The 57671-nt window shown below is 49.0% G+C and carries 47 protein-coding genes, 2 tRNA genes, 3 rRNA genes and 1 pseudogene (2 of these 53 cut by a window edge); 23 read left to right on the top strand and 30 right to left on the bottom strand.

Translation table 11 applies throughout. The features are described 5' to 3' along the window. The 4 genes from LTAR_RS12670 to LTAR_RS12655 form a co-directional block, all read right to left on the bottom strand. Positions 1 to 11: the 5' portion of a PilZ domain-containing protein gene (locus LTAR_RS12670; protein ID WP_062422612.1), read on the bottom strand. The gene continues 334 nt to the left of window position 1, outside the view; the window shows 11 of its 345 coding nt (coding positions 1–11); it begins with the start codon at positions 9 to 11; its stop codon lies off the left edge, out of view. 130 nt (positions 12 to 141) lie between these two features. Beyond that, the gene (locus LTAR_RS12665) at positions 142 to 1032 is read right to left on the bottom strand and encodes a CapA family protein (RefSeq protein WP_062422611.1); all 891 of its coding nucleotides are present in this window, start codon (positions 1030 to 1032) and stop codon (positions 142 to 144) included. Further along, positions 1029 to 3278, bottom strand: coding sequence for a DUF3160 domain-containing protein (locus LTAR_RS12660; protein ID WP_062422610.1), 2250 nt, complete (start codon positions 3276 to 3278; stop codon positions 1029 to 1031). The genes LTAR_RS12665 and LTAR_RS12660 overlap by 4 nt, the downstream gene beginning before the upstream one ends. A gap of 28 nt (positions 3279 to 3306) precedes the next feature. Continuing rightward, the gene (locus LTAR_RS12655) at positions 3307 to 4002 is read right to left on the bottom strand and encodes a hypothetical protein (protein ID WP_062422609.1); all 696 of its coding nucleotides are present in this window, start codon (positions 4000 to 4002) and stop codon (positions 3307 to 3309) included. A 121-nt stretch (positions 4003 to 4123) separates the two neighbouring features. Between LTAR_RS12655 and LTAR_RS12650 the strand changes: the two genes are divergently transcribed. Then, the gene (locus LTAR_RS12650; protein ID WP_062422608.1) at positions 4124 to 5449 is read left to right on the top strand and encodes a glycoside hydrolase family 1 protein; all 1326 of its coding nucleotides are present in this window, start codon (positions 4124 to 4126) and stop codon (positions 5447 to 5449) included. A gap of 1 nt (position 5450) precedes the next feature. Here the strand turns inward: LTAR_RS12650 and LTAR_RS12645 are convergent, their stop codons facing one another. Together LTAR_RS12645 and LTAR_RS12640 are read right to left on the bottom strand one after the other, a co-directional pair. Further along, entirely contained in the window at positions 5451 to 6029 is a 579-nt protein-coding gene (locus LTAR_RS12645) for a TetR/AcrR family transcriptional regulator (protein ID WP_062422607.1), read from the bottom strand. Next, the gene (locus tag LTAR_RS12640; RefSeq protein ID WP_062422606.1) at positions 6030 to 6935 is read right to left on the bottom strand and encodes an SDR family oxidoreductase; all 906 of its coding nucleotides are present in this window, start codon (positions 6933 to 6935) and stop codon (positions 6030 to 6032) included. A gap of 134 nt (positions 6936 to 7069) precedes the next feature. On the opposite strand from LTAR_RS12640, the gene LTAR_RS12635 reads away from it, so the two are divergent. After that, positions 7070 to 7894, top strand: coding sequence for an SDR family NAD(P)-dependent oxidoreductase (locus LTAR_RS12635; protein WP_062422605.1), 825 nt, complete (start codon positions 7070 to 7072; stop codon positions 7892 to 7894). 2 nt (positions 7895 to 7896) lie between these two features. Here the strand turns inward: LTAR_RS12635 and LTAR_RS12630 are convergent, their stop codons facing one another. Beyond that, complete coding sequence (locus tag LTAR_RS12630; protein WP_062422604.1) at positions 7897 to 9507, bottom strand: elongator complex protein 3; 1611 nt, start codon at positions 9505 to 9507, stop codon at positions 7897 to 7899. A 35-nt stretch (positions 9508 to 9542) separates the two neighbouring features. Here LTAR_RS12630 and LTAR_RS12625 point away from each other — a divergent pair, with 35 nt between their 5' ends. Further along, entirely contained in the window at positions 9543 to 10304 is a 762-nt protein-coding gene (locus LTAR_RS12625; protein ID WP_062422603.1) for a class I SAM-dependent methyltransferase, read from the top strand. Here LTAR_RS12625 and LTAR_RS12620 read toward each other — a convergent pair whose 3' ends face one another. The 3 genes from LTAR_RS12620 to LTAR_RS12610 are packed head-to-tail and all read right to left on the bottom strand — an operon-like array spanning position 10305 to position 12787. Continuing rightward, positions 10305 to 11000: a 5'-methylthioadenosine/S-adenosylhomocysteine nucleosidase family protein gene (locus LTAR_RS12620; RefSeq protein ID WP_062422602.1), complete on the bottom strand. Its 696-nt coding sequence runs from the start codon at positions 10998 to 11000 to the stop codon at positions 10305 to 10307. Continuing rightward, positions 10993 to 12249: an MGDG synthase family glycosyltransferase gene (locus LTAR_RS12615; protein ID WP_062422601.1), complete on the bottom strand. Its 1257-nt coding sequence runs from the start codon at positions 12247 to 12249 to the stop codon at positions 10993 to 10995. Before LTAR_RS12615 ends, LTAR_RS12620 begins: the two co-directional genes overlap by 8 nt. 1 nt (position 12250) lies before the next feature. Continuing rightward, a complete protein-coding gene (locus tag LTAR_RS12610; RefSeq protein WP_062422600.1) occupies positions 12251 to 12787 on the bottom strand; it encodes a CinA family protein in 537 nt (178 codons plus the stop codon). A 120-nt stretch (positions 12788 to 12907) separates the two neighbouring features. On the opposite strand from LTAR_RS12610, the gene LTAR_RS12605 reads away from it, so the two are divergent. Both LTAR_RS12605 and LTAR_RS12600 read left to right on the top strand, forming a co-directional pair. Next, positions 12908 to 13546 carry a hypothetical protein gene (locus LTAR_RS12605; RefSeq protein ID WP_062422599.1) on the top strand — a complete coding sequence of 213 codons (639 nt, stop codon included), beginning with the start codon at positions 12908 to 12910 and terminating at the stop codon, positions 13544 to 13546. Then, a complete protein-coding gene (locus LTAR_RS12600; RefSeq protein ID WP_062422598.1) occupies positions 13547 to 13864 on the top strand; it encodes a winged helix-turn-helix domain-containing protein in 318 nt (105 codons plus the stop codon). Positions 13865 to 14020: 156 nt separating this feature from the next. Here LTAR_RS12600 and LTAR_RS12595 read toward each other — a convergent pair whose 3' ends face one another. The 3 genes from LTAR_RS12595 to LTAR_RS12585 all read right to left on the bottom strand — a co-directional run bounded on the left by LTAR_RS12595 (position 14021) and on the right by LTAR_RS12585 (position 17778). Beyond that, complete coding sequence (locus LTAR_RS12595; protein ID WP_062422597.1) at positions 14021 to 15517, bottom strand: LCP family protein; 1497 nt, start codon at positions 15515 to 15517, stop codon at positions 14021 to 14023. Positions 15518 to 15601: 84 nt separating this feature from the next. Next, the gene (locus LTAR_RS12590; RefSeq protein WP_062422596.1) at positions 15602 to 15823 is read right to left on the bottom strand and encodes a Trm112 family protein; all 222 of its coding nucleotides are present in this window, start codon (positions 15821 to 15823) and stop codon (positions 15602 to 15604) included. A 71-nt stretch (positions 15824 to 15894) separates the two neighbouring features. After that, positions 15895 to 17778, bottom strand: coding sequence for a VanW family protein (locus LTAR_RS12585; protein WP_062422595.1), 1884 nt, complete (start codon positions 17776 to 17778; stop codon positions 15895 to 15897). Positions 17779 to 18326: 548 nt separating this feature from the next. On the opposite strand from LTAR_RS12585, the gene LTAR_RS12575 reads away from it, so the two are divergent. The 7 genes from LTAR_RS12575 (at position 18327) to infA (ending at position 24518) form a co-directional block, all read left to right on the top strand. Continuing rightward, positions 18327 to 19827 (top strand): 16S ribosomal RNA (locus tag LTAR_RS12575). 129 nt (positions 19828 to 19956) lie between these two features. Then, positions 19957 to 20030: transfer RNA gene (locus LTAR_RS12570), tRNA-Ile, on the top strand. Between the two features lie 13 nt (positions 20031 to 20043). Continuing rightward, positions 20044 to 20116 (top strand) — tRNA-Ala (locus LTAR_RS12565). 231 nt (positions 20117 to 20347) lie between these two features. Continuing rightward, positions 20348 to 23314: ribosomal RNA gene (locus LTAR_RS12560) — 23S ribosomal RNA — on the top strand. Between the two features lie 75 nt (positions 23315 to 23389). Continuing rightward, positions 23390 to 23506, top strand: a 5S ribosomal RNA gene (rrf, locus tag LTAR_RS12555). Together the 16S, 23S and 5S rRNA genes with 2 tRNA genes alongside form the textbook arrangement of a ribosomal RNA operon. A gap of 524 nt (positions 23507 to 24030) precedes the next feature. After that, a complete protein-coding gene (rpsU, locus tag LTAR_RS12550) occupies positions 24031 to 24231 on the top strand; it encodes a 30S ribosomal protein S21 (RefSeq protein ID WP_062422593.1) in 201 nt (66 codons plus the stop codon). A gap of 26 nt (positions 24232 to 24257) precedes the next feature. Continuing rightward, positions 24258 to 24518: a translation initiation factor IF-1 gene (gene infA / locus LTAR_RS12545; RefSeq protein WP_062422592.1), complete on the top strand. Its 261-nt coding sequence runs from the start codon at positions 24258 to 24260 to the stop codon at positions 24516 to 24518. A gap of 64 nt (positions 24519 to 24582) precedes the next feature. Here the strand turns inward: infA and LTAR_RS12540 are convergent, their stop codons facing one another. From LTAR_RS12540 to LTAR_RS12520, 4 genes are all read right to left on the bottom strand, one after another. Next, positions 24583 to 25590 (bottom strand): dihydroorotate dehydrogenase-like protein, encoded by a 1008-nt coding sequence (locus tag LTAR_RS12540; protein WP_062422591.1) that lies wholly within the window; start codon positions 25588 to 25590, stop codon positions 24583 to 24585. A gap of 68 nt (positions 25591 to 25658) precedes the next feature. After that, positions 25659 to 29231, bottom strand: a complete 3573-nt coding sequence (gene nifJ / locus LTAR_RS12535; RefSeq protein WP_062422671.1) for a pyruvate:ferredoxin (flavodoxin) oxidoreductase — start codon at positions 29229 to 29231, stop codon at positions 25659 to 25661. A gap of 163 nt (positions 29232 to 29394) precedes the next feature. Beyond that, complete coding sequence (locus LTAR_RS12530; protein WP_062422590.1) at positions 29395 to 29931, bottom strand: NUDIX hydrolase; 537 nt, start codon at positions 29929 to 29931, stop codon at positions 29395 to 29397. Positions 29932 to 30229: 298 nt separating this feature from the next. Then, on the bottom strand, positions 30230 to 30838 hold the full coding sequence (locus LTAR_RS12520) for a LysM peptidoglycan-binding domain-containing protein (protein WP_062422588.1): 609 nt from the start codon (positions 30836 to 30838) through the stop codon (positions 30230 to 30232). A 121-nt stretch (positions 30839 to 30959) separates the two neighbouring features. Here LTAR_RS12520 and LTAR_RS12515 point away from each other — a divergent pair, with 121 nt between their 5' ends. Next, positions 30960 to 31385, top strand: coding sequence for a nucleoside 2-deoxyribosyltransferase (locus tag LTAR_RS12515; protein WP_062422587.1), 426 nt, complete (start codon positions 30960 to 30962; stop codon positions 31383 to 31385). 215 nt (positions 31386 to 31600) lie between these two features. Next, positions 31601 to 32356 carry an acyl-[acyl-carrier-protein] thioesterase gene (locus LTAR_RS12510; RefSeq protein WP_062422586.1) on the top strand — a complete coding sequence of 252 codons (756 nt, stop codon included), beginning with the start codon at positions 31601 to 31603 and terminating at the stop codon, positions 32354 to 32356. Positions 32357 to 32370: 14 nt separating this feature from the next. Here LTAR_RS12510 and rdgB read toward each other — a convergent pair whose 3' ends face one another. Beyond that, positions 32371 to 32976 (bottom strand): RdgB/HAM1 family non-canonical purine NTP pyrophosphatase, encoded by a 606-nt coding sequence (rdgB, locus tag LTAR_RS12505; protein ID WP_062422584.1) that lies wholly within the window; start codon positions 32974 to 32976, stop codon positions 32371 to 32373. A 102-nt stretch (positions 32977 to 33078) separates the two neighbouring features. Between rdgB and LTAR_RS12500 the strand changes: the two genes are divergently transcribed. Together LTAR_RS12500 and LTAR_RS12495 are read left to right on the top strand one after the other, a co-directional pair. Beyond that, the gene (locus tag LTAR_RS12500) at positions 33079 to 33564 is read left to right on the top strand and encodes a YceD family protein (RefSeq protein ID WP_062422582.1); all 486 of its coding nucleotides are present in this window, start codon (positions 33079 to 33081) and stop codon (positions 33562 to 33564) included. 31 nt (positions 33565 to 33595) lie between these two features. Then, positions 33596 to 34771 (top strand): sigma-70 family RNA polymerase sigma factor, encoded by a 1176-nt coding sequence (locus tag LTAR_RS12495; protein ID WP_062422580.1) that lies wholly within the window; start codon positions 33596 to 33598, stop codon positions 34769 to 34771. 229 nt (positions 34772 to 35000) lie between these two features. Here LTAR_RS12495 and LTAR_RS12490 read toward each other — a convergent pair whose 3' ends face one another. Both LTAR_RS12490 and LTAR_RS12485 read right to left on the bottom strand, forming a co-directional pair. Continuing rightward, positions 35001 to 35510 (bottom strand): nitroreductase family protein, encoded by a 510-nt coding sequence (locus LTAR_RS12490; RefSeq protein ID WP_062422579.1) that lies wholly within the window; start codon positions 35508 to 35510, stop codon positions 35001 to 35003. After that, entirely contained in the window at positions 35511 to 35963 is a 453-nt protein-coding gene (locus LTAR_RS12485; protein WP_062422577.1) for a YbjN domain-containing protein, read from the bottom strand. Between the two features lie 412 nt (positions 35964 to 36375). Here LTAR_RS12485 and rho point away from each other — a divergent pair, with 412 nt between their 5' ends. Beyond that, a complete protein-coding gene (gene rho, locus LTAR_RS12480; RefSeq protein WP_062422576.1) occupies positions 36376 to 37656 on the top strand; it encodes a transcription termination factor Rho in 1281 nt (426 codons plus the stop codon). Continuing rightward, a complete protein-coding gene (locus LTAR_RS17055) occupies positions 37653 to 38783 on the top strand; it encodes a peptidoglycan DD-metalloendopeptidase family protein (protein WP_062422574.1) in 1131 nt (376 codons plus the stop codon). The genes rho and LTAR_RS17055 overlap by 4 nt, the downstream gene beginning before the upstream one ends. A gap of 53 nt (positions 38784 to 38836) precedes the next feature. On the opposite strand, the gene priA is transcribed toward LTAR_RS17055, so the two are convergent. From priA to LTAR_RS12445, 6 genes are all read right to left on the bottom strand, one after another. Further along, positions 38837 to 41365: a replication restart helicase PriA gene (gene priA, locus LTAR_RS12470; RefSeq protein WP_062422572.1), complete on the bottom strand. Its 2529-nt coding sequence runs from the start codon at positions 41363 to 41365 to the stop codon at positions 38837 to 38839. A 39-nt stretch (positions 41366 to 41404) separates the two neighbouring features. Next, positions 41405 to 42253 (bottom strand): AmmeMemoRadiSam system protein B, encoded by an 849-nt coding sequence (amrB, locus tag LTAR_RS12465; RefSeq protein ID WP_201775987.1) that lies wholly within the window; start codon positions 42251 to 42253, stop codon positions 41405 to 41407. Positions 42254 to 42340: 87 nt separating this feature from the next. Next, positions 42341 to 43564: a LysM peptidoglycan-binding domain-containing M23 family metallopeptidase gene (locus LTAR_RS12460; protein WP_062422571.1), complete on the bottom strand. Its 1224-nt coding sequence runs from the start codon at positions 43562 to 43564 to the stop codon at positions 42341 to 42343. A 110-nt stretch (positions 43565 to 43674) separates the two neighbouring features. Beyond that, a complete protein-coding gene (locus tag LTAR_RS12455) occupies positions 43675 to 44355 on the bottom strand; it encodes an HAD family hydrolase (protein WP_062422569.1) in 681 nt (226 codons plus the stop codon). 10 nt (positions 44356 to 44365) lie between these two features. Next, entirely contained in the window at positions 44366 to 45805 is a 1440-nt protein-coding gene (locus LTAR_RS12450) for a hypothetical protein (RefSeq protein WP_062422568.1), read from the bottom strand. Positions 45806 to 45836: 31 nt separating this feature from the next. Then, positions 45837 to 47111, bottom strand: a complete 1275-nt coding sequence (locus LTAR_RS12445) for a C39 family peptidase (protein WP_062422567.1) — start codon at positions 47109 to 47111, stop codon at positions 45837 to 45839. An 83-nt stretch (positions 47112 to 47194) separates the two neighbouring features. On the opposite strand from LTAR_RS12445, the gene miaB reads away from it, so the two are divergent. Continuing rightward, positions 47195 to 48511 carry a tRNA (N6-isopentenyl adenosine(37)-C2)-methylthiotransferase MiaB gene (gene miaB, locus LTAR_RS12440; RefSeq protein WP_062422565.1) on the top strand — a complete coding sequence of 439 codons (1317 nt, stop codon included), beginning with the start codon at positions 47195 to 47197 and terminating at the stop codon, positions 48509 to 48511. A 5-nt stretch (positions 48512 to 48516) separates the two neighbouring features. Next, the gene (locus LTAR_RS12435) at positions 48517 to 49215 is read left to right on the top strand and encodes a M23 family metallopeptidase (RefSeq protein WP_062422564.1); all 699 of its coding nucleotides are present in this window, start codon (positions 48517 to 48519) and stop codon (positions 49213 to 49215) included. 15 nt (positions 49216 to 49230) lie between these two features. Here the strand turns inward: LTAR_RS12435 and LTAR_RS12430 are convergent, their stop codons facing one another. The 3 genes from LTAR_RS12430 to LTAR_RS12420 form a co-directional block, all read right to left on the bottom strand. Further along, positions 49231 to 49812: a hypothetical protein gene (locus LTAR_RS12430; RefSeq protein ID WP_062422562.1), complete on the bottom strand. Its 582-nt coding sequence runs from the start codon at positions 49810 to 49812 to the stop codon at positions 49231 to 49233. 167 nt (positions 49813 to 49979) lie between these two features. Further along, positions 49980 to 51656: an energy-dependent translational throttle protein EttA gene (gene ettA / locus LTAR_RS12425; protein WP_062422561.1), complete on the bottom strand. Its 1677-nt coding sequence runs from the start codon at positions 51654 to 51656 to the stop codon at positions 49980 to 49982. A gap of 129 nt (positions 51657 to 51785) precedes the next feature. Further along, positions 51786 to 52817 (bottom strand): threonine aldolase family protein, encoded by a 1032-nt coding sequence (locus tag LTAR_RS12420; protein WP_062422559.1) that lies wholly within the window; start codon positions 52815 to 52817, stop codon positions 51786 to 51788. 292 nt (positions 52818 to 53109) lie between these two features. On the opposite strand from LTAR_RS12420, the pseudogene LTAR_RS12410 reads away from it, so the two are divergent. Further along, positions 53110 to 54102: pseudogene (locus tag LTAR_RS12410) on the top strand (NAD(P)/FAD-dependent oxidoreductase). 6 nt (positions 54103 to 54108) lie between these two features. Here LTAR_RS12410 and LTAR_RS12405 read toward each other — a convergent pair. Then, positions 54109 to 56052, bottom strand: coding sequence for a hybrid sensor histidine kinase/response regulator (locus LTAR_RS12405; protein WP_062422554.1), 1944 nt, complete (start codon positions 56050 to 56052; stop codon positions 54109 to 54111). A gap of 194 nt (positions 56053 to 56246) precedes the next feature. On the opposite strand from LTAR_RS12405, the gene LTAR_RS12400 reads away from it, so the two are divergent. Continuing rightward, positions 56247 to 57215 carry a DnaJ C-terminal domain-containing protein gene (locus tag LTAR_RS12400; protein WP_062422553.1) on the top strand — a complete coding sequence of 323 codons (969 nt, stop codon included), beginning with the start codon at positions 56247 to 56249 and terminating at the stop codon, positions 57213 to 57215. Between the two features lie 25 nt (positions 57216 to 57240). After that, positions 57241 to 57671 carry the start of a trypsin-like peptidase domain-containing protein gene (locus tag LTAR_RS12395; protein WP_062422551.1) on the top strand. It continues 742 nt past the right edge of the window, so only the first 431 of its 1173 coding nucleotides appear in the window; the start codon lies at positions 57241 to 57243; its stop codon lies off the right edge, out of view.

Below are 57671 nucleotides of genomic sequence, written 5' to 3'. Positions count from 1 at the left end.
CGGTCTGACATGGATTCCTCCCGAATAATATGCGCACAAATTTATAAATTCTGCCTCAGCCTACATTCAGTATAGGAGATTCGGCTTTTATTTTCAACTTATTCATCTTACCATTGGCTATTCGATGTGGATATAAATGTTTTATTCGAGGATTTTCAAGATCACTCCATTATTTGGGTCAATCTCAAAAGTCTTTGTGGAATACTGCATGGCTCCGCCCGGGCCTAATATCAGGGTGACGGCCTCTCCGGTGCGGGTATCTGCTAAACCGTGTTGATCGAACAGGGCATTGCCCAGACTATAAAAAACCAGCGTGGGAGGTTTCTGGCTGCCGCGTGAAATCATCTCCATGGGTTGGATCACATGGGGATGATGGCCGATGATGATATCGGCACCTGCCCGTGATAACGCCGCCGCAATAACTTTCTGCCGCATCGATTCCTCATGTTGATATTCACTCCCCCAGTGGATGGAAACGATCACCAGGTCCGATTGTCTGGCGGCTGATTGTATGATGGGAATGATTGATTTCAAATCAAGCCCGACTGAAACATCATTGAGGGCAAGGAACCCAAGCTTTCGATTGTGTGATTTTATGATTACATACGCAGGATTCGGACCCACTGCTTGTATGCCAAAGGATTGCAACGATGCACGAGTCTGTTCTATGCCGATATCACCGCAATCATGGATGTGGTTATTTGCCAGGGTGACCAGATCAAACGACGCCTTTTTTAATACTTCCACCCGATTGGGCGGGGCACACAGGGCATAGCCGCTGGTAACAACGGGGGCTATGGTAAGGGGAGATTCCAGGTTGCCAGCCAGAACATCAGCCCATTGTGTTATTGGGGAAAGTGTTTCAAATGGCCGCCAGTTTTTAGAGCGGGCGGCCGCCGAATTCACACCCCGGCCCAGCATGATATCGCCCAGGAATGTGATTTGGATAAGCTGTGGTTCTGGTGCAATACAAAAGAAGAAAATCAGGGCTGCCAAACCTGCGGCAGCCCTGGAAACCCTTTTATTCGTCAATTGGCACTGGTAAAGCTATCTGTCCAGGATGGGCGTGCAGGCGCCTGACCGGCTTTCAATTTTTCCTGCCATTGTTCATCCGTCATTCGTTCGGATGAAGGAACGGTGAATTCATAGTAACTGTAAACCGCTCCCATACCAATGCGCCACGGGGCATCGGGTAAAACCACAAAGATGCGTACTGGTTCGCCCACAGCTTCTGTCAGAGCGACAACGCCAGTCCCATCGGCTGCCGGACCGGAGGCAACATCGGCCACTAACGCCCCGTTGATATCTGAAATATCCACCCGGCCGATGCCCTCATCGGTATCTGCCGATGTGATGGCAAACTGTTCAAGCGTACCGCCATAGTACAAAAGACGCCAGTACTCTTCTGTGGTTAACTTCTCGCCAATGAGTTCCCTTTCCGCCGCAGACTGCAGGAAGGTCAACTCAGAAATCAGGTTACCGAGATTGGTTTTTGACCAATCGGTGGTCAGATTGCGCGAATTCAAACCATCAAGAGTCATCTGGGCAAGGGCTCTCAGGCGGGCGAAAGCCAGCGGATTCGGTTCCACCCAGCTGTGTGGAGGTTCCTGATCTGGTCCACCGCCGCCCATTTCAGCCATCACCTGTTTGGCATACAGAATGGTATCGTGTTTTAATTCCGTCCATGAACCGAGGGTGGTATTCAGGTCTTTTCTTACCCAGGCTTGATTTTGCATAAATACAGGATAGCTCTCCCCTTTGGGTTCGATCAGCGGGAAGAAGCTGTATAACCATGACCAGTACAGGTTCTGTGTCCAGGTGTCCTTATCCAGGCTGGCTACTTCCTGTTTTACCTTGTTGAATTGTTTGTCATAATTTTCATATTTCGTTTCGCCCATCTCATTGAGGATGGCATAGGCTTCCGATGATCCCATTGCCGCGGGGAGATCAAGTCCTTTTGGCAAGGCGCGTGGATTGGTATCGGTACCCACATTACGCCAGATCACCTGGCCAAATACATACTGGTCGAGAGTGAAACGCTGCCCCATGAAGCGGAAGCCTTTGATAGCCTGTTCTTTGTCTTCGTTAATCCACACCCACATGGAATTGATTTTGGGTGGCGGCAGGTTTTTGGCGCCCTCCATGAATTTGGCGAACAGACCCTCATCGGCAATAGATGAAAGTTCGGGTTTGGGCCCGAAAACGGCATCGCTTAGTTTGCCGTATTCGACAAATGAAAGATCATCTGATTTGCCGACGATGAATACGGTGGGATCGTAAATATTCTGCCAGAGGGTGATGGCATCAACGCCATCGGTGTCTTTGGCCTGGCGGAGTGCCTGAACCAATAGAAGGGCGCGGCGGGTTTCGAAACTGTCGCGCAGACGGAAGGTCAGGCGGCCGTACCACATCATGGCCTTGAAGTATCGTTTAAGCTCGTCACTTTTTGTGTAATGACCCCGGGGGATGTACTGCGTGTAATCTTCGATGAGCTTCTGGGATTCATCCAGATCAGGCCGGTCCCAGATGGGAGAAACAGATTGCCCCTGGTGATTGTTGATCAACGCCAGTTCGGCGGTAACCATGTCTTTAACCTCGGCTGGAACAGGGTCATTGGTAGCCAGAAGCTGTGAGGCTACGGCAAAAAATGCCAGATTCCGTTTGGCGGGTTCTTCCAGTTGCGTGCCTTTCAGAGAGTTCAATTGCTGCTGTGAGGCGGCCAGCATTCCACTGGTCAGTGATTTGATCTGACTGGTGAAGTGCTGTGTTTCCAGGTCACGCAGCAATTTGTCAAAGAGCAGATGATAGGTATGGTATACCGCGTCTGTAGTGACAAAGGTTACAGTATTATCATACCGCCCGCTCTCGTAGATCTGGAAGAATTCTTTAAACTCCCCGGCTTTTGCCGGTACTGTGACAAATCCATTGGTTGATAGTAGTTTTTTCTGTGAATCAGAAAGTGTGAGAGAATCGAAACCTTTTACTTTACTGAGGTCCACCGGAAGAGTATATGAATCTTTCCCGGCATATTTGGTGGGAATATTGACTGGTATTTCCGGGTAGGTGGCGAATGATGGGGCGTAAACATCCGCCGGCGGGGTGGGTGTAGGACCGGTAGATTCGGCTGCCGGTAGGGCTGTTGAGGTTGGTTTGTGGGTGGCCTCGGCAGGGGCAGCTTCTTTCGTCGGTTGGGATACGGCTCCGGTGACCAGGTTGCATGCCATACCGAAGACGGCCAGCAAGCTCAGGCACAGCCAAAACCTGTTTTTATTTTTCATTGAATCCTCCTGTTAACTTTTCTTCAAATTATTGCAGCAGAATCAAAGGTTCGTTCTGCCGGGAATATGTAAGGATAAATTGACGACAAGGCTGTTCGAGTCGGGAGACCAATTCGAAACCAAAACCATCCCATTTCCAGATGGCCAGACTGGAAGCCTGTGACACATTTGTATCATCATAATCGCCTTCCAGTACGACCAGTTCTTGAATGCCATCCTGATTCACATCTGCCGTTGTAAACATGCGAACCGGTCGTGCCAGAGCAGATCCTGCCCAGACTTCGCCCCAGTGATCCTTTTTCCAGCCAATCAAAATGATATGGCTGCTGTTTCCTGCAATATCATGATGGTTCTTGATCCGGCCGCCGTACGGCAGGAATTGATCCACCGGCCAGGGTTTAAAAGGGCGTTTGACCAGAAGAGTTAATTCTACCCGCCCATCATGATTTAAGTCGCTCCACTCCATGTTTTGAACAGTCCATGTGTCCGGACTTTGCCAGCTCCCGGAGGTTGATGTCAATTTGACTGAGCCGTTGTTCCATTCCGCCTGTGCAGGAGGATTGACCGGAGAAGACTTGACTGGAGATGCTGCCTGCCAGGTTGCCGGCTGTAATCCTTGCGGTGAAAGCTGCCAGAGCGTCAAAGAGACTGGTGAAGAAACGGCCAGTGAAAACGTCACCAGACCGATGGATATACCTGATTTTGAAAACCAATTGGGTGCCATACCTGTACCTGAAAAATATTGTAAAACTATAGATAGGTCAATGCAATGATTCCCGTCTTCTGTTCATTGCGTTGGGTTTATTTTGGGGTCTATAATCAGACATTCTCATTGAGGTGATGCCATGCTGAAAACATCCATTCATTTTCCGGCCGGTTTCCTGTGGGGAACAGCCACAGCTTCCCATCAGGTGGAAGGTGGGAATACCAACAATAACTGGTACCAGTGGGAAAACCAGGATGGAAACATCAAAGACCACGGAAAATCCGGATTGGCCTGCAATTGGTGGGGCGGAAAATGGAAAGAAGATCTGGACAGGGCGGCGGAGACCCATCAAAATGCCCACCGCCTGTCGATTGAATGGAGCCGAGTACAACCTTCACCTGACCGATGGGATGAAGATGCCCTGGAATATTACCGTCAGATCATTCGGGGAATGGTGGAACGCAAATTGGAACCTATGGTCACCCTGCATCACTTCACCGATCCACTCTGGTTGACGGAGCTCGGCGGCTGGGAAACTGATGCCGTAATCCCTCTGTTCGACCGGTATGTAAAGAAAGTGGTGGAAGCTCTCGCAGAGTATGCACATATCTGGGTAACCATCAATGAACCCAATGTGTACATCTGGGGTGGGTATATGGGCGGCGGCTTTCCGCCTGGCAAGAATGATATGAACCTGGGGTTGCAGGTGATGGCGAATATGCTGCGCGGCCATGCCGCCGCTTATCGCACCATTCATGCGATCCAACCACAAGCCCGGGTTGGTTTTGCCCTCAACTACCGTGATTTGCAGCCTGCTCGTCCGTGGTTTGGACCCGATCGATGGATGGCGGGTATTCAGTCAAAAATTTATAACGAAACCTTTGCCGGTGCTATTAAGACTGGTAAATTGGACGCGGTTTTCAAAAAAATTACCCTTCCTGAGGCAGCCGGTACACAGGATTACCTGGGAATTAATTACTATACCGGAGATCTGGTTTCATTTGACCTATCAGCGGGAAACGAAATGTTTGGCCGACGCAGCACACCACCGGGTGCGGAAATGAGTGAAACTGGATTTATTGCCAATGTTCCGCCCGGCATCTTCCGGGCATTACACTGGGCTCGCAAGTTTGATGTACCATTGATGGTCACCGAGAATGGCGTTGAAGATTCTGAAGACCGCCTGCGGCCGCAATACCTGGTGGAACATCTTGAACAGGTGTGGCGTGCAGCCAATTACAACTACCGCGTGGAAGGGTATTTTCACTGGTCGCTGGTGGATAACTTTGAGTGGGAACGCGGCTGGACTCAGCATTGGGGATTGTGGGGGCTGGATCAGTCTACCCAGGCGCGCATCCGCCGGCCCAGTGTTGATCTGTATTCTGCCATTTGCGCCGAAAACGGTTTGACATATGAAATGGTGGAACGCTGGGCGCCGAAAGCTCTGGAGAGAATATTTAAATAAATTACTCTAATAATCGGTCCACCAGCCGGTTGACATATTCAACGGCGGTATCTTTATCCTGCGGATCCATTCCAAACCGGGCGGCAAAGGTTTTGGGCATCAGTACGTGCATCATCACAGCATTCATGATCTGAATACAGGCAAGATAGAGCTCCTCTTCTGAAAGAGCTGATCCTCTGGCTTTGAGATCAATCACCAGCTTTTCAATGAACTCGTTGAGAACGGTCACCAACTGTGACTCGTAATCTCCTTCCACCAGCAGGTCGTAAAAATGGGCCCGCGATATGCCCGGATAATCCAACCCGCCTTTCATGATATCGGTAAAAACAGCTTTACAGCGTTCTATGGCATTGCCACCCGGTAATTTTTCTATATCTTCCCAATCAAAGGCATTTTTCAGTGTGGTTTTCATACAACGGTCAATGAGCACATCTTTACTGCGAAAATAATAATTAATGGCGGCGATATTTACCCCGGCTGTTTCGGCGATCTGACGGATGGTGGTGCCTTTGATACCGTATTTTTCAATACATTCCACCGTCGCCGTAATAATTTTCTCTTCCGTTGCCGTTGTATCCATCTACTCTATCTCCCGGACTGCTGAATTTCCCTCACATAATTGTACTGAACTTTCCCAAAGCATCCGGGCCAGATCAGAGCGGGCAGCCTGCTGACTGCAACGTTTAGGCTTGCTGTTGCACCAGTAATTCTCTGGACTGGTCTGGATGGATGGTTCTGACGCCAGAAAAAGAATAGTGCGGGCGGGTTTCTCCGGCGGATCACCGGCCGAGCGGCGAATTTTCCAGACCAGGCGGGAAAAAGCCGGTTGATCTTTGAAAGCGATATTTGTCTTCACCAGGCCGGGGTCCAATGCATAGGCGTGAACGTTGGTATGTCCATAACGGCGGTTGAATTCAGATGTGAAAAGAATATTGGCCAGTTTGGATTTGGCATACGCCAGAATCCCGATATACCACCGGGGATTGGCGATATCGTCAGGATCGATGGTCATGCCGTAATGTGAATCGGAGCTGACGGTTATCACTCTGCCTGATGGTGATTTTTCCAGCCAGGGCAGTAATTTCTGGGTCAATAAAAAGGGAGCCAAATGGTTGGTGGCATATGTCTTTTCAATCCCATCCTCCGTCAAAATCTTGTGTTGTGAATACGTTCCGGCATTATTTACCAGAATATCGAGGCAATTTATATTATTTTCTTGAAAAAACTGACCAATCTCTTCCACCAGGTGGTGTATCTGATTTTGAGAGGAAAGATCGGCAAGAAAGAAATCAATCCGGGCATCAGGGCTTTCTTTAATGATTCTTCGGGCATCTTCTGCCCGCTGTGGATCGCGTCCGATGCCGATGATTCGGGCACCGTGAAGGGAGAATAATATGGCTGCTGCCAGACCGATGCCTGAGGTGGCGCCGGTAATCACGGCTGTTCTTCCCATCAGGTCAGGGGAGTAATCTATCATGGAATCCATTTTTTCCTTTCGATGATTGTCAGGTAAATCAACAGTTTGTTTGAATAAAACGCGTGATTGAAACAATCGCTTGACAAAGTATAAAATAGTTCCTAAAATAAAACAAGTGATTGAAACAAATATTTGGAGGAAAAATGAAATCCTATATATTAATTACCGGAGCAATCGGCGGACTGGGAAGCGCTATGGTTATGGAATGTGCCCGCCGTGGCTATGATCTTTACCTTACGGATATGCGGGAAGAGGTTAATGGTTTCGCGGAGTATGTATCACGTACTTACAGTAAGGATGTCAAGGCGGCAAGTTGTGATCTGACATCGGGGCAGAGCCGGTCTGATTTCTTTGACACCCTGAAAAAGGAAGGCGTCCGTTTTCGGGGATTGATCAATGTGGCCGGTATTGACCACGAAGGCGCTTTTCTCGATAAAACCCGCGACCAGATCATGCAACTGATTCACCTGAATGTGGAAGCAACCCTTGATGTGACCCACGAAATTCTTGATCTGCGTGATCCCGACCTGAAATTCATGCTGGTCAACGTGTGCAGCCTGGCGGCGGTCTCCCCCATGCCGTATAAAGCCACCTATGCTGCCACAAAGCGGTTCCTGTTAGATTTTTCGTATGCCATCCGTGAAGAGATTAAAGATTTCGGCACAGTGACGGCCCTATGCCCGGCCGGTATGCCTACCACACATGAAAACATGGAAGCCATCTTTGCCCAGGGTTTCTGGGGAAAGGTAACTACTGTAGATACCCGTACAGTGGCCCGGCTGACGATTGATGCGGCAGAAAAAGGTAAAGACGTAGTCATCCCCGGTTGGTTGAACCAGGCGATTGAATTGGGCAGCCGGCTGTTGCCGGCCTCCTGGACCACCCGACTGGCCGGTGACCGCTGGCGCACGGCACAGCAGAGTGTGGATCCCTGGCAGGAGTATGTCAGATCAACCAGAGCGGTATAAAGTCAGTCTGATAATTCTTTCACGAAATAATGTGTTCCCCGCGCGAACCCGCGTTTCTGGTAATACTGCCGGGTTCCCACAGCGGCAATGACAGCCAGCCGCTTGAAGCCGTTGGCAAGGGCAATTTTCTCTGCTTCCAGTAATAGACGGGTGCCCAGTCCACTGTGCTGTGCGGCACCGGTTTCACCCCCGCCCACCGGCTGAGCCTGCCCGAAAACATGCACTTCGCGAATGATGGCAGCCCCTTTAAGATCAGGCATGGTCTGCCTGATCTCTTCATTTTGTGTCAAGTCAGGCAAGGAGAGGCGCAGATATCCGGCCAGTTTGTCGTTGGATGTATCAAAAGACAAAAAATGTTCCTGCGAAGCCGGGGCAGTGTATGACAGGTCATGGAAATTAAGCTCCCCGGCTTCCACCTGCTCGCCGCGCACTTCGCGGCAGCGAACACACTGGCAGTGTTGTCCGCGCCGTTCCAGTTCAAGCTGCACGTCCATCCGCAGACTGCTGCGTTTATTTCCAGCGGCAATCAGTGTGGATGGAATATCGCGGATCACCCGGTTCACCCGGCAATACCGCGGGATGGTGGTCTTTAGATCGGCTATCAATTGGATGAGTTCTTCCGTGGAATACGGTTGATATTTCCCCTGCTGCCAGATGGTATATAACTCTGAATTTTCCACCAGTTGGGTTGGATAAATTTTGATCTCATCGGGGCAATATCCGCCGGACCACAACCGGGTAAAATCCTCATGGTCGCTTAAAAGGGTCGCCCCTAGAAGGTTGGGCATCCAATGAAGCACCACTTTAAATCCGGCTGCCCGTAATTGACACACTGCCCGCAGGGTTTCTCCGGCCGTATGACCACGTTTATTGATGGTCAGGAGATGATCATCCAGGCTTTGTGCCCCGATTTGCACTTTGGTGACACCCAGCAGACGGAGGTAGGCCAGAACCGCCGGTGTGATTTCATCAGGCCGGGTTTCAATGACCAGTCCTACGTTGCGATGATCTGAAATTTCATTCGCCAATTGCGCTTCTTCCAGCGTTTTCGCATCAAACCCGTTCATTGCATCAAAACATCGGCGGATGAACCATTCCTGATATTCCTGGTCATAGGCAGTAAAAGTGCCACCCAGAATGAGCAATTCGATCTTGTCAATCGGGTGCCCTACGGCATCCAGGGCTTCCAGACGGGTGGATACCTGCAGGTAGGGATCAAAATTATTCTGCATGCCGCGCATGGCGCCTGGTTCGCCGTATAAGTAACTCTTGGGCAGGCGGGCATCATCCGGGCAGAAGATGCATTTCCCCGGACAGCTGTGAGGGCCTGTCAAAACGGTTACAGTGGTCACTCCCGAGAGTGTGCGCACCGGTTTCAAGCGAATTTTCTTTAAAAGTTCTTTATCCGTAGGCCATTCGCCGCTTGTGGTCAGCTGGCGGTAGGCCTCCACCAGGGTATGTTTGGCCAGATAACCAACTTCTGGCATGGGATTCTTACGGATGGCGGTAAAGACATCCGTTCCGTTTTTTATTTCTTCCAGTATGATTCTGGCTGCGGCCAGTTTTTCAGGCGTGAAGCGGCGGGCTTCCGTCCATTTTTCAATATCTACCATTACCCGGTCAACCCATGTGAATCTATAATAGTCTTATGGATGAAACGATTGTACACGCATTATTGGAGATTAATCGCCGATTTTACCAGGATTATGCCGAACCTTTTGCCGCCACCCGCCGGCGGATACAGGATGGCGTCCGTCAGGCGGTTGCCAACCTGCCGGATGGCCGGTACCTTGACCTGGGTTGCGGCAGCGGTGCATTAGCGGATTTTTGGTTGCGCCCGAGGCCGGACGGTTCAACCCGGAAGGGTTTGTATCTGGGTGTGGATTTCAGCGCCGGTCTGCTGGCGGAAGCCCGGCGTGACTTGCCCAAACTGCCGGTTGGATTGGGAATAACTTTCCAGCAGCGCGATTTGATGTCGGCTGACTGGCATAAGGGTATTGAAGGCGCTCCGTTTGATGGCATCATGGCGTTTGCCGTTTTACATCATCTTCCTGGTAAGGAGAATCAGCGTTTGTTTCTCACGAGAGTTCATACGCTAATCAAACCTGGCAATTGTTTTATTTTTAGTGTCTGGCAGATCCAGAACAGCCCCAAATTACTTTCACGGCGGCAGCCCTGGGAAGCAGCCGGATTGAAACCGGATCAGGTAGAAGAGGGGGATGTGCTGCTCGATTGGCGCCAATCATCCAAAGGGTCGCCTCAGAGCGCCGGTCTGAGGTATGTGCATTTATTTACCGAAAATGATCTACGGAGCATGGCGGAAGAAACCGGTTGGCAGGTGATATCCAGTTCCTACCATGATGGTCATACCGGGAATCTCGGTTTGTACCAGGTCTGGCAGGCTGTTTGATCAAAGACCGGCACAGGCCAGCCAACCGGAAAGTGACTCACACAACCGCTTCATGATCCGCCGGGACGATTCTTCAAAGAACTCCAATCCCCCATAGGCTTCACCACCCTCGTCTGAAACCAGGTCGCTTACCTCACGTAAAATCAGGCAGCGGCGGTGATGGATTTTTGCTGTAACCCAGGCAACGGAAGCGCTTTCCCAATCTGCCGCACGCGAGGAATATTTTTGAATAAGCCCGGGGATATCTGTGGGCACAATATCACGGTCTCCCGATACCAGAACACCTTTCTCCACTGGAAGGGGATACGGTTGTTTCAGCCACGAATGATCCAGTCTGGTGGTGTAAAAATCAATGGCTTCCTGCTGGTCGCCCATCTGTTCGATGATGTCGTACGAAAGAATACGATCCGGTAAAAGGATCGTCCCGCGTTCAATTTGGCCTTTGAAACCGCCACAGGTTCCCAGATTGATAACCAGTTCAGGGTTCCAGGTTTGGATGGCATATTCTGCTGAAGCTGCCGCGGAGATTTTGCCCCAACCGCCCTGTAGAAAGATCACTTTGCGTCCGTTGATATTTTCTAGAAACAATTCACCAAACGGAGACTGGTCCAGTTGTTCCGGTGCATAATGGCTTTTCACCGATGACCATTCGGCGTTGGCTGAAATCAAGATAATTATCGGAGATGGATTATTCACGTTCTTTACGAAGACGAATATCTGTCAATTTGTCAATCAGGGGGAAGTGGTAATGCTTGATCAGGTTTTGCAGATCATCCCGTCCGGCAATGCGCTGTCTGCGGCGGTCTGTTGGACCTTCCTGCGCCCCCTGCCAGACAATTTTAGCAACATCACGGGCGGCATATGGTTTCCCGAGACGACGGGAATTCTCTGCCCGGGTTTTCAATAAGGCTTGATCATTGATTGTCCAGTGGCTTAAGGTTTCCAGAACCTGCAATGGGGTAGTGGCCATATCTCCGGCACCTCCCTGCAAGATAACCTCGGCATTGCCGGTTTCCTGTCCAGGGAGAACATCTACCAGCAGAATGGGTAAGCCGCAGGCCAGGCTCTCGGTTACTATCAAACCTCCAGCTTTGCAAATGATGGCATCAGCTGCATGCATGAGCAGCGGCATATTGGTCACATATTCATACAGAAAGGCCGGAACATGCCAATCTATGGCTTTCAAATTTTCATAAAGGTTGGCATCTTTTCCGGCGGCAACTGCCAGTTGAATGGGAAATCCTGAATGGTTGAGTGTGTTAACCGTTTCGATCAGTCGATCCACCCGTTTGCTGCCTACGGCCAGTACTGTCAGACGGTTCTCATCCCAACCCAGATTACGGCGAATCTCAGTTTTGGTTCGGTTTTCTTGTATTAACTTGGGGGAAACAGGAATACCAGTTTCAATTACCTTTTCTGGTTTAAGATTGTTTGCCAGTGCCAAATCGCGGACCATTGAATTGGGAACCAGGCAGGCGTTGGCGGCCCGGTGAAACCAGATACGGTGAACTGTGGAAAGATCCGTCACGACCGTATACAGGGGAATGAAACGCCTGTCAATCTTAAATACGGCTTCCAGAGCACTTTGATAGAGAGGATATGTGGTGACTATGGCATCGGGTTTATAGGTTTCCACCAAATCGTGCATAACCTCGTAAAGCAGCACAGAGAGGGCTGATTCGGCTATGGCGCTGGGGATGGGTTTGTCGCTGGCATCGTACCCCAGGCGGTACAGTTCCGGTGCCTCTTTGACGATCAGATCATAATCAGACTGGCTGTCTCGCAGAAAGAACGGTGTTCGCTTATCTTCTAGAGGATTCAACAGGTGAAGATCGCAATCTGCTCCAACAAGATCTTCCAAAGCTGCCTGAATGGCCAATGCGGCACTGCGGTGTCCAAACCCGGCGTCCGCAGTCAGGATCAATATGCACTTTCGATTTTCCATGCTATATCTCCGTGGGCGTATCCATGGGTAATTGTCCGTTTAAATAATCCAATAACAACTGGAGAGCGGCTTCCGCTGAGGATTCTTTGTTCTGGATGCGGTTTCCTTTCCAGAGAAAACGCCAGGCGTGGTTGCCTTCTTTTGAACTTAACCCGACCCATACAAGACCAACTGGTTTTCCAGGTGTGCTGCCCCCGGGTCCGGCAATTCCGCTGACCGATAAACCCACTGTGTTTTCTATGGGGAAATCTGCTTTCAAACAGGCGCGAATGCCATAGGCCATTTCGATCACCGTTTCACGGCTGACAGCCCCATATTCTGTTAATGTCTCCTGTTTTACACCCAGTAATTGCTGCTTAACTTCATAGGCATAAGCTGTTACTGAACCGAGGTAATAATCGGACGATCCGGGAATATTGGTAATTCGATGACCAATCAGTCCGCCGGTACATGATTCTGCCACGGCAAGTTTCAATCCCTTTTTGAGCAACAGGCGGCCAATCAGGGTTTCAGGTAATGAGTCTGGTTTATTATCCATGATTTTTGATTATAACCATAGAACATTCCTGAAAACAAAAATACCCCCTTGACATTTAATTGGAAATATTTATACTTAAAAACAAGTTTACAACACAAACATGTTTATAAGGATGATCAAATGAATGAGACAATCAAAACAACAATAGAAAGAACCCGTCAGTACTGGTATATTGACGGATTCTCAGAACTTTTAGTAGGTTTTATATTTGTTTCCCTAGCGCTTATCAGCGGCCTTAGCGTGCTCTTCAAGCCTTCCATCGGATCCGCGATTCTGGTTGGCGTTGGATACCCGGTCATCATTCTGGGCGGTGTCGTATTTGGAAATAAATGGGTACGTGCCATGAAAGAAAAAGTGACCTATCCACGAACCGGCTATGTGAAGTATATCCAACCGGCAAGTCCTTCGCGGAGAGCCCGAATTATCAAAGCGTTTGTGATCGCATTTATGGTATCTATCGTCACCAACGTTATCCTGAGTAAATTGGATCCATTCTGGATTGTTCTGGGTACCGGACTGTTGATTGCCGCCTTTGTTGTCTATATGGGCGTCCAGATCCCTCTGAACCGGTTTTATTTCCTCGCCGGGTGGATTGCAGTGGTCAGTTACGCCGCAGCCAGGCTGCCTCTGGCAGACGACGTGCAGATGTGCATCCTGCTCGCCGGAATCGGTCTGGGTTGGGTGGCTGGCGGGGTGGTCTCCCTTGGCACTTATTTGCGTAATCATCCCGTGGAGAATCCAGAGATCGAAGAGGACTAAATGAACGAAGATTGGCGGACACTAACCGATGTAGATAAGTTGATTCACGAACCATCACGGCTGATGATCTTGACCATTCTGGTTTCTGTTGAAAAAGCTGACTTTGTCTACCTGCAGCGGGAAACCGGTCTGACACGCGGTAATCTGTCAGTGCATCTGACAAAATTGAGCGAAGCAGGGTACATTGACATTCAAAAAACCTTCAATGGAAAAGTTCCACAAACCATCTGTCAGATTACAGATACGGGAAAACAGGCTTTTCTCAGGTATAGAGAATACCTGAAAAGTGTAGTAGAAAAAATTTCAACCTCCGGTTAGCCGGAGGTTTTTTAATGCCATTGTTTGATGCTGAAATGCAGATATGTTCGTTGAGGGATTAGTCATAAAACCACAATATGGGTGTTTCAGGTAGCACAAAAAAAAGGGTCTGCCCGGCTGAGCAGACCCTTGAGTTGATGTTTCCGTTCGATTTATCTATGGCAGGTTCAGAACACTTTGCCAGTTATCACCAAGGATGATGGCTACATCACCCGGAGCGTTGGGGTCGTATCGACTGAAAATGTGATCACTGGGAATTTGCATCATTTCAGCCAGGAATTTCATCGTGTAAGGTTTACCAGAGTAGTCTACCAGGGTCATCTGAGTATACAACTGATCAGCATTACCTGTACCGATGACATTCATACCCAGCGATTGGAAGTATTGCCCGGCGCGTTCTCCCAAACCGGCTGTCTGAGTGCCGTTTTGCACCATCAAACGAGCCTGTTCAGCGACCATCAGAGTGGTCAGGTCAGCCACAGGGATGGGTGTGGCAGTGACCTTTTCACCTTCAGGTACGGCCGGTGCGGCCGCATTGCTTGCGGATGTTGGTGCGAGCACCACAGGAGCAACCGGACCGCCTGAGGCAAAAATTTTATCGCGTTCGATCCGGATTTTATCTGGATTCGGTATAAGGATAGAAAGCCCATCTGCAGACATGGCTATCTGGGTATCATCGGTTCCAATAATGGCCTGTTTGATGTTCTCCTTCGGAACTTTCTGAGCAGCCAGGGCTAATTGAACCACCTGTGAAAGGGTCAGGTTTGTGCGCAGTCCGGAAGCAATATCAGAATACAACTTGGGGGATTTGGAGATCAATTCAGGAAGTTTGCCCAGGTTGAAGATCTGGTTGCGGACAGCCAGGATCACTTCCTGCTGGCGGAGAGCACGATCGAAGTCACCGCCGTCGGTATGGCGCTGACGGGCATAGGCCAGGGCATCCGCCCCGCACAACGGCTGGGTTCCGGGTTGCAGGGTTTTTGTATTCCCCGCACCCAAAGGATCGATGGTGATCGGAACGCGGACTTTCAGGTCAATACATCCGATTTCATCGATAAATTTGATAAATGAATTGAAGTCAATCTGGGCGTAAAAATCGATGGGAACACCCAGGAACTGCTCGACTGTCTGTACAGCCAGAGCCGGGCCGCCGCCGGGGAGTTTATTCACTTCACCCAGATAATACGCTGTGTTGATCTTGCCGTAATCAAACCCGGGAATATATACCCACATATCACGGGGAATGGAAAGCATACCGGCTGTATTTGATATAGGGTCATAGGTCACCAGCATCATGCTGTCGGTACGAGATGCCGGCTCATTGGCTTCCCAGTCACGGTAATCCAGACCCATTAAAAGGGCCGTCACCCGTCGAGAACCGTCCCAGGCTTTGGCAGCCGGGCCATCGGATGATTGCATCGGTTGGGATGCCTGGGCGCTGTCGGGAAGTTGGATATTGGTTCCTGAACCACTGGTATCCACTGGGGCGCCGGGTACATCCGGCATTACCCAGCCGGCGACAACATTTTTTACCATCATAAAAGCGATAATGGCTGTTACAACAGCCAAAACGGCGAAAACCGAAAGGATGATCGCTGTTACACGATCTTCTTTCCGGCGGGGCCGAGCGGTGCGAGAAGTAGATCTGGCCATACGAATTATTAATCCTATTATTCCGGGTCTGTGAATGATGAGTTTGCCCGGAATTGTTGCAAGAATGATACCACTGATGAAAAATTAGACAATTTTCGGTGGGGGAACAGGCAGCTTGTCAACAGCTGTATCCACCCATTTGTCGCCTTCATCGATGAGCATCACAGGAATATCGTCAACGATCGGATACTTCCGACCGCAATCTTTGCAGATAAGCCATGAATCCTGGTGGAGATCCAAAAGACCTTCTTTTTCGCGAACACATGCCGGGCAACGCAGAATATCCAGCAGTTCTTTTTTTACCACGTCGTGCCTCCAAATGCAGATCAAATCATAGCAATAAATGTGATGATTTTACGGGATTCTACCATAGTGGCTCAGGGAGTCGGGGTTACTGTCTCTTCCGTTGATGGGGTGGGAATGTTTTCTGTTCCCGGACCATACTCAAAAACCGCCTGCCAGGGTTGATAATGGGTGACAAATTCATCGGTCAAATACGGCTCGCCGTTTTTCGTCACCACCCGCTTTACAGTCACATCCGCTCCGTCAGATGCCCAGTCTACCTGGTTTATCTCCCCTTTTTTCAACTCTGGATTTTCTTTGTACAGTGGATCAGGAGCCTCCACAATGTTGGTGGGACCGCTAAAATCCGCTTTCACCTCACGGCCGTCTTTGGTTGAATAAAACTTCCAGGTGATGCTACTTTTTTCCGGGTTGACATACGTTTCCATCAGCAGCCAATATGGCGTATCGTTTGTAAAACGGAAATCCACCACAGGAACATAGACAGTGGCATCCATCCCGGCCAATTTGGGGTCAATATGGTTTCCGGCTATTTTTTCATAGTAAGCTACCCGATAGGCATGCGGGTGACGTTCCACAATTGGATAACCAGCAAAGAAAGCCGTACGAAACAAGGTTGTACTCACCTGGCAGACGCCGCCACCGATACCCTTGATGGTGCGGCCGCCGTAAATGATGGATGCTTCTGCAAAGCCGTTATCCAGGCTGATGTCACCCAATCCTTTGACCATGGAGAAGGTTTCGCCAGGTGATACCAGAAGGCCATGGAACCGGGCGGCAGCCGCCGTGATATTCTGCACACGTTCAGCGCTGGAACCATAAAAGTACGTAGTTTCTGCTCTGACAAGCTCCTTTATGCCCAGCGAAGTGACGGTAGCATCGTCTTTCACTTCTGGATTCTGATAATCGAACACCAGAGTAATATCGTGCTGCCCCGACGCGACTTTTTGTTGAATAACACCGATAGTTGAAGAAACATTCAATGTGCGGCCGATGACGGCCGGTTCCAAAAGATCCAACTGACGTTTTTCATCGTTAAAAATAAACCGGGCATTGCGGGCCAACAGATTGGTCTTGTTCCCCAGATTATTCAGGTATGGGGTGAGCAGCTGGTTGTTTAATTCGACCTGATATACAAAATGGTTGCCTTCAGGTTCTCGGACCAGCGTTAGCATACCTGAAAGCGTTTCGGGATCAATACTCCACGGACCGGCATGTTCTGAATCATTTGCCGGCATTGAAAGAGTTAATGGTGCAGATAGCAGGTTTTTTACAATCGCCCCGGTTTTTTCCACATCAATGACCGCAGGTTCGGTCGTTTTGACCACCAGGTCGAGAGTACCACTCTGCATGGATTCCATGAATTGACGGATCTTTTGCAGTGTTTCCAATTGGTCCAATTCACGACCAGTTTCTCCGGAACGGATGTGCACCTCTACACCGGTAACCGAAATATCCGCTTCGATCAGGGCATGGTTTATCTGGGCGGCGATCTGGCCAAGAACAGTGGATGTGAGACGCTCGTCAAAAATATAGGTGGGAGCCAGAATCACACCACTGCGGGCGGCCGACAGTTGGGTGTTAAGTTTGTGAAAGTAAGAACCCTCACGTCCAATCAGTAAGGCATTCTGGGCAGAAGCTTTTGGATCAAGGAACAAACCCAACCCGGCGGGAGTGAAATTCCATGATTTATCTTCAAACTTCAATGTCACCTTACCGTTCTGGGGGTAAGGGAAAGAAGCGGAAATCACATCTTCTGCTTCGCGGGGAGTCAGACCACCCAGGTCAACTCCCAACATGGAAACGCCGGGGTAAATTCGACCGTTGTACCAGACCTGGTAAAGAAAACTTCCGAGGAATAAGAAGAAGACAAAGAAGAAAGAACCAACCAGGAGCGTCAGAAATATTTGAACCAGGATATAGGAAGATGAGGTTTTACGGGGGGAATGTGCACTCATGATAAAGAAAATTATAATCCGCGAAAATTGGTCTGACCAATTTTCACGAAATCCCTTGACAGGTATAAAAATGCTAGTAGAATTCTGCCCGTTGTCAGAAACAGACAACGATTTCGCCCGAGAGGGCAAATCATTCAAAACTCAATACTTGACTTCTTTGAAGGCACCCTGCCTGAAAGGGAGTTTCCGAAGTAAGAGGCCGGTGGAGAAAACGACACCGGCAAAATTATCGGAAATTGACCCCTTGACAAGAATAAACAGACCGGGTAAACTCAAAGTCCCTTAGTTGAGGACGATTTCGCTTGAAAGCAAATCGATAACAATCAAGGGGCAAGAGAGCCCCCCGCTAGCGTCGCTGTGACAGCCGATGTTGAAAGAAAAAGACATCGGCGAATTTGTCTGAAAAGCCTTGACAGGCGGGGAAAGAGCGAGTAAACTCTCGCTCCGCGAAGTTGAGTGCACCTTAACAACTGAAGAGTGATAGGAAGAGAGCGATACCCTGTCGTTCTAAAAATTCCGTAAACTGTAAACCTGAAAAGGTTAAATTTTTTGCGGAGAGTTTGATCCTGGCTCAGGATGAACGCTGGCGGCGTGCTTAATACATGCAAGTCGAACGGAGTATGTAGCAATACGTACTTAGTGGCGAACGGGTGAGTAACGCGTTGGTGACCTGCCTCGAAGAGAGGGATAACAGTTCGAAAGGATTGCTAATACCTCATGTGATCATAGGGTTTAGAAGCCTATGATTAAAGGAGTAATTCACTTCGAGAGGGACCTGCGTACCATCAGCTAGTTGGTGAGGTAACGGCCCACCAAGGCGATGACGGTTAGGGGACCTGAGAGGGTGGCCCCCCACAATGGAACTGAAACACGGTCCATACACCTACGGGTGGCAGCAGTAGGGAATATTAGTTAATGTGCGAAAGCGCGAACTAGCAACGCCGCGTGTGCGATGAAGGCCTTCGGGTTGTAAAGCACTTTTCCAAGGGACGAGGAAGGACGGTACCTTGGGAATAAGCATCGGCTAACTACGTGCCAGCAGCCGCGGTAAAACGTAGGATGCAAGCGTTATCCGGATTTACTGGGCGTAAAGCGCGTGTAGGCGGTTCGGTAAGTTGGATGTGAAAGCTCCTGGCTTAACTGGGAGAGGTCGTTCAATACTGCCGAGCTTGAGGATGGTAGAGGGAGGTGGAATTCCGAGTGTAGTGGTGAAATGCGTAGATATTCGGAGGAACACCAGTGGCGAAAGCGGCCTCCTGGACCATTTCTGACGCTCATACGCGAAAGCTAGGGTAGCAAACGGGATTAGAGACCCCGGTAGTCTTAGCTGTAAACGATGTGGACTTGGCGTCGGCGGGTTTAAATCCGTCGGTGTCGAAGCTAACGCGATAAGTCCACCGCCTGGGGACTACGGCCGCAAGGTTAAAACTCAAAGGAATTGACGGGGGCCCGCACAAGCAGCGGAGCGTGTGGTTTAATTCGATGTTACACGAAGAACCTTACCAGGGTTTGACATGTAGGTAGTAGGGATCTGAAAAGTGACCGACCCTTCGGGGAGCCTGCACAGGTGCTGCATGGCTGTCGTCAGCTCGTGTCGTGAGATGTTCGGTTAAGTCCGCTAACGAGCGCAACCCTCGCTGTGTGTTATATGTGTCACACGGGACTGCCGGTCTTAAGCCGGAGGAAGGTGGGGATGACGTCAAGTCAGCATGGCCTTTATATCCTGGGCTACACACACGCTACAATGGCCAGTACAATAGGTTGCCAAGCCGCGAGGCGGAGCCAATCCTAAAAAGCTGGTCTCAGTTCAGATTGTAGGCTGCAACCCGCCTGCATGAAGATGGAGTTGCTAGTAACCGCAGGTCAGCCATACTGCGGTGAATACGTTCCCGGGCCTTGTACACACCGCCCGTCACGTCATGGGAGCTGGCAACACCTGAAGCCGGTATCCTAACCGCAAGGAGGGAGCCGTCGAGGGTGGGGTCGGTGACTGGGACGAAGTCGTAACAAGGTAGGTGTACCGGAAGGTGCGCCTGGATCACCTCCTTTCTTGAGTATCTGAACATTTCCTATGGGAAATTGTTCCACTCATGTCGTCTCTTCGCGGTGAAGAGACAAGTCAGAGTTTCCATCTTTTCCTATCACTTCTCAGTTGCTAAGGCGCATGAAGCGTTACCAGGGCCTTTAGCTCAGTTGGTTAGAGCGTGCCTCTGATAAGGGCAAGGTCTCAGGTTCGAGCCCTGAAAGGCCCACTGCTCTTAGCCCGGGGATGTAGCTCAGTCGGGAGAGCAACGCCTTTGCAAGGCGAAGGTCAGGGGTTCGAGTCCCCTCATCTCCACCTGAGCGACACGACCAGGAGAGAACAAAAGAAGTAAGTGAGTAGAATACAGGTTGACGAGGGCTGAATGCCCCTGACGTCTCAAGATTGTGAGAGGCGCTCAGCGCTGGTCAACCGGCGTCGGCAGAACAGTTTGCCGCAAGAACATTAATAACTGAATAGTATGTAGGCCAAGTCTTGAATTTGTAATTCAAGCAGTTTTTTGAAAGAATTTCGAATTCTCCGCATCACGTGGAAGCTACTAAGAGCTAATGGTGAATGCCTTGGCGCAAATTGCCGATGAAGGACGCGGGACACTGCGATAAGCTTCGGGGAGCCGTGAACAGGCGTTGATCCGAAGATTTCCGAATGGGGAAACCCACAGTTGCGAACCAACTGTATCTCCAATTGAACACATAGATTGGAAGAAGGGAACCTGGGGAACTGAAACATCTAAGTACCCAGAGGAAAAGAGACCATTCCCAAAGTAGTGGCGAGCGAAATGGGAAAAGCCCAAACCAGTACAGCTTGCTGTACTGGGGTTGTAGGATCTGATACACGGGAGTTACAAAGGATTGAGTTAGTAGAAAGGTGTGGGATAGCCTGCCAAAGAGGGTAACAGCCCCGTAAACGACAATTCAATCTCTCCCTTCAGACACCTGAGTACTGCCGGGCACGCTAATCCGGTAGGAAGCTGGGGAGTCCACTCTCCAAGGCTAAATACAATTTGCGACCGATAGTGAACAAGTACCGTGAGGGAAAGGTGAAAAGTACCCCTGTTAGGGGAGTGAAATAGAACCTGAAACCGTTAGCTTACAAGCAGTCGAAGGGCTAATGGCGGGTCGGTGCTCCGGTGAAAGCCGGGTGCGCGCCGCTATGCCTGACGGCGTGCCTCTTGGAGAATGAGCCTGCGAGTTATTCTTAGTGGCGAGGTTAAGAGAGTGACACTCGAAGCCGTAGCGAAAGCGAGTCTGAATAGGGCGTTCAGTCGCTAGGAATAGACACGAAACCGGGTGAGCTACCCATGTCCAGGGTGAAACGAGTCTAAACGCTCGTGGAGGCCCGTACCTACTAATGTTGCAAAATTAGGGGATGAGGTGTGGGTAGAGGTGATATGCCAAACGAACTCGGAGATAGCTTGTTCTCCCCGAAATAGTTTTAGGACTAGCGCTATATGTTCAATGCCGGAGGTAGAGCACTGAATGGGCTAAGGGGCTTAATGCTTACTGAACCCAATCAAACTCCGAATGCCGGTATTCCATAATATAGCAGTCGGACTACGGGAGATGAGTTTCGTGGTCAAAAGGGAAACAGCCCAGATCAACAGCTAAGGTCCCTAAATTTATGCTAAGTGGGAAACGATGTGGGGTTACTTAAACAACCAGGAGGTTTGCTTAGAAGCAGCCAACCTTTAAAGAGTGCGTAATAGCTCACTGGTCGAGTGATCCTGCGCGGAAAACTTAACGGGGCTAAGCATAATACCGAAGCTTTGGGTCTCCGCTTTATGCGGGGGCGGTAGGGGAGCGTTCTGCCAGCGGTGAAGGTCGACCGTAAGGACGGCTGGAGCGGGCAGAAGTGAGAATGCAGGCATGAGTAGCGTAAAACACGTGAGAACCGTGTTCACCGTATGTCTAAGGTTTCCGACGCCAGGTCAATCCGCGTCGGGTTAGTCAAGACCTAAGCTGAGGCTGAAAAGCGTAAGCGATGGACACCCGGTTAATATTCCGGGACCAATCAATAGGAGTGATGGGAGGACGCATCGAGGTAGGCCAGCCCGCCATTGGTATGCGGGTGAACCATGTGTCAGACGATGAGACTTGTAGGAAAATCCGCAGGTTGAGTTGAGACATGGTTGCGTGCCCTTGAGGCTAAAGTGAGTTGAGCCTTGGTGCCGAGAAAAGTCCCTAAACGTTGAGTATTGAGTGCTTGTACCGCAATCCGACACAGGTAGACGGGTAGAATATACCAAGGTGGACGGGAGAACCTTCGTTAAGGAATTAGGCAACATAGCCCCGTAACTTCGGGATAAGGGGTGCCTTGTGACGTGAAAGGTAACTTGAGCGTTGTGAGGTCGCAGTGAAATGGCTCTAGTGACTGGTTAACAAAACCACAGGTCTCTGCTAAGCCGAAAGGCGAAGTATAGGGGCTGACACCTGCCCAGTGCCGGAAGGTTAAAGGGAGAGGTTAGCGCAAGCGAAGCTTTGAACTGAAGCCCCGGTGAACGGCGGCCGTAACTATAACGGTCCTAAGGTAGCGAAATTCCTTGTCGGGTAAGTTCCGACCCGCACGAACGGTGTAACAACTAGAGCACTGTCTCAACGAAGGACCCGGCGAAATTGAAATGGCTGTGAAGATGCGGCCTACCCGCAGCAGGACAAAAAGACCCCGTGGAGCTTTACTGCATCTTGGCATTGAATTAGGATATTGTCTGTGTAGCATAGGTGGGAGTCTGTGAAGCTGGCGCGCTAGCGTCGGTGGAGACACCGGTGAAATACCACCCTGATAATATTTTGATCCTAACCCCACACCGTAATCCGGGTGGGGGACCGTGCCAGGTGGGCAGTTTGACTGGGGCGGTCGCCTCCTAAAAGGTAACGGAGGCGCCCAAAGGTTCCCTCAGGTAGAATGGAAACCTACCAAAGAGTGCAAAGGCATAAGGGAGCTTGACTGCAAGACCAACGCGTCGAGCAGAGACGAAAGTCGGGCTTAGTGATCCCACGGTACTGAGTGGAAGGGCCGTGGCTTACCGGATAAAAGCTACCCCGGGGATAACAGGCTGGTGAAGTCCAAGAGTTCACATCGACGACTTCGCTCGGCACCTCGATGTCGGCTCATCGCATCCTGGGGCTGTACAAGGTCCCAAGGGTCGGGCTGTTCGCCCGTTAAAGCGGTACGCGAGCTGGGTTCAGACCGTCGTGAGACAGGTCGGTCTCTATCCGCTGTGGGCGCAAGGGATTTGCGAGGATCTGCCCCTAGTACGAGAGGACCGGGGTGGACAGACCTCTGGTTTGCCAGTTGTCGTGCCAACGGCATTGCTGGGTAGCTATGTCTGGCAAAGATAACCGCTGAAAGCATCTAAGTGGGAAACTTGCCTCAAGATTAGATCCCTCTTTCCGTAAGGAAGTAAGATCGCAGGTAGACTACCTGCTTAATAGGCGGCATGTGTAAGCGCAGTAATGTGTTGAGCTAAGCCGTACTAATGATCGAGGGCTTCCATGTGACGCGGGGAATTCGGAATTCTTTCCTTATTGCGAAACCTACATACTATTCAATTTGACTTTGGAATAAAAGTCTCTTGGTGATTTGAGCGACAGTGGTACACCCGGTCACATCTCGAACCCGGTCGTTAAGGCTGTCAGCGCCGATGGTACTTGGAGGGCGACCTCCTGGGAGAGTAGGTCATTGCCAAGAGGCTTTTTTCATTTAACATGATTAACTCTGGTATGAAATTCCTTTACAGAGAGAAATATCCCTGGATTTCAACTCGTATCAGAAAACTAAACTTCGCTGAAAAATTGAATCCTTTTTACATATTCCATTTTGTTTGCTGATCGGATTATTCTAATTTTCTTTCACAATCCCGTTATCCAATTCGCCTTTACTGATACAACCCGAAAAGAAGACTATCTGTTGCCCCCCGGAAACTTCATTACTACCGATAAGCACAATTTCTGTATTAATTCAAACAAAAACCACTGAATCATTGAAATTATCTACCGCTAATTTGACCTATCGTATCAAATCTGCGGTATAATAAGTTCGCTCTGAAAATAGTGCGATCTTTGCTAATTTGCATTTTTATTGCGGAGGGCTCTGGCTGATTGATTTGGGTCTATTGAGGGTACTCAATTTTCACTTTTCACCGGCTGCGCCTGAGATGGATCAGCCGGTTTTTATTTTCAGATATTCATAAGAGAAAAGGAGGTGAGAATCCAATGACTGCAGTCGTGTTACGCCCAAATGAATCACAGGACCAACTGCTGAAACGTTTCCGCAAAAAAGTTGTCAAGAGCGGTGTTTTGAGCACAGTTCGCCGGAAACGCTGGTTCATCTCCAAGAGTGAATTACGCCGAGTAGAGAAGAAGAAAGCGATCCGCCGCATTAAACGCCGCCAATTCACCCACGTGGGTGAATAGGAACGGATTGCATCCGGGAGGATAGGATGGCAAAAGAAGAAGATAAGATTCAGGTCGAAGGCGTAATTGTAGAAGCGCTCCCTGCCACTCAATTCCGCGTACGGTTGACAGAAAAAGATTACCACGATCATGAAGTTCTGGCATACCTTTCCGGCCGAATGCGAAAGTACTACATCCGCATCCTGTTGGGAGACCATGTGCGTGTAGAAATGTCTCCATATGATCTCACTCGAGGCCGAATTGTCTACCGGGCCAAGAAACCCAATGAGGTCGGTGGCGAAGAATAACGCCAAAAAATATTCAAATTTAAACCCTTTCGTTTTTTGCGAAAGGGTTTTTTCTTTATATCCTTCAAACAAGAATCCGGTTATCAAAAGAGGTCAGAGCCTTCATGTAGTTACCTCTTTCAAAAGCGGCTGGATCGCTTACATTTTGCTGGCTCATACTACCGCGCATTTGCCTTACTGATTGATATTCGTTCTTTTCGAACCAATCCAGTAATTGGCTATTTAATTCTGTAATCCGACGTGTGCCTTTTTCCAGTATCTCACTGGCGAGCATCACGCTGCTTGCACCTGCCATAATGCTTTTTATTACATCTTCCACGGTATGTACACCGCCTGTAATTGCCAGATCGGCTTTTATCCTGCCATAAAGGATGGCTGTCCATCGAAGCGGGAGACGCAAATCATTACTGGTGCTCAATTGAAGGGTGGGCACAACATCCAGTGTGTCTATATCAAAATCAGGCTGAAAAAAGCGATTAAACATCACAAGTCCATTAGCCCCAGACTGTACGAATTTGCCTGCCATGTAGGGTATGGAGGTAAAGAAAGGACTGATTTTTACAGCAAGGGGGATACGAACCTGTTTCCTGATTTCTTTTACCAGATCAATATAATCCTTTTCGAGATCCCGGCCAGCCAGATCAACGTCCGTTGGAATATGGTACATATTCAATTCCAGGGCGTCAGCTCCAGCCTGCTCAATATTCCTGGCATATCGCACCCACCCGGCGTTTGATATACCATTCAGACTTCCAATTACAGGTATAGATACGCTGCTCTTGATTTTTTGGATCAGGGAAAGGTATTCTTCTGGACCTACATTGTAGTGGTCAAGATCAGGGAAAAAAGTGGCTGCTTCTGCAAAAGAATGGGTGCCTCTCTCGAGGAAATAATTCAATGCCAGACTTTCATGGGTTATTTGTTCTTCAAACAATGAATACATAACCACGGCGCTGATACCGGCATCTTCCATCTTCTTCACTGTATCTGCCTTCTTTGATAGAGGCGAAGAAGAAGCAATTAGGGGATTGTTCAATTCCAAACCAAGATACTGGGTAGTCAGGTCTATCATTTTGGTGTCTCCTGGTTAAATAATACACCCGGCGAGGTTACTCGCCGGGTGTATGTATAACGTAGCGATTAGGATTCTGGGTTCTTGGCTTTGTATTCGATGGCTGCCATAGATTTATAGAGATCCCAACGTTTGGCCGCATCGTTGGTGACTTCTTTCATCAACATTTCTGCGCGAGCTTCATCTGACTGGAGCAGCATGCGGTAGCGGGTCTCTTTATAGGCATATTCCGATACCGGAATGGTGGGATCCTTGGAGTCGATAAGCAGAGGATTCTTGCCTTCATCCACAAGAGCCGGATTGTAGCGGTAAAGCGGCCACATTCCAGAATTAACAGCCGCCTTCTGCTGATCAAGTCCGCGGCGCATATCAATACCGTGGTTAATGCAGTGACTGTAGGCAATGATAAGGGATGGACCGTTGTAGGCATCGGCTTCCAGGAAGGCCTTGAGTGTCTGGGCATCATTGGAACCCATAGCGACGCGGGCCACATAGACATAACCATACGCCATGGCAATCATACCCAGGTCTTTCTTGGGCAGTCCTTTACCACGGGCCGCGAATTTGGCAACGGCTGCACGTGGGGTGGATTTGGATGCCTGACCACCGGTGTTGGAGTAGACCTCGGTATCGAGAACGAGGACATTCACATTACGGCCGGAAGCCAGCACATGATCAAGGCCGCCGTAACCAATATCGTACGCCCAGCCGTCACCACCCATGATCCATACGGATTTCTTGACGAGGACATCGGCGATGGAAACAAGCTGCCGGGCCAGAATGTCTTTGTTATCCGCAAGTTTCTTCTTGAGGGCATCCACACGATCGCGCTGGGCTTTGATACCGGCATCAGTAGATTGATCTGCGTTGAGAATTTCACTTACCAGGCTGTCACCGATCTGACCGGCAAATTTCTTCAAGAGTTCCTGGGCAAATTCGGTCTGCTTGTCAATGGTGAGGCGCATGCCAAGGCCGAACTCGGCATTGTCTTCAAACAGAGAGTTGGACCAGGCCGGACCGCGTCCGTCTTTATTCTGTGACCAGGGTGTGGTGGGCAGGTTGCCGCCATAGATGGAGGTACAACCGGTAGCGTTGGCTACAACCATACGGTCGCCAAAGAGCTGGGAGACCAGTTTTATATATGGAGTTTCACCGCAGCCACCGCAGGCTCCTGAGAACTCAAACAACGGCTGGAGCAATTGTGAATTCTTGACGGTAGTTGGCTGGAAGGCTGTGCGGTCAACTTCGGGCAGCGAGAGGAAGAAGTCCCAATTGACATTTTCCTGTTCGCGGATAGGAGGCTGCTCGGCCATATTGATCGCTTTGAGGCTGGGATCAGCTTTATTTTTGGAGGGGCAGGCTTCTACACAAAGGCCGCAACCGGTGCAGTCTTCAGGTGATACCTGAATGGTGAACTTGGTGCCGGGCATTTCTTTAAATTTGGCATCCACAGATTTGAAGGTGGCCGGGGCGTTCTTGAGCAGGGCTGGATCATAAACTTTCTGGCGAATAACGGCATGCGGGCAGACAAAGGAGCATTTACCGCACTGGATACAGGTGCCAGGATCCCAGACCGGAATTTCCAGGGCAATATTGCGTTTTTCCCACTGGGATGTTCCGGTGGGGAAGGTACCATCAACAGGCATAGCTGAAACAGGAAGTTCATCGCCTTCGAAGATGATCATCTGACCGAGAACATCTTTCACAAATTTCGGTGCGGCGTCAGAAACACTCGGCCGGCGGGTCAGTTTACTGGTTACCTTTTCAGGATATTTAATCTCATGCAAGTGATCCAGAGCGGCATCGACAGCATCAAAGTTCTGTTTAACAACTGCTTCACCGCGTTTTCCGTAGGTTTTCTTGATGGATTTCTTGATTTCGGCAATCGCCAGATCGCGGGGGAGAACACCGGAGATGGCAAAGAAGCAGGTCTGCATGATGGTGTTCACGCGGCCGCCCATTCCAGTTTTCTGGGCAACTTCGTTGGCATCAATTGTGTAGAATTTGAGTTTCTTCGCGATGATATCTTTCTGGACTTCCTGGGGAAGTTTGTCCCAGACTTCTTCGGGGCCGTAAATACTGTTCAGAAGGAACACAGCACCGGGCAGGGCATAGCGGGTCATATCGAACCGCTCGAGGAAGGAGTACTGATGGCAGGCTACGAAATTGGCTTTGCGAATCAGGTACGGGGCGCGAATAGGTTCTGGGCCGAAGCGCAGGTGAGAAATGGTTACGGAGCCGGATTTCTTCGAATCATAGTAGAAGTAACCCTGGGCATTATTATCTGTCTCTTCACCGATAATCTTGATGGAGTTTTTGTTGGCACCAACGGTACCATCAGCTCCCAGACCGAAGAAGACACAGCGGACGGTCTTGGGGCTTTCGATGTCAAGATCGGCATCATATTCCAGGCTGGAGTGTGTTAGATCGTCATTAATACCAACGGTGAAATGGCCCTTGGGAGTGTCTTTCTTGAGTTCATCAAAGACGGCTTTAGCCATACCGGGGGTGAATTCCTTGGAGGAAAGGCCATAGCGGCCGCCAATAATTACCGGGGCGGTCTTGAAGGGGGCTGTACCGTTGGTGATACCTTCGGCAATGGCTGCCACCACATCCTGGAAGAGGGGTTCGCCCGTGGCACCGGGTTCTTTGGTGCGGTCGAGTACGGCAATTTTCTTGACGGTGGCCGGGAGAACTTTGAGGAAGTGCTCTACAGAGAACGGGCGATACAGGCGGACGGTCAGAACGCCGACTTTTTCGCCTTTGTTCATTAAGAATTTGGCGGTTTCCTCGGCGGTTTCAGCGCCGGAGCACATGGCAACAACCACACGATCGGCATCTTTCGCACCAAAGTATTCCATCACCTGATAGCTGCGGCCGGCGATCTTGGCGAATTTATCCATGTATTTCTGTACGATTGCCGGAGTGGCAGCATAGAAGGGATTGACCGTTTCACGACCCTGGAAGTAAACATCCGGGTTCTGGGCTGTACCGCGGAGAACCGGATGATCTGGCGAGAGGGCGCGTTCACGATGTTCGGTGACAAATTTCTCTTCAACCATCGCCCGGATATCATCGTTGGTCAGCCGTTCAATCTTGTTGACCTCAGCGGATGTGCGGAAACCATCGAAGAAGTGAACGAAAGGAACACGGGCTTCAAGAGTGGCGGCATGGGCGATAAGAGCCATGTCATGAGCTTCCTGCACAGATCGGGAGGTAAGCATGGCAAAACCGGTAGATCGGGCAGCCATCACATCACTGTGGTCACCGTAAATCGAAAGCGCATGGGTGGCCAGAGCCCGGGCGGAAACATGGAAGACTGTGGCGGTCAATTCACCGGCAATCTTGAACATGTTGGGGATCATCAAGAGCAGACCCTGGGAAGCCGTAAAGGTGGTGGACAATGCACCAGCCTGAAGGGCACCATGAACGGCACCGGCAGCACCGCCTTCAGATTGCATTTCCACGACCGATGGAACTGTTCCCCAAAGGTTCGGCAGTTTTGCGCCGGCCCACTGATCAGCCCATTCACCCATCGTTGAAGACGGGGTAATGGGGAAGATGGCGATAACTTCACTTAGCTTGTAAGCGATATCAGCTACAGCTTCGTTGGCATCAAGTGTTACTTTTTCTCGCGGCATTTGGCTTACTCCATTCACAAAAATTTCCGGGCAGCGAATTTTTGCCACTCGGTTGGATTTGAACATGTATACCCAAAAATGGGTTTATTTCTATTGCATTAGTAAAAGTATAAGTCAGCTTAAATTCCTCAAAAAGTATCAAAAATCACCGAAAAGGCTGTTATCATGCAGCATTTTTCAGCTGTTTCATGGCCAGCAAAAGACAGGCCAGGGTTTTACCATCATGGATCTGATTCGAATGAATCATTTCCCAAACCTTTTCAACAGATATAGCTTCCACTTCCAGAAATTCATCATCATCCTGTTTCAATGGAGCCGGGTAAAGCCCGGTCATTAAAAAGACATGCATGAATTCAGAGGAGTAACCGGGTGCCAGGAAAAATTCACCCAGTTTCGTCACTTCTTTGGCGGCAAAACCAGTTTCTTCCCGGATTTCACGGGCGGCACAAATGGCAGGATCTTCACCTTCTTCAAGTGTTCCGGCAGGGAGCTCCATGAGCATACCCTTTACACCCATGCGATATTGATTGACAAAAAGTATCCGGTTCTGGTCATCCACCGGAACAATAGTCACGGCACCGGAGTGTTTTATATAATCGTATGTGGTTTCTCTTCCATCAGGAAGGCGTACTTTTACCTTCTTTACCGCAAATGCCCGCCCGCGGAAAATTTCTTCTTCGTTAAGCCATTCAAATGTCATTGGGAAAATTGTGGGTACTTCTTCAAGATGTATTGTTCTGCTATTATACCTTGTTCCTGTTATTCCTTTTAATCGTTATTAAGGATGATATAGACAGAAAAAGGGTATTTTTGACAAATGAAGTTGATGTAGCTGTGAATATTTCGCCAATTTTGTTTTCAGAAATATACTGTCATTAATGATTTCTTCTGTGGTAGACTGATTCGTGTTTACACATGAAAAGACGCACTGGCGGGTGCGTCTTTTCATGTTGAGGATGGATCGAGATTCTATCGAGGAGATCTCGGAATACCTGTGTTTAAGGAATTTTCAAAATTTGTCCCGTATGGATTTTGTAGGGTTCAGGGAGATTGTTGGCTTCAACTATATCGCTGGGATCCACATCTCCGTATAGACAGGCAATGGTGTATAGGGTATCTCCTGCATGAACCTCATAGGTGGTAGGGTGAATGCGGATGTAACGGTGGCCAAACCGACTTTCTGGCCATTCGCCAGTTTGAGGGATTTTAAGGACAAATCCTACATCTGGTTTGGATTCAAGAGACAATCCGCTGGCGTTAAGCAGGTCAATTGGATTGACGTTGTATCGCCGGGCAATACACAATGGCCATTCCCCTTTATTTAATGAATATGTTTGTGGGCGGTGCGAATCAGGTGTAGGTGTGGGTTCATCGTCATTGTTTTTATCATCAGACGATGAAACTGCTTTGGCTACACCTTTATTGGCGGCAGCTGGTTTAGCCGCAGCCGGCTTTTGGGCGGCTGCCTGCTGTTTGGTATCGAATAACGCCAGTACTGTTGCTGTTGGTTTCACTGCCGAAGCTCGTGAAGCTGGCATCTGGCACCCGCTGGATAGCATCAGGATTAAAATTGATGCCAAGGAAAGGGCGTTTAGTAACTTTTTCATTTTCAAAGCTCCTTCCAAACTCCACAGGCGGCTCGTACCGCCAGATTTTTCTGGTATTGGAGTGTACGGGCAATGTTGCAAGAAGCGCGCCAGACCGTATTCCTAAGAGTAGAAGGTTCGTATGAATGTTTATTTTTCCTGTTCCATCACCGGCGGACGCCAGGATCAACCGGTTTACCAGAGCATCGTTGATGCCCTGGTAGCCGACGGGCATATTGTTCCCACAGCTCATCTGTCTGACAAAAACATTCTTTCGCTGGAAACGGTTATTGATCCTTGTGACGTATATAAGCGCGATGTTGCCTGGGTAAAAAACTGCGACGCTCTTGTAGCTGAAGTCACCACGCCTTCTCATGGAGTGGGGTATGAAATTGCTCTTGCAGAATCACTGGGCAAACCAGTGTTCTGTTGTTATCTACTGGGAAGCCGAGTATCGAAAATGATCCTGGGGAATACTTCTCCCCGGTTTGTTACCTGTGGTTATTCCAGTACGGAAGATGTCATTCAAAAGATGAAAGTCTTCTTAAAGTCGATTGCGAGAGAGTGAATGTTATCTTGTGGAAATATGACTTTCGGCAATGGTCAGACAACTCGACTCGGGATAAGATATAGACAGTTCGGTGAAACGAACAAAAAGCAGATCATATCGCTGTCTCCTCCTTTGGCGAAAGTCTCCGCCGGGTTCCTGACCACCCCCGGCGGAGGCTGCTTTTAATTCGCAAGAGGATTATTATTAAGCATTATCTTTATGGAAACAACATTATGACAGACACTAACCTTATTTTCAAAAATCAACTTATCGTAAATTCTTTTGAATGTGATATCAACCGCCAGTGGAAACCCGCTTCTTTCTTTCAGCATTTGACTGAAACGGCTGGCCGTCATGCAGACCAGCTCGGATGCGGTTTTGAAACCATGTTTGCCCGCAATCTTTTCTGGGTACATTCACGCATGAAGATCCAATTCTATCGGTTTCCTGTTGATGGCGAAAAGATCACCATCACTACCTGGCCGAAAACGATCCAACAAAAGTTGTTCTTTATTCGCGATTACCAGATTCATTCTGAAAAGGATGAACTTCTGGCCGCTGCCTCATCGGCCTGGTTGATCATTGACGCTTCATCCAGACGAATGGTTCCGCCGGCTTCCACGAACTTAAATCTACCCACATATACCGATCGTGTAGCCCTGGATGAACCGCTGGAAAAGCTCTCGGTGGGTGATGGGGGTGAGCCGTGCCTGAATATCACCGCCGGATATTCTGCCGTCGATATGCAGGGTCATGTGAATAACAGCCGGTATGTGGAGTGGGTATGTGATTCATTTCCGATGGAAGAATTTCAAACCCATACCCTTGATTGGATGCAGGTGAATTATGATAAAGAAATAAGACCCGGTGAAATGGTGACTATCACCCGGCATAATCCAGATGGAGATACTGGAATTTGGGCCATTTCTGGTCATAATGAGTCAAATGATACCCGAGCGTTTGAAGCTTTGTTGCGCTGGAAAAATTGACCTCGAACGAGATATCAAGACTCACGGTTTACTGCCAGATCCAATAAGACCGGCCGGGCAGCCAGAATGGCGCGCGCGCGATGGCTGAGACGGTTCTTTTCTGTCATGCTCAGTTCTGCCATGGTGCGATTCAAACCCTGCACTAAGAAAATCGGGTCATACCCGAATCCATTTGTTCCGCGTTCCTGCGGGATGATTTCGCCCCGGCACTCGCCATTTAGTATATGTATCTTACCCTCTGGAACAGCGATCACCACTGTGCTTCGAAATACCGCCGGCCAGGGTTGAGGATGGACAGCGAGTTTTTCCAACAGGTATTTTCGCCGGTCTGCATCAGTGGCACCTGGTTTTCCTGAAAAACGGGCGGAATGCAGACCGGGTTTTCCCCCTAAAGCGTCTACTTCTAATCCAGAATCATCCGCAAGAGTGACCAGTCCGCTGGCCTGGCAATATGCCCGTGCTTTCTTTTCTGCATTTTCGGCATAGGTTTCACCGTCTTCTTCTACATCAATATTCAATCCAATGTCAGCAGGCAGCAGGGCTTGCAACGGGATATCCTGCAGTAAATCCATGATTTCAGCCAATTTTCCTTTGTTTGTACTGGCAATTAATAAGCGCATTTTTTCACCACCGGTATAACTGAGAATTTTGATAAGTCGTTGACTTTAATTTTCAGCGTGCTATAATTTCGTATATCTTATTAATTTAGCGTTGGAATCTCCTTGGCACAAGACCGCTTTCCCCTTCGGATTAATGCAGGCTTTCTGATCAATGCACCGATCAGCACAAGCCGAGAGATCAATTTCGATCTTTCCTCCATAAGTCTTGGGAGTGACTTAAACCTGAAAACACTGGTCGGCAAAGTGGAATTAACCCGAACACCCAAGGGAATTCTTGTAGAAGCCGGTTTTTCTGCCACAATGCAGGCCGAATGTGTGCGTTGTCTGGACGAATTTGACCAATTATTAAGAACCGACTTCAGCGAATTGTATGCCTTCCATGCCAATTCAGTCACTGATTCCGGACTTATTGTACCGGAAGATGGGAATATTGATTTATTGCCGCTTTTACGCGAATATCTGTTGATCGAAGTCCCCATAAAAACCGTGTGCAGGGAAGATTGCCAGGGCCTGTGCATAATTTGCGGGGAAAATCTTAACCACCAGACATGTGAACACCAGGCTGAAAAGAACCGGTCTGATTTCTAGCATGGTGTAGCCATAACGAGGAGGGAAGGGCATGGCAAATCCGGCAAGACGGCGTAAAAATACCCAGATCCTCGGCATGCTGCTGGAAAAAGCAGATGTCCAGGGATACCTGACAACGGAAGACCTGATGGAGGCCTATCCTGAAGTTTCGGCGGATGCAGAACGACTGGAAGCCGTCATGATGGCACTTCGGCGCCGAGGTGTGGAATTTCTGGACGGCGAAACTGAATCAATTGACAGCAGTGATGAGATTAATGATACGGATTTTGATCCTTATTCTGATCTGGCTCCACTATCCAGTGAAGACACAATCGGTCTTTATTTAAAAGAAATGTCGCGGGTTCCTCTTCTAAATGTACAGGAAGAGCTTGATCTGGCCAAACGAATTGAAGCCGGCCAGGCAGCGCGAAAAAAATTGAAGAGTTTCTCAGATAAGAATGCCCCGGAGCTTCGGGAAGAACTTGAACGAACGGTAGAAGATGGTTTGCGGGCTCGTGAGCATCTGATCAAAGCCAACACCCGTCTGGTGGTATCCATTGCCAAACGTTATTTAAGCCGGGGTGTGCCTTTCCTTGACTTAATCCAGGAGGGCAATCTTGGCTTGATGAAGGCGGTTGAAAAATACGAATATCAACGCGGGTTCCGTTTTTCCACCTATGCCACCTGGTGGATCCGGCAGACGATTACCCGGTCAATTGCTGACCAGGGACGTACTATTCGTGTACCGGTTCACATGGTTGATCGTATCCGCCAGCTTTATAAACTGACCCACGAAATGGAACAAAAACTGGGACGTATTCCCACAAACGAAGAACTGGGCGACCAGATCGGCGTCAGCTCCAACAAGGTGGACTGGATGCTGCAGGTTTCATGGCTTCCGCTCTCGCTTGAAAGCCCGATCAATGATGAAGATGATTCTGAATTGGGTATGTTTGTGGAAGATGAAATCACCCCCACACCCATGCAATCAGCTTATACCAACTTGCTCCGTGAGAAAATTGAGGAGGTGTTGGCTACTCTTCCACCGCGGGAAGCAAGAATATTACGCCTGCGTTTTGGGCTGGATAACGGCCGAACCTATACGCTGGAAGAAGTTGGCAAGAAGTTTGGTCTAACGCGCGAGCGCATCCGTCAGATTGAAGGAAAAGCTCTCAGCCGGCTGCGTCACCCGCGCCGGGCCCGGCAATTAAAAGATTACGTGCAATAAATTCTAGAAATAAATCAGATCCGTAAAGAGGCAATCGCATTGATTGTCTCTTTTTTATTGAATAATCTGAGGCAGGGAAGAAGCAGGCGGCAAGTTCTCAGGGATGCAACTCAGATTTATTCCCATCTGATTCTTCTGGTAATGTATCTTTGAACAGCAACATAAATCGTCAGGGAATGAATCATACCCAATGTGTTTCGTGATTATTTCATAAATGAAATGAAAGCCCCTACCAGCGTTCTATATGAATACGCTCTGGTTTGAAACGGTGGGGCGGCAATTTCTTTTCATTAGGCCTGCCAATGGCTACCAGCGAAAGAGCATGCACCGAATCTGGCAGACCAAACAATTTTTTGGCCACGGCCATCCGTTCCGATTCCGGATGAAGCCCTATCCAGACGGCGCCAAGACCCTGGGCATGGGCAGCCAGGAGTATGTTTTCTGTAGCGGCAGCGCAATCCTGAGGCCAGCGTCCCGGGTGGTTTTCCAGCTTTTCATCGGCGCAGACAAGGATGGCCACCTTGGCCTGTGGAAGCATTCCAGCATACGGATGTACCCGTGCGATTTCATCCAGGGTTTCATGGTTCCGGATGACGATGAAATGCCATGGCCGCGCATTCCCCGATGATGGGGCAGCCATAGCTGCTTGAAGGATCATGTCGATTTCCTGGTCAGTTACTGGTTCATCTGTGTACTTCCGAATACTGCGGCGCGATAAAATGGCTTCTAGCACGTCCATTTATTCCTCCGATTTCTGAATGGCTTCCACCGGCGTAACAGGTCCATAAATCACAGAGAGTATTCCAGAAAGGTAACGATCCATCGTCCAAAGATTGGCATACACCAGATTCCGGATGATGGCACTGGACAGGGTATCATTTTCAACGTTGATGCTGGTTTTATAACGGATCTCTCCGTCTGAGAAATCCATTTCAAAATTACCGACTTTAAGACCGTAATTGGCGCGTGTGATGAATTCTGCCATCAAAACACGTTTATCTTCAGGAACGTTCACGGGGCATATGGAAAAGAAGAAAAAAATCGGCTGCTCTTCATGAACCTGGGCATAGCAAGACCACTTGCCATTCTTCCCCTGAAAGGTCATCTGTAAAATTGGCTGATTACCCAATTGCAGGTAATACCATTCATCATCGGTAAAAAATTTTTGGATAATGGGAAAAAGATCGTTCATGGTTCTCCGATGAAGGCAAAAATAAACCAGTTACTTGATTCTATCATAGGCGTCATTAACGCATAACAAAAAAAGCAATGGCAGATTAATGTTCTATATTGAAAAGATACTCTATTTCTTTAAGAAAATAGCGGAGCATTGAATAGACAGAATGAATGACAAATGCTATGGTAAGATTCTCTTTAATAACGGTTGTTTGGGTTCGTTGAATTGTGGGATTTGTTGCAGGTGAAAATGCTGCATGTTATAATTCCTATAGGTCAGATAAAAACAGTCCGAATTTATCGACCTTATTTTTCTCTGCTGCCGTATTCAAATCCATCCCACGTACTACATGTCAATAGAAAAATCACCAAACCCCTGCAAACAATGAAGGGTGTTATTACATTTCTGTTCAACTGATGAGATATATATGACGATAAAAATTGTGGAATTGGAAGATACTCCTCTTCAAAAACTCCGACAAATAGGGATGGATTTTAATGTTCCTAATGCTGGACGATTGAAAAAAGAGAATTTAATCCTGCGAATCCGGCAAAACGAAGCGGCGCAGGAAGGGTTGGAAGTACGCGGTGGTGTACTCGAAGTACTACAAGAAGGTATTGGCTTCTTGCGGCAAAATTATGCCATCGGGCCAGAAGATGTATATGTATCACAGGCACAATTACGCCGTTATGACCTTCGCAGCGGTGACTTTGTGCTAGGACAGGTCAGACCGCCCCGCGAATCAGAGCGGCACTACGGCTTATTAAAGGTGGAAACAATTAATGGTATTCCAACCGAAGAATTACATAACCGCCGTCGTTTCGAAGACCTTACACCCATTTTCCCGGATAAACGGTATGACCTGGAAACTGACCGGGCTATCCTCTCCACCCGGTTGATCAATCTGGTGGCTCCCATTGGACGGGGTCAGCGCGGTATGATTGTTTCCCCTCCAAAAGCCGGAAAGACGACCATTCTGAAACAGGTGGCCAACGGCATTTCTACCAACTATCCCGATGTTCACCTAATCATAGCCCTGATCGGCGAACGCCCGGAAGAAGTCACCGATATGGACCGTTCTGTTGATGCCGAAGTCGTGGCATCTACATTTGACGAGCAGGTTACTTCTCATGTTCGGGCAGCTGAGATTGCTCTTGACCGTGCCAAACGGCTTGTTGAATTGGGGCGTGATGTTGTTATACTGATGGACTCGCTAACCAGGCTTGCAAGGGCTTATAATCTGGTGGTAAATCCGTCTGGAAGAACGTTATCAGGCGGTATGGATCCAACAGCGCTGTACCCTCCGAAACGTTTCTTTGGGGCAGCCCGCAACCTGGAAGAAGGCGGTTCTTTGACGATCATTTCGACCGCCCTTGTTGATACCGGGTCGCGTTTAGATGATGTGGTGTATGAAGAGTTTAAAGGCACTGGTAATATGGAATTGCATTTATCCCGCCGATTGCAGGAAAGACGGGTTTTTCCGGCTATTGACATAGAGCGTTCATCAACCCGTCGAGAAGAATTGCTGCTCGGGCCGGATATTTTACAGCGAGCCTGGTTGATGCGGCGTATGTATCTTCAAATGATTGCACCGCCGCCTCAGGGTGCCGGTATGGATCCTTCGGTAGGTACGGAAGCCATTTTGCAGCGGTTAACCCGTACACGTACCAACCAGGAGTTTTTAGAGAATTTGACGGAGGATATGTGAAATTGAAATTTGCAACCCGTGAGAAGCCTGAAAAGCCACAGGGTATTGAAGAAGGCAGAAAGACCCCGGCAGATATCTGGCTTCCGAAAATTGGATGGGGGGTTGCACTGATCATGGTCGGTTTTACCGTCTTTGTGGCGATAAAAAAAGTGCCGGGCATTGTTTTGGCAGAAGCACCAGTGCCCACTCCGACTCCGATTGCCCCCATTCCACAGGGAAGCGGCGGAGCCCCGCATATGCCGGACATTGTTTCAACCAGCTTGATCTCGGTTTCTCGTGCTGCCGATGGACACACGTCAAAACCATCCAGACCGCTGGATAAAGTGCAGCATTATATTGTGGAAAAGGGAGATTCTGTTTTTTCTATTTCAAAACAGTATGACTTAAAACCCGAATCGATTCTTTGGGCTAATTTTGATACCCTTCAGGATGACCCCCAGATGTTATCTGTGGGTATTGATCTGAATATCCCGCCTACCGATGGCGTGTATTACAAGGTTACCAAATACGACACTCTCGAAAAGATCGCATCCAAATTTCATGTCCATGTGGAAGATATTGTGATGTGGCCCAGCAATAAACTCGATTTTGTGAATCCCAAGATTGAGGTTGGGCAATACCTTATGATTCCAGGTGGCGTAGGTGAGGTAAGGCAATGGATCGTTCCGGATATTGCCAAAGGTAAATCGGGTACATTGGCCAATTCCAAGATCATTGGACCGGGAGCATGTGAAACAGGTGAAGGCGGTGCGGTGGGTACCGGAAGTTTCATCTGGCCAACGAACAATGTTCACAAAATCTCTGGTAATGATTACTGGTCTGGCCATCTGGGGATTGATATTGCCGCCCTGACGGGTGATTACATCAAAGCTTCAGACAGTGGTGTGGTGGTGTATGCCGGCCCGATAGGCGGTGGTTATGGTAACTTCGTGATGATCGATCACGGCAATGGTTATCGCACGGCTTATGGTCATAACAGTGCCGTTCTGGTTCGCTGCGGTCAGAGCGTCACTCAGGGACAAACTATTGCCCTGGCAGGCAGTACCGGTAATTCGACCGGCCCGCATCTCCATTTTGAGATCCGGTACTATGGTGGTTTCATCAACCCGTGGGCGTTATTAAACTAACAAACTGATCTCAATAGAAGCCTGAGGATTGATATCAATTCTCAGGCTTTTTTTTATAACAGGTCAGGCGGATCGATTTGCACCCGGCAATTCTCCAGTGGAATACCTTCTAACACCCGTACTGGATCAGGGCTACGGAGTAATACCTGGTATCGGTAATATCCCCCTTGCCGCGAAAAGAAGCAAGGTAAAGCTCCTCCTACAGAGGATGCTCCCATATTCTCTATTTCAATTTTATGAGCGATGGCCGCGCGAATTTTTTCTGCCTGTTCCTGGCAATTCTTTTCCCGCATATCCTGGAACAACAATCGGGCTAATCGGATGAATGGTGGATATTGAAGCCGGTATCGTTCTTTGATATCGACCTCGTAGAATGCATTCAAATCATGCCGCGAGGCTGCCTGAATGGCATAATGCTGTGGCATGTATGTTTGCAACAATACACGACCGCCTCGTTCGCCTCTTCCAGCGCGCCCTGCCACCTGAGTGATTAATTGAAATGTACGTTCCGGGGCACGATAATCTGGAAGATTTAGCCCTGTTTCAGCCAGCAAGATGCCGACCAGTGTGACCAGCGGGAAATCATGTCCTTTAGACACCATTTGAGTTCCAATAAGGAAATCTGCGTGATGGGCTGTGAAGTGATCGAGGATGATCTCATGGGAGTCTTTCCCCTGTGTTGATTCCGAGTCCCAGCGAAGGATTCGGGCAGTTGGGAACAGGTTCTTCAATTCTGCTTCAACCCGTTCCGTTCCGGTACCAAACGCTTTGATCCGGCTGCTTCCGCAATTTGGGCATGATTTAGGCATCTGGCGTTTGTATCCGCAATGATGGCAGACCAGTCCGTCCTGAGTGGTATGTAAGGTTAGTGGTATTTCACATCGCGGGCAGCGCAAGGAATGACCGCAATCAAAACAAAAGACATATGTCGCGGTTCCACGGCGATTAAGAAAAAGGATGGCCTGTTCCCCCGCTTCCAACACTTTTTGCAGCCCTTCCTGAAGCGGGCGGCTGAACATGGATCGGGTTCCGGCCTTGAGCTCTTCGCGCATATCCACAATTTCAACATGGGGAAGACCGGATTGACCTGCGTCATCCGATGGAAAACCGGATTGTTCAGATTGAACAACCTCCCCTCTGGCGGAGGTGAGGAAAGTTTTGTTCCCATAGACTCCCACCCGGCGCGGTAAGGTCAGGTGTTGCCATACCCCCCGGTGGACTTCATATAACTGGGTGACATCTGGAGTGGCGGAACCCAGCAATAATGCGCATTGACAGATTTCTGCATATTTCAAGGCCGCTTGCTGGGTAGAATACATTGGTAGAACATCGCTCTGGTAATATGAATCATCATGACATTCATCTATAACGATCAGCCCTATATTTTCAAGCGGGGTGAATAAGGCACTTCGCGGACCGATAATCACGGGCAGCATTCCAGCTCTAGCCCGCCGCCAGGTGTCATAGCGTTCCCCCGGAGATAACCGGGAGTGGATCAGCCCGACCTGACCGGGAAAGCGGGACAGGAAACGTTGAACCGCCAACGGGGTTAATGAGATTTCCGGAACAAGGACAATTGCCTGGCGTCTTGCCATGATGGTATCTTCTACTGCCCGCATGTACAGTTCGGTTTTTCCAGAACCAGTGATTCCCTGAAGAAGCATGGGGCGGGTTTTTACTCCTGTATTTACCTGTTGCAGGGTATGAGATATCGTTTCCCAGGCCGTCTTCTGATCAGAGGTTAAAACCGGTTTGGCTTGATCCAATGGGATAACATTTTTTAACGGATCCCGCCAGATTTCTGTTTCATGGAGAACAATGAGATTCATTTCCTGAAGGGCAACCAGATCGGCCAAAGTGCATCCACTGGCAGCATAAATCCAGGTAACATCCACCGGAAGGGCTTCATTTGATAAAAATTCAAGAGCCATTTGGCGCCGAAGTTGTGTTTTTTCTGCTTTTTGACCGGCCAATTTGAGATTGGATATTGAATCGATTGGATGGGCCAGAGAGGCTGTTCGAATCAGTTTTGGTTTGACTCTGGGAGGCAGCAATATTGAGCGTGTTTTTATTTTTCCGGCTTGTTGCAGTTTTCTGATTGAACCTTGAAGTGGAACATGGGGAATGGCGGCCTCCAACTGACGCAAACGCAGATTGCCCCGTTCGATTAACTGCTTCATGAGGCGGACTTCTGTTTGACCCAGGCCGTCCAAACTCTCATTTCCATCGATCAATTCAACCAGTGTGTCTGCCTGTGAAGACAGACCGGGGGGGATCATCAGGTCAATACACTGGCATAATGGCGCCATTGTTGTTTCGGATAAAAACCCGGCCAATTGAAGCTGCCTGGCAGTCAGCACAGGAAAAGGATCGACCAGCGAGATAATCGGTTTAACATCCACTACTTCGGGAATATTTACCAGGCGGGTAACAACGCCTTGAAGAAGCCGATTGTTAAATGGCACTTCCACCAGACTGCCCGCTGATATTTTCCCCTGGAATTCCTCTGGAATAAGGTAATCAAATTCCCTGGAAATAGCAGGAACATTGACAGCCACCCGGGCGTATGAGGAAATATCCATGCGGGAAGTTTAATCGATTCTTCGTCTGTATCTGTAGAATTATCCCGTTTTAAGAATGGCCGCTGCTCCATACCCTACCACAGATTGGTGGTCACCGGTTTCATCGGCAGAGGTGCTGTGGTGAAGCAGCACAGCTTTGTTGGCTTTCAGCTTCAGGGAAGCCCAAAGGATGGCACTGATTGCTCCCGCTCCACACGCATATCCCTTGCCGGTGATATCGGCATCCAGCACACCTTTGGGTGAAAGCTCCAGTATCTGTTTCTCTAAAAATGCATCCAGTATTTCTGCCTGTGATTCAGGATAAAAATGCGAAAGATCACTGCTGGCTACCAGTAATGTGGATTGTTTTGAGGCAATTACAGCAATGCCTTCGCCAAGAGCCTGCATTTCTTGCGCATTCCTTGAACGCACCATCACTGGAAGTAAAGAGAATGAACCAACCAGACTGCGCTGCAGGAAGGGTAGCTCAATTTCAAGGGAATGTTCAGTATCCCGTGAAATGCGCCTGATCGGTTGACCGCAGACACTCTGGATGTCTTTTTCCAATGAAGTTAAGGCAACCGTGTCAACCGGAATGTCACCCAATGGGGTGGAATAGGCCTGGTGCGCAGTGGTGATCAGGTTTCCCGGGAAGATGTCATGGTAGGGTGAAACAACCACCACAAGATCGTATGACCTTCCCATGACTGTTTTGAAAGCATGTGCCGCCGTAAAACCAGAATATCGATGTCCGGCATGAGGGGCAACCAGACCAATTACATCGCCTGAAATGGGCGGGATTTGCGCTTTTTCAAGATAGGTATCAATCTGCCTGGCCAGGCGGTTTGGATTACTTTCGTACCAGCGGCCGGCAATAGGAGAAGGGCGGATATCCATTACAACAGCCATATCAGTCTCCTTCCATTCGTTCTGAAATCAAGAACGGTTAACGATATTCTAGCACCGCAGGACGGTAATGGAGATTATGGATATGGATTACTGTAAGAAATCTTTCGGATTGACTCGTCCGTACGTGTCACTGCGCATTTCAAAGTGAAGGTGCGGGCCGCTGGATTTACCGGTTGTACCGAGCAGGCCAATAACCTGTCCTTGTGAGACCGACTGGCCGCAGGCCACGCTGATGGAATTCAGGTGGGCATAGAGCGTCTGCCAGCCATTTCCGTGGTCAATAACCACTACATTGCCATAACCATAATCATTCCAACCGGCATAGACGATCACACCGCTGTCAGAGGCAAAAACACCGTTATTCAGCTGTCCGCCGATATCAATGGCATAGTGACCGGTTTCAGGTGAATAGTCAAAACCCGATATAAACCGATCCGGGGCAGGCCATAGGAACGTTCCGCTGCCGATTAAGCCGTCTGCCACACCGGCGCAGGCTCCCGGTCCGTAAATCTTGGCAACAGCCGGGTCTTTACGGGTGATGCGCGGTGCCGACCAGACCACAAATTCACGCTGCCCTCCGGGAACAACGAGTTTGGTTCCGGGCTCAATATTCGGATTTGAAAAATCGCCGAGAGTGGCGCGGTTCAAATGATTTCCGGGAAAATCAACAATGGCATCTGGTGATACGCCATAAAACTTGGCTACACCATTCAATCCTTCGCCGGCGTGCCATTCATGGTAAACGCCGTCTACCGGAAGGATGGTCAATTCCTGCCCTGGTGTCAGGTAGTGTGGATTATCCGCCAGAACATTGTAATTACCCCAGAGGATCGTTTGAGGCTTCAAGTTGAATTTTGAGGCAATGGCAAAAATCGTATCGCCTTTTTGTACGGTATAGTGCAATATTTCTGACCGAGGTTTGATCGGCAATGATGTGTGTGAGTCAATCAAACGGGGGATGCTATCGAGAGGAATTGCTGGAATGAACATGATTCTGGCAGGATCCAGGGCTGCGGCGAGAGTGGGTGTGGCTTTATACACTGGAATGTCCGCTTTTTGAGGATTGCTGACATTTCCGGTGAGAAAAAAGCTGTTCATCACCCAGACCGCCACAAGAACCAGGAATACTGAAGCCAACCCGGTTCCAATACGCATAGCCTGTTCGGAAAGTCCCCGTTGTTGAATGGTCTGCCAAAGCTTCAACCACACAGAAATGGGTTCATCCTGCGCAACTGTAAGTTCGTCTTTTGAATTGGAATTTTCCAGACCATCCGGTTGATATTGAACCGGGGTCGGGGGATTTTCGATCATATGTCCTTCTTGTAGGGTGAAAGCATCATATCATGTGGAAAAATGGTCGTCAAGCAATGAATGAGAGCTTTCTTATCATATTTGTTTTAGTCAGACGCTACGATATTGAGCTATTGAAGAAGGTGGGTGAGCAGGTCAACCGGACTGTTGACGATTAAATCAGCTCCGGCTTTGCGGAGTTCCTGTTCTTCGCCAAAACCACATAGAACACCCACCGTCTGGGCACCGGCCGCTTTGCCAGCCCTGATATCAACAACCGTATCACCCACCATCAGGCAATGCCGTGGATCCACTCCCATCTGGGATGCTGCCCAGAGAATGGGATGCGGGAATGGTTTGGTGAATTCGCAAGTTTGTGAGGTGGCAATGGTTTTGAAATGTGGGAGCAAGCCGAATTCGTTGAGGAAGCCCAGTGTGCCAGACCGGTCCCGTGCACTGACAACAGCCAGGGGGAAACGCTGAACCAATGATTCCAATGTTTGCCTGGTCCCTGGAACCAGCATGTATTTTTTCTTCCGAGACCGCATAAAAGTCCGGTTAGCCCAGCTGAAAATACGCCCGGCAAAGGCATCCATTCCAAAACGATCGAGTGTGTAATACAAGAAATTTCCGGGAGTTTCTGAAGCCATGACCAACCGGCGAGCCAGAAATTGGGGATCCATTTTGGGGAAAAGCAAATGGATGGGTTTTAATACTGGCAAAATTTTCTTCAGGTAAAGGTCATCCGTATCGCTTAAGGTGCCATCAATGTCAAAACAGATGGCGCGGATGATGCTCGAGTTGATAGGCATAATTGGTTCCTTATTGGATCTGAAAGGCAGGCAGCGAAGTCAATACAGTCTTTTCCACAGTTTCATCTGGAGAAATCAACCAGAGAGTATTTACACCCTGACGGAAAAAAGCTACTCTGTTTGAGCTATTGTTATTCCAGCGAATGGCATGGGCATCTTGAAAAGAAGGCTTCCCCCAGCGTGCCTGGCCGTAAAGATTGGATGCAGAGAAAAATTCTACCGCATCTTCTTCTGTATCCCAGGTTGATTTCAAAATGAAGACCACGGCATTATCTGTCGAACGGGTAAAAATGGCATATCGGTCTCCACCCCAACCGGCGGCGCCAGTTCGGGCTTTGATTTCATCCAGACCGGTCTTTCCATTCTGACCATAGGCAAGCGAGAGGAATGTAGACCATTCTCCCAGTGTATTTTCTTTTACCAACCGCCATTCTCGAGAAAGAATACCGGTAAAATCTGGCAGATCAACCTCAACCGCTTTTTCCGCTGGATATTTATCTGGATGCAGAATCTGTTCAGTGGTTGTGGGTGGATTTTTAAAGGCACTGTTTACCAGGGTGTAACCGCCGCGGTCATTGAGGGAATAGACAAATTCCAATCCCTGTTTATATGGAAACAGAAAATCCTTTTGTAGATACTGGGGGGCAGAATCAAATACAGGACTTGTATATGAACCGTAAAAGTTCTGGAAGTCCTGTTTGTCAGTTTTTGTGGAGGATGTCATCATCCATTTTTGTTCAATAAAGGAAGCATCCCCTTCCACAAGGGCTGTAGCCGCGGCACAATATTCCGTTTCAACTTTGCAATTCTTGTCGTTTAATTTGAGGCCATTCTGGAGATCATAATTTTGATCCTGAAGTGTATGGGTATATTCGTGAGCGTAGGTCATTCGCTCAATGCCGCTGAAGGAATTCCCCTTAACCACATACATTTCTTTGGTCTCACTGTCATAATATCCGGCAATCTGTTCGGAATAAATCCGTTTGTAAAGATTAACCAGGTCAAAATCCTTTGGAAGCAAACCGAGGGTGCTGAGTAATAAAACGTCATCACTGGCATCCTGAGCGGAATAATCTTTGAAAAATTCCGTTTCCACCCTATTCTGCAAGTCTGATGGACTTAGCACATCCCGAGTAACCGGTGTATTCGGTTGCAATCCGCGCAGCGATATTACCTGCTGTTGGATGGTGTCCATTTGATTTTTCATCTCCGCCGGTAAATTGGACGTTGATGAACCGCCCGCAGCTGACGGAAGGGGAGTATCTAACGGCTGTGGAGGAAGATTGCCGGATCCTTTGAAGGATGTATCAGGTGAAGTGTCGGTTAAAACCAGGCTGTTGGAGGAAGCGGAGATGCGGAAATAAAAAAATAACCCTGCCATAATGGCAGCCATCAATACGACACAGAGCGATGTGATGATAAGAAAAGAGAAAAAGATTTTTTTATTCATGGTTGATGCAAAGGAGGATTATACCGGAGGGTCAATGAGATCGAACGTACTCGAGTGCATATTCTGCGTCAGCATATCCGGGGCGGGCATCCAGGGCTTTTTGGAAGTATTCGAGAGCTGATGTTTTATGCCCCAGCCGGTATTGAGCCCATCCTTCCCATAACAAGGCTTCTTCAGAATTGGCCGTTCGTTTGAGGGCATACTCAGTGATCGCCTGAAGATCTTCGGTCCGCAGCGAGTGGAAATAAGCCAGGAACGGCCCAAATTGATATCGCAGCATACGTTGTGGAAGACCAATCTTGCGGGCGGTATCATACGCAGCAGCTGCTTCTTCATACCGTTCGAAATAAACCAGATTGGACCCCAGGTTGAACCAGGGAAATACATTAGACGGATCCGATTTGGTTTCCGCCAGCGCAGTATCCAGGGCATGGCGGCGGTTTGTATCCAGATCCCAGTCATCACCCATCACCTGTTTGATCTCTTCTTCTTTTTCAGCAGGATAGACCAGGATATAAACCCGGTTAAAGCTTTGCCAACGCTTATCGAGGTCTGTGTATTTGACCTGCACATCCGGTCCGACAAAAACATCCTGAGTCAGAAAGGATTGAGTCTCGTCATTGTATCCGTTAATAAGAAGGTAATGTCCAGCCCAGCGGTCATCATTGAGCCAGTAATTTTTATCAACGGTATAACCTTCCTCAATCATGACGGGAATTCCGGTGGCGATGATCTGTTTCAGGCGTTCGATGGTTCCACCCACCCGATATTCTGTTTTCAAATAACCGGCATAATTGCGGACATAAAATTGCAATTCTTCCACATTAACATTCCGGTCGCCGCGGATAGGTTTGATTACATCCGAAATGGTGAATTGGTTGCCCTGCCAGCCAAAGAATTTCAGGTTCATGGCCAGAGCCGCCGGGCCGCAATTGTTCAAATCTTCACTTTCATAGGCAGGAGAGGCAAGCATCACTTCGCCGGGAATGGCTGTTGGTGATGGAGTGGGTGTTGTAGTGGGAACACCTGTTTGTGTACTGGCAGCCTGGGTCAAAGTGGGAAAGGGTGGCGTGGGTGTGTCATCCCGGATTTCAATCGTTTCCGCCACAGCAGATGTAGGCATGGGTGCAACCGGATTAAAGATGCCATTCAGATAAATGCCGGCATATTCCATCCGCCAGGACAACCGCCGGTTGACCGGTGGAAGTTGATAGATAATAAATCCAATAAGCAAGACCCCTACCAGACCGATGATGCCTGTAAGGACGGGCGGCAGGGTTGGTTTTCGTTTCTGATGAAAATTCATTCCTGAATTGTACACCACCAAACTGGACTTGTTTGGTGTAATTTAGACGAAAATCATCCGGTTTATTTGTTATAATCGCTGCCATGAAATATTATATTTGGACGGAAGGCTGCCAGATGAACGTGACTGATTCGCAGCGCGTTTCATCGGCACTGGAAAGCCTGGGGTATGCTTCCACCCTAAAACCGGAAGAAGCATCTGTTATTGTTTTAAATACCTGTGTAGTACGCCAGTCAGCCGAGAATAAAGCTTACGGGCGGTTAAACTCACTGGCGCCGTTGAAGAAGGCTAATCCTGATCTGGTGATCAACCTGATGGGCTGCCTTGTGGGCATTCGCACATCAGACAAACTACGCGACCGTTTTCCGTATGTAGATGTCTTTTCCCCTCCGTCTGATCCAGGTCCTCTGCTGGCGTACCTGACCCAGGATGATGTACGGCAAAAAATGCTGGAAGAAACCAGACAGCGCAATGCCTGGATGGATGAAGACCTGCCTTTGCCGGAAGCAGAGCATGGCAGACTGGTGGCGGCTCATATTCCCATCGTGTTGGGATGTTCCCATGCCTGCACCTATTGCATCATTCCCTACCGCCGCGGGGTGGAACGCAGCCGGCCGGCGGCGGATATATTGAAAGAAGCTCGTTCCCTGGTTCGTCAGGGCGTCAAAGAAATCACCCTGCTCGGTCAGATTGTGGACCGGTATGGATTGGATGATCCTTCGCTGCCAAACCTGACCGGTTTGTTGAAGCAATTAAACGAGATAGACGGCCTTGAACGTATCCGCTTTTTGACATCGCATCCCAACTGGATGACAGATGAGCTTTTGGAAGCTGTCGCTTCGCTGGATAAGGTCTGTCCGCATATTGAGGTTCCGATACAGGCAGGCGATGATGAAGTGCTGGCCAATATGAAACGCGGATACACTGCCGAACAATACCGCCGTCTGGTGGAAAAATTACGGGCTGTCATTCCCGACGTCTCCATTGCCACCGATATCATTGTCGGATTCCCCGGCGAAACAGCCGACCAGTTCCAGCATACCTATGATCTGCTGGCAGATTTGAAAATGGATGTTGCCCATCTGGCACGGTATTCTCCGCGTGAAGGAACAGTCTCTGCCCGCCGAATGCCTGATGATGTTCCTGCTGAAGAGAAGATGCGGCGTTTCCGTCTGCTGGAAGATTTGCAGGAAAAAATCGCTGCGGAAATCCATGCCCGTTACCAGGGTCAAACCGTACCGGTTTTGTTTGAAGATAAAGTGAAATCGCGCTGGCGCGGCCGCACAACCACCAACAAACTTGTGTTTGTGGAAAGTGAAGCAGACCTGCGTGGCAAGGTTGTTCCCGTACAGATCACCTGGACAGGGCCCTGGTCAATGCAATCGCGGCTACAGGATTAACCCCGATGAAGACGAGTGCAAAGATTTTTCTGGCCGCCATTGTCGCCGTGGGGGCGGCAGGCGGATATTTTTTATACCGTTCACGTATATACGGAATAAATACAATAAGAGTCATCGACTTCATCAACCATCCCGAGAAACATGCAGATTGGATGGTTAAGGCAGGCAGCCGTTGCAACAATGCCCCTTTTCAGATACCGGTGGATGGATTCATCGGGTATCTCTGGGATGATTCCTGGCAAATCGGTCAGCGTCATCAGGGGATTGATATTTTCAGCGGAAAACAACCCGGGGAAACCGAAATCCATGCGGCCTATGATGGATACCTGACTCGTCTTCCTGATTGGAAGTCAACGGTCATCATCCGTATTCCTGATGATCCAATTGAACCCGGGCGGCAGATCTGGACGTATTACACCCACATGGCCACCAAAGAGGGAACTTCCCTGGTGGATCAGGCTTTCCCCCCTGGAACTCAGGATGTATTTGTGAAAGCCGGTACAGTGTTGGGACGCATGGGGAATTTTTCTGGTACACCTGGAAACCCGACCGGTGTTCATCTACATTTCTCTATTGTTCGAGATGATGGGAATGGAAATTTCAAGAATGAACTTGAAATAAAAAATACCATTGATCCATCGCCATACTTCGGATTCAATTTGAATAAAAATAACCAGAAAGACGAAATACCGGGCTGCCGATAAACCAATTGAGAAAAATTAAACCAATATAAGGCTTGAAATGGGATTGCGGCTGTCTGGCGATGAATACAGTTTCATTTCAAATATGGACCACTGTCCGTTGCGTTTTTCCAGTATGGCATCGAGGTCATTCTTTTTACCCCCTTCATAATTAACCGTGGCAGAAATCCAGACAGAGAATCCTGCAAGGAACTCGTGATTCTGAACCTGCCGGTTGGTTAGCCGTACAATGCGAAAATTGCGGAACGTCATGTTTTGATATCCCTGGAATTGAAGGTCATTGTCCTGTTCAACCATTGACCGGAATTCTTCAAGAGTTTTTAACGATTTCATATCGGGGCTCAACATGAAATACGCCTCGTTGATCTTGTTTTCACTTAATTTCTGGATATACGTATTCAACACATCCTGAGCCTGCGTCTGTTCTGACCGGACGGTAAAAAGAGTAAAGCCAAAAGTAGCCATGCATGCGGCAGAACACAGAAAAGCCAAAAAACTTATAAGCAGTATGACTTGAGTTCTAATGGTCAGGTTCTTCCTTGTCAGGGATTTTTCCATGGCTGGCGGGGCAGAAAGCGGGTTTTCGGATGGAAGAGTCAAGGCGATTCCAGAGGATTATTGATTTTTCTGACTTTCAGTTTTATGCAGGGACTGATCTGATCGGAATATGCCTGTATGGTTGTTGAAACCGTATCCTTGTTCGCAAGAGGGAGAGGAATTCGGTTTCACGCGGTCACTTTTTATGTAAGGTGTTACCCCCTGGTGCTTTACCGTGTCAGACTTCTATATTTGATTCGTTTGGGCTGGTCAGCGTCTGTACCAAGACGCTTATGCAGGTCTGCCTCATAGTCTGACCAGTTGCCAACCGACCAGACAATGTTGCTGTCGCCTTCAAATGCCAGAATATGCGTAACAATACGGTCGAGGAACCAGCGGTCATGCGACACAATAATGGCACAACCGGCATAATTTTCCAGGGCTTCTTCCAGTGCGCGCAGAGTGTTGACATCCAGATCGTTGGTAGGCTCGTCGAGCATTAATACATTTCCCTGGCTTTTCAACATCTTGGCGAGGTGCAGGCGGTTGCGTTCCCCGCCAGAGAGTAACCCCACCTTCTTCTGTTGTTCTGCTCCCTGAAAATTGAAAGCACTTACATATGCGCGCGAATTGCGTTTCTGGTTGCCCAGTGTAATGATTTCTTCTCCACCTGTGATTTCTTCCCAGACGGTCTTTTCAGGATCCAGATTTTCATGGAGCTGGTCAACATACGTCAATTTGACGGTTTCGCCGATGATGATATCACCCGAATCAGGTTTCTCCTGACCGGTGATCAAACGAAGCAGCGTTGTTTTGCCGGCACCATTCGGACCGATTACACCAACTATACCGCCGGCTGGAATACTCAGATTGAGATTATCAATCAAAAGATGGTCTCCGTAGGCTTTCGTCACACCTTTGAATTCAATCACCCTGTCGCCCAGGCGAGGACCCGGGGGAATGTAGATTTCAAGATCTTCACGGCGTTTCTCTGAATCTTGACTGAGCAGATTCTCATAGGCGGTATAACGTGCTTTGCCCTTTGACTGACGGGCTTTTGGTGACATGCGAATCCACTCCAGTTCACGTTCAAGTGTGCGCAGGCGTTTGGTTTCGCTCTTCTGTTCCTGGCGCAGTCGTTCTTCTTTTTGTTCCAACCAGGATGAGTAATTGCCCTCCCATGGAATACCGAAACCGTGGTCGAGTTCGAGGATCCAGCCAGCCACATTATCGAGGAAATAACGGTCATGGGTCACCGCAATGACCGTGCCTTTGTATTGCTGCAAGTGCTTTTCCAACCAGGCGACGGATTCTGTATCCAGATGGTTGGTGGGTTCATCAAGCAAAAGAATATCCGGTTCGGTGAGCAGCAGGCGGGTTAACGCTACCCGGCGGCGCTCACCGCCGGAGAGTTGTTTGACCAGTGTGTCACCCGCCGGACACCGCAGGGCATCCATGGCGATATCCAGATGGTTTTGAAGATTCCAGGCATCGTGCTTATCAAGCTCTTCCTGCAATTTGCCCTGTTCAGCAATCAGGGCATCAAAATCGGCATCAGGCTCACTGAATTTTTCGCTCACGGCATCGAACTGCTTGAGCATGTCAACAATGGGCTGTACGGCTTCTTCCACAACCTGCTGGACTGTTTTGTTGGGATCGAGCTGTGGTTCCTGATCAAGCATGCCCACAGAATAACCGGGGGAGAAAACCACCTGCCCGTTGTACTGGTCATCCTTGCCGGCGATGATGCGAAGTAAGGTGGACTTGCCCGCGCCGTTTAGTCCAAGCACGCCAATCTTGGCACCGTAGTAGAAGCCAAGAGAGATATCGCGCAATATCTGACGGTTGTTCGGCTGCACAACCTTGCCGACACGCACCATGGAAAAAATCACCTGATGGTCACTCATGGATCACCTGTATTTCTGAAAAGGAGTATGTCTCATTTTAACTTAACCAGAATTCATCAATTAAAAATCCCCGGGATTGCGAGAATTCCAGGGATTTTGGGTATTGCCAGAAGCAATATGGTGAGAAATTTACGATATCTTTTTCAGATCGTTCAAAAACTCATCTACTGTTTCTTCAGATGTTGCCCACGAGGTGACCAGACGTACGGACGTTCGCTTTTCATCGACCTTCACCCAGTCATAGAAAAGATAGTCTTGCCGCAATTTTTCTATAATATCGTTTGGCAGGATCGGGAAAATCTGGTTGGTGGGTGAGTCAGTAAGGAATGTATAACCAAGGGCTGCCATCCCTTGGGTCAGGCGTTCGGCCATCTGGTTGGCATGCCGAGCCAGGTCAAAATATAGGTTGTCTTTGAATAATTCGTCGAATTGGATACCCAGAATGCGGCCTTTCGCCAGCAGGGCGCCGCGTTGTTTAATGCAGTACCGGAAATCTGGTTTTAACTCTGGATTATTAATAACGATCGCTTCCCCGATTAATGCACCGTTTTTTGTACCACCGATATAGAAAACATCCACCAGGGAGCTGGCTTCTTTAAGGTCAAGGTCAGATTGACGGGATGTCAGGGCGGAACCCAGACGGGCGCCGTCCATATAGAGGATCAGCCCCAATTTTCTGCATAAACCAGAAACTTCGCGCAATTCCGCCGCAGAGTAGATGGTCCCGATTTCGGTGGATTGGGAAATGTAAACAGCCCGAGGTTTCACCATGTGTTCAAAATAATGCTCATCCACCACTGCCTGGATTTCTGGCGCCGTCACCTTGCCGTCTTTGCCTTTGACAATATGAACTTTGTGGCCGGTGGCTTCGACAGCACCGGTTTCATGAACGCAGATATGCCCGGAATCCACCGCAATGACCGATTCAAATGGGCGAAGAAAGGAAGAGAGTACCAGCAAATTGGCCTGCGTTCCTCCACTGACAAAGTGGATGTCGGCTTCCGGGTTGCCAATGGCAGCCTGGATTTTTTCGGCGGCTGACAGGCAGTATTCGTCTTCGGAGTAGCCAATTTGTTGCTGCATGTTGGTTTTTATGAGAGCTTCGATAATGCGAGGATGCGCTCCTTCAGAATAGTCATTTTGAAAGCTGTATTTGAACATAGTCAGAATTCCCGGGATGGTTTGTAATCAAGAAGGTATTGTACGAGCGTTCCTGCCTTTCGAACATACCCGATACTTATTTCAAGAAATAATTCGTGTGGATGGAACAGTTTCGAGTCGGATTTGGTAGAGGCAGACGGCCGTCCGCCCCTGTGCATAGGTAGATCAGGTTCATGTTGGATACAGTAGAGGCCAATAACCGTCATCCCTCTCAAATCAACCTTGTATCTTTTTTGGATTATTTTCATCTAAATAGATAGACTGATTACAGGTAATTTTTTAAGGAGCTTTCATGGTCGAAAACAAACAAAAAGAATTGGAGCTAACCTCACCTGATTCTGAAAAAACATATGATGTGCTGGTGATTGGAGGCGGTCCGGCCGGTGTGACGGCGGCTATGTATACAGCCCGGGCCGGCTTGCATACTATGGTCATTGACAAAGGTTTGACGGCCGGAGCCCTGGGTATCACAGGAAAAATCGCCAACTATCCCGGTTTGAGTGAAACCATCAGCGGGGCTGAACTGCTCTCATGAATGCGTGAACAGGCGGCATCGTTTGGCGCAGAATTTGTGTTTGACAAAGTCATAGGCGTTGATTTCAACCATGCAACAAAGATGGTCTATGCCAACCAGGCTGTTTACACTGGCCGGTCGGTGATAATTTCAACCGGGTCAATGGGGCGGGGGACTCGAGTCAAAGGAGAAGACCATCTGTTGGGTCGGGGTGTGTCTTATTGTGCCACCTGCGACGGTGCCTTTTATCGTGACAGGGAAGTGGCGGTCGCAGGAAGCAGCGATGAAGCGGTGGAAGAAGCCCTGTTTCTGACGAAATTCGCCCGCCGTGTTCACTTCTTATCTCCAACACCGGAAGTAAAAGCTCCCGCTGCGCTGGTTGAAGAACTTCAGCAGAATCCCAGAGTGATACTCCGCAAGGGTGCCAGTCTGCTGGAAGTTCTGGGAGAAAACAAAGTAGAGGCTGTTCGATTTGTTCAACGGGGACAGCCGGAAGAGACATTACCGGTGGCCGGTGTTTTCATTTATTTACAGGGCGGCAAACCGGAGACAGATTTCCTTCAGGGGCAGCTTGAAGTAACAGATTCCGGCTGCCTCCAGGTGAATCACGAATTTCAAACATCCATTGAGGGTGTTTATGCCGTGGGTGATGTGTTATGTGACCATATCAAACAGGCTGTCATCGCTGCCGGTGAAGGAGCCACGGCTGCCATCGCTTTGGAAAAGAACCTGCATGGACGCAGCAAGATGACGGTGGATTGGTCAAAATAAACCGGGTTATTCACCGGTTGTCGGGCTGGATTTGGTTTCTTCGTAGAGCGGCAACACTACATTAAAGGTTGATCCCTGACTTAACACAGAATCCACCCAGATGCGCCCGTAATGGGTTTCGACAATGCTCTTTACAATGGCCAAACCCAGACCTGTACCTGATGCTTCTCCGGCTGCGTTGCTGGCGCGGAAGAATTTGTCAAAAATAAACGGCAGATCCATCGGTGGGATACCCACGCCGGTATCCTTAAATTGCAGGATCATCTGATTGCCTTCAATTTCAGCTTTGATGAAAATCTGTCCGCCGGGAGGGGTGTACTTGATGCTGTTGCCCAGCAGGTTGTCTACCACCTGGGCCAGAAGGATGGGATTTCCCCACACCGGCGGCATATTTGGCGGAATATCCACCGATAGACGGTGTCCTTTATAGGCTAATTGATCTTTGAGGGTTTCACACGATTCGCCGATCAAATGGTCAATATGAACGATTTCTTTATGCTTGTCAAAACCGGCTTCAATCCGGCCGAGGTTAAGCAGGTCGTTAACCAGATTGGAAATATTATGCACACTCATCTGAACGTGACGAATGTACTCGCGCTGTAAATCCGTCACTGGCCCGACACGTTCAACCAGCTCGACGTATCCCAGTATTGTGGTCAGGGGGGTGCGCAGATCATGCGAGACTGTGTTGACGAAATCACTCTTGGCACGGTCAAGCTCTTTGAACATACTGATATCGTGAAGCGTGATGACGGTTCCCACATTGGAAATGGGGGTCACCTGGGCATCCATCACCCGGCCTTCGTTCAGGTTGATTTCCGCACGGCTGCTGCCCCGATCCAGCAAATCCATGATCTGGTCCATTTGCAGGTTGGAAATATCAGAATCAGACGCAGGCTCGGTTCCGTTCAGCGATAATGCCTCCCGGGCTCCCTGATTGACAAAGATAACTTTATTCTCAGCATCCAGAATGATCACCCCATCCTGTACTTTGGTCAGGATGGTTTCGAGGCGGGCGCGTTCATTATCAGTATTGCTGAATACCTGAGCATTTTCGATTGCAATAGCGGCAAAATCGGCTACGGCCGAAAGAAGCCTCACATGGTAATCGTTGAACGGCTTCTTGAGATTGCGGTTATCCACCCCAAGCACGCCCACGATGCGATCATGCGTTTTGAGGGGGACATAAATCAATGAATAAACCAGATAATCGGTTTTGATCTTTTTTAAGTTGTCTTCATCCACCAATACCGGTTGACCGGTGCGGATGACAGTGCCAGCCAGAGTATCGCCAATGCCCATCCGGAAATCAACATTCCCGGTATCTTCCCGGAAATTGCGGGAAGCTCGCAGGTACAGCTCTCCAGTTGTTTCATCAACCAGCAAAAGGCTGCTTTCTTCTGCATTTGTCAGTGAGACGGCGGTATCCATTACCGTCGAGAGCACACTGTCAAGGTCGAGCTTGCTGGTAATAGACTGACTGAGGCGGCTCAAAGTCTCCAGGTCGCTCATCTGGCTGCGTAGATTGGCAGTGGCCAGACGGGTTTCTTTTTGCATCCAGCCGCGGCGCCGGTCAGCGATTGCCAGTCCGTTACGCACCAATTTCAGGAAATCGTCACCACGAATGGGGAGTGTGAAGGTATCCATAACTCCAGCCTGGATAGCCTGTTTCAGCATAGTGGTAGATTCCTGGTAAGTAAACAGAATGACCGGTGTAGTGGGGGTGATGTCGCTCAACTCACGGGCAAAAGTTAATCCGCTTCCATCCGGGAGTTTTTCTCCAATAATGGCCAGCCGTGGGAAGCCCTCATTCAACGTTTTTTTTGCATCAGCGATAAGGGTGACAACCTTTACATCAAAGCCTTCTGGCCGCAACATGGTTTCCACAAGTGTATTGACCTGTGGATCGGAAGTGAGTACCAGTATCGGATCATGAAAGGAAAGGGTCATAACTGCATCACTACTCGCAAGAATAACCAGGATTATCCGAATATAACAGTAGAATCCTTAAAAATCTTCAATCCAACTATTTATGATAGCACATAACCTCGACGGCCAAATGTAAAACAAACTTTCATTAACTTTACATAAGATATTCCCTGTATCACTTGACTTTCGAACGTTGGAATGAATACAATATTTTTATGGATTACAAGGATTATTACAAGGTATTAGGGGTAGAACGAACTGCTAATGCGGATGAAATTAAAAAGGCTTATAGAAAACTTGCGATGAAATATCACCCTGACCGAAATCAGGGGAACAAGCAATCGGAAGATCGATTTAAAGAAATCAATGAAGCCTACGAAGTTTTAAGTGACCCGCAGAAACGCAACCGATATGACCAGTTGGGCGATTCTTACACCACCTGGCAGCGTGGTGGCGCGCAGGGTGGATTCAATTGGAATGATTGGATCAACCAGGCGCAGCAGCAGTCTGCAGCCGGACGAGGCGGCGCGACCTACCGCGTGGATACCACCGGTTTTGAAGATCTGTTCGGCGGCGGTTTTTCTGATTTTTTCAATGCCATTTTTGGCGGTTCAGCCGGTGGAATGGGACGCACGACTACCCGTACGACATCGAGCACGGCTCAAACTACCCGGCTCGACCCGCGAACTGTGGCCGCCCAGGGATTGGAGCAGCGCGTCAGTATTTCATTAGACGAGGCTTTCCGTGGTACACAACGCATTGTTCAGGTGGATAACCGCCGTCTTGAAGTAAAAATTCCGCCGGGCGCCAATACAGGCACACGTGTCCGTGTAGCCGGCGGCTCCAATGGCATCAAACAGGATATCTACCTGGTGATTGACGTGCAGCCTGATTCACGTTTTGAACGCAAGAATGATGATTTGCATACTGAAATTGCCATAGATCTTTATACAGCTGTTTTGGGCGGGCAGGTAAGTGTGGGTACACTATCAGGAAATGTGATGCTCAAAATACCTGCGGGAACCCAACCCGGTCAGACGTTCCGTTTGGCCGGACGGGGAATGCCGCACTTGCGCAACCCTCAAAATTTTGGAGATCTGTTTGCAAAGGTGAAGGTGAGCCTACCGAAAAACCTCTCTCAAAAACAACGGGAATTATTTGAGCAGCTTGCCAGAGAAAAATAGGTTTACCGGCATTCAGGAAACATACATGCAAAAAAAACGATTAATCCTGGTAACCATAGTGCTGGCGTTTTCTGTGGTTGCCTGTCAATTTACATCATCGTTTCAAGGAATTGCACAAAAACCGGTACAGGCTCTTCCTACCCTTGTACAGTCAAATTCGACAAACCTGCCTGTTGCTGTAGTTAATCCTAATCTGACCGCCGATCAGGACCTTCTTGTGCGTTTGTATGACACCGTCAGCCCCGGCGTGGTATTGATTCAGCAGGTTGGTGATACCGGCAGCGGGCTGGGTTCAGGCTTTGTATACAACACCGACGGGTTTATCATAACAAACTATCATGTTGTTGAAGGTGCAAACGACCTTGAAGTGGATTTCCCCAGCGGGTATAAAACCCGTGGAACGGTCAAGGCAACAGATCTTGATTCTGACCTGGCCGTCATAAAGGTGAATGCTCC

Source organism: Leptolinea tardivitalis, assembly GCF_001050275.1.
Lineage (GTDB): Bacteria > Chloroflexota > Anaerolineae > Anaerolineales > Anaerolineaceae > Leptolinea > Leptolinea tardivitalis.
This window is presented reverse-complemented; position numbering and strand designations above follow the sequence as displayed.

Bases quoted from the DNA above. Each gene is read 5' to 3' on its own strand.
- LTAR_RS12495 (WP_062422580.1), top strand. From the start codon at position 33,596: ATGGCAAATCCGGCAAGACGGCGTAAAAATACCCAGATCCTCGGCATG.
- LTAR_RS12635 (WP_062422605.1), top strand. From the start codon at position 7,070: ATGAAATCCTATATATTAATTACCGGAGCAATCGGCGGACTGGGAAGC.
- LTAR_RS12485 (WP_062422577.1), bottom strand. From the start codon at position 35,963: ATGAACGATCTTTTTCCCATTATCCAAAAATTTTTTACCGATGATGAA.
- LTAR_RS12610 (WP_062422600.1), bottom strand. From the start codon at position 12,787: ATGGATAATAAACCAGACTCATTACCTGAAACCCTGATTGGCCGCCTG.
- LTAR_RS12420 (WP_062422559.1), bottom strand. From the start codon at position 52,817: ATGTTCAAATACAGCTTTCAAAATGACTATTCTGAAGGAGCGCATCCT.
- LTAR_RS12405 (WP_062422554.1), bottom strand. From the start codon at position 56,052: ATGACCCTTTCCTTTCATGATCCGATACTGGTACTCACTTCCGATCCA.
- nifJ (WP_062422671.1), bottom strand. From the start codon at position 29,231: ATGCCGCGAGAAAAAGTAACACTTGATGCCAACGAAGCTGTAGCTGAT.
- LTAR_RS12520 (WP_062422588.1), bottom strand. From the start codon at position 30,838: ATGAAAAAGTTACTAAACGCCCTTTCCTTGGCATCAATTTTAATCCTG.
- LTAR_RS12585 (WP_062422595.1), bottom strand. From the start codon at position 17,778: ATGAGTGCACATTCCCCCCGTAAAACCTCATCTTCCTATATCCTGGTT.
- ettA (WP_062422561.1), bottom strand. From the start codon at position 51,656: ATGAGTGACCATCAGGTGATTTTTTCCATGGTGCGTGTCGGCAAGGTT.
- LTAR_RS12530 (WP_062422590.1), bottom strand. From the start codon at position 29,931: ATGACATTTGAATGGCTTAACGAAGAAGAAATTTTCCGCGGGCGGGCA.
- LTAR_RS12640 (WP_062422606.1), bottom strand. From the start codon at position 6,935: ATGGATTCCATGATAGATTACTCCCCTGACCTGATGGGAAGAACAGCC.
- priA (WP_062422572.1), bottom strand. From the start codon at position 41,365: ATGGATATTTCCTCATACGCCCGGGTGGCTGTCAATGTTCCTGCTATT.
- LTAR_RS12625 (WP_062422603.1), top strand. From the start codon at position 9,543: ATGGATGAAACGATTGTACACGCATTATTGGAGATTAATCGCCGATTT.
- LTAR_RS12540 (WP_062422591.1), bottom strand. From the start codon at position 25,590: ATGATAGACCTGACTACCCAGTATCTTGGTTTGGAATTGAACAATCCC.
- LTAR_RS12630 (WP_062422604.1), bottom strand. From the start codon at position 9,507: ATGGTAGATATTGAAAAATGGACGGAAGCCCGCCGCTTCACGCCTGAA.
- LTAR_RS12455 (WP_062422569.1), bottom strand. From the start codon at position 44,355: ATGCCTATCAACTCGAGCATCATCCGCGCCATCTGTTTTGACATTGAT.
- LTAR_RS12660 (WP_062422610.1), bottom strand. From the start codon at position 3,278: ATGAAAAATAAAAACAGGTTTTGGCTGTGCCTGAGCTTGCTGGCCGTC.
- miaB (WP_062422565.1), top strand. From the start codon at position 47,195: ATGAAATATTATATTTGGACGGAAGGCTGCCAGATGAACGTGACTGAT.
- LTAR_RS12445 (WP_062422567.1), bottom strand. From the start codon at position 47,111: ATGAATTTTCATCAGAAACGAAAACCAACCCTGCCGCCCGTCCTTACA.
- LTAR_RS12655 (WP_062422609.1), bottom strand. From the start codon at position 4,002: ATGGCACCCAATTGGTTTTCAAAATCAGGTATATCCATCGGTCTGGTG.
- infA (WP_062422592.1), top strand. From the start codon at position 24,258: ATGGCAAAAGAAGAAGATAAGATTCAGGTCGAAGGCGTAATTGTAGAA.
- LTAR_RS12510 (WP_062422586.1), top strand. From the start codon at position 31,601: ATGACAGACACTAACCTTATTTTCAAAAATCAACTTATCGTAAATTCT.
- LTAR_RS12595 (WP_062422597.1), bottom strand. From the start codon at position 15,517: ATGGCCAGATCTACTTCTCGCACCGCTCGGCCCCGCCGGAAAGAAGAT.
- LTAR_RS12400 (WP_062422553.1), top strand. From the start codon at position 56,247: ATGGATTACAAGGATTATTACAAGGTATTAGGGGTAGAACGAACTGCT.
- LTAR_RS12460 (WP_062422571.1), bottom strand. From the start codon at position 43,564: ATGATCGAAAATCCCCCGACCCCGGTTCAATATCAACCGGATGGTCTG.
- LTAR_RS12515 (WP_062422587.1), top strand. From the start codon at position 30,960: ATGAATGTTTATTTTTCCTGTTCCATCACCGGCGGACGCCAGGATCAA.
- rpsU (WP_062422593.1), top strand. From the start codon at position 24,031: ATGACTGCAGTCGTGTTACGCCCAAATGAATCACAGGACCAACTGCTG.
- amrB (WP_201775987.1), bottom strand. From the start codon at position 42,253: ATGGCTGTTGTAATGGATATCCGCCCTTCTCCTATTGCCGGCCGCTGG.
- LTAR_RS12450 (WP_062422568.1), bottom strand. From the start codon at position 45,805: ATGAATAAAAAAATCTTTTTCTCTTTTCTTATCATCACATCGCTCTGT.
- LTAR_RS12615 (WP_062422601.1), bottom strand. From the start codon at position 12,249: ATGGAAAATCGAAAGTGCATATTGATCCTGACTGCGGACGCCGGGTTT.
- rho (WP_062422576.1), top strand. From the start codon at position 36,376: ATGACGATAAAAATTGTGGAATTGGAAGATACTCCTCTTCAAAAACTC.
- rdgB (WP_062422584.1), bottom strand. From the start codon at position 32,976: ATGCGCTTATTAATTGCCAGTACAAACAAAGGAAAATTGGCTGAAATC.
- LTAR_RS12435 (WP_062422564.1), top strand. From the start codon at position 48,517: ATGAAGACGAGTGCAAAGATTTTTCTGGCCGCCATTGTCGCCGTGGGG.
- LTAR_RS12650 (WP_062422608.1), top strand. From the start codon at position 4,124: ATGCTGAAAACATCCATTCATTTTCCGGCCGGTTTCCTGTGGGGAACA.
- LTAR_RS12645 (WP_062422607.1), bottom strand. From the start codon at position 6,029: ATGGATACAACGGCAACGGAAGAGAAAATTATTACGGCGACGGTGGAA.
- LTAR_RS12605 (WP_062422599.1), top strand. From the start codon at position 12,908: ATGAATGAGACAATCAAAACAACAATAGAAAGAACCCGTCAGTACTGG.
- LTAR_RS12600 (WP_062422598.1), top strand. From the start codon at position 13,547: ATGAACGAAGATTGGCGGACACTAACCGATGTAGATAAGTTGATTCAC.
- LTAR_RS12490 (WP_062422579.1), bottom strand. From the start codon at position 35,510: ATGGACGTGCTAGAAGCCATTTTATCGCGCCGCAGTATTCGGAAGTAC.